This is a genomic window from Leisingera sp. ANG-M7, from assembly GCF_000813965.1.
In the GTDB taxonomy this organism is placed as follows: domain Bacteria; phylum Pseudomonadota; class Alphaproteobacteria; order Rhodobacterales; family Rhodobacteraceae; genus Leisingera.
The window spans coordinates 222,287-278,108 of record NZ_JWLI01000011.1 but is presented as its reverse complement, the minus strand read 5'-3'; the positions used below and the strand labels follow the sequence as shown (position 1 = coordinate 278,108).

Genomic DNA, 55,822 nt, shown 5'->3' with positions numbered 1-55,822 from the left:
AGACACCCCCTGCGTGCGCGCCGGGGTGCGGATGTGGCAAAAGTTAGTACATTATCAACACTTTAGCCCGCATGTTGGGAAAATTTTAAGGGATCTTAACGCAGCCTGCCGCCGCAGGCGCAGCCCGCGAAAGCCCGGTCAGATCAGCCCGAAATCACCAGAAGCAAGGGCCGCGGCCGCAACAACACTCGCTGCATGCCGGAAAGTTGCTCATCCAGCGGCATGCGGCAAAACTGCTGCGTGGAAGTAATCCTGATACCAATCCACGAAGCGTGAAATGCCCTCATGCACGTCAGTCTGCGGCTTGTAGCCCGTGAGACTTTGCAGCAGCGACGCATCAGCCCAGGTCGCCGGCACGTCGCCAGCCTGGATAGGCATCAGATTCTGCTGAGCCTTGCAGCCAGTCGCCGCTTCAATAGCTTCTATAAATGTGGTCAGCCGGACGGACTCAGAATTTCCGATATTGACGACCCTGTGCGGCGCGACCGGCGAAAGACTGTCACCCTCCGGCACAACACCGTCTGTCGGGCGAACCGGCACTGCATCCAGCAACAGGCGGATTGCTTCAACTAAATCAGTGACATAGGTAAAGTCACGTTTCATGTCGCCGAAATTGTAAACGTCTATCGGCGTACCTTCGAGGATCGCCTTGGTGAATTTGAACAAGGCCATATCAGGCCGCCCCCATGGACCATAGACGGTGAAGAAGCGGAACATGGTAACCGGCAGGCCAAACAAATGCGCATAGGAATGCGCCATGTTTTCAGTCGCCTTCTTGGTGGCGGCATAGAAGGACATCTGGTGATCGGCCTTCTGGGTTTCCTTGTAAGGCATTCCGGTATTGGCCCCAAAGGCCGACGACGTGGAGGCCAGCAGCATGTGGCGCGGCGGATAAGCGCGGGCAGCCTCCAGGATTTCGAATGTGCCGGTTATGTTGCTTTCCAAGTAAGATCGCGGATTTTCGATAGAAAAACGAACCCCGGCCTGGGCTGCGAGATGCACGACGTATTCCGGCCTGTGCGCGGCAAACAGATCCTGCATGATACCCGGCTCTTCAATGCTGCGGTTGACCACTGTGAAATCCGGGTGCTGTTCCAGCATCGCCTGACGGTCTTTTTTGAGCTGGACACTATAGTAGTCAGAGAGATTATCGATACCCAAAACGCGAAAGCCGGCATCCAGCAGCAACTGGCACAGGTGGTAACCAATGAAGCCGGATGACCCGGTGACAAGAACGGTTTGCTGGGTCATCAGTCTGCTCCTGGATCTTTCTGAGCTGCCAAGGTTGAAGCCCGGCGCGATGGTGCTGTTTTTGCGGGTGCCACGGCATCCGCTGTACATTATGCCAAACCGGGTTGGGTCACGCCATACCCGGTGGCCTTGCCCAATACGCAAGCCATCGGAAAGGTTAAACAACCTAGCCCGTGCCACTTACCAAAAATACGAGGTCTACCTATAAAACCAGGCCCGCCAGCTGCCTTGTACCCGTTCTTTAAGCCAACGGCGGGCAAACATCAGCCAGGTCGCCGTCCTTCGCCCATGTACAGCTTTTGCATATCCACGAAGCAGCCGTTCTCCAGCCGCTGCCGGATCGCTGCCCAGCCTTCAGGATTGCCCTGGATGGCCCTGTAAAGCTCCGCCGGGATTGTCATATATTCGAGAAACAGTTCTGACCCGGTTTCCAGCCAGGCGAAGACATAGCCATCAGCCTCTTCATCCGCCTCGACCAGGCGCAGTTCGATGCCTTCGGCAATCGGAACCGACTCCACGCTGCGCAGGATGTGCAGCTTCATCATCTCGACAATTGTGTCATCAAGACCCAATTGCTTGATCAGGAGTTTCTCCCGCACCGCGGGCCAGCCGAAGGTCAGACGCACCGCCAGGCCGTTGCCAACGTCGCGCGCTGCCGCTGGAGCCTGCGCCCCATAGCTGGTGTCAAACAGCGCCTTGGCTTCGTCCTCCAGTTCCAGGTGGTCGCGCAAGCGGCTGGCCGGCATTGCCGCGATCCATTGTCCGCGGCCCGCATCCAGGTAGTTGAACTGCGGCTGCAGCCGGAAGCCTTCGCCGCAGGCACCGCATCCGGTGTCCTGGAACCGGTCCTCCAGGATGTCTTCGCGCAGGTCAGGGCGGCGGTCAGCGTTCACGCTTCCCACGGCCATCATAGTCACCGGCGCTTCGCAGTGCGGGCAGACCAGGTTGACAGGGTGAAATAGGGACATTGGTCAGCCTTTCAACGGGTCAGAGTTTCGACAGCCAGCCAACGGCGGGGTGGTTCGGCTTCAGCTTGCCGGAGTGATAGGCGGCATAAAGCTCTGAGAACCACTCCCCCGGCGCCCGGAACTGGTAGCCTGTGATCCCCTTGGCCCGCTCGCCCAGCAGGTATGAGTTCCAGGCGTTGGGGTAGCTTTCCTGGTAGACAACCCCGCCGATCGCCAGCTTCTTGGCAGTGGCCATGCTTGACCAGGGCTGGGCTGGTTCAGACGCCATATCGACAAAGGCCTCCATTTGGATGCGGCGGCTTTCCCACTCCTCGTCGGTGCATGCTTCGTCTTCCGGCCTGGGCGGCACATGGGCACTTTTGTTATGCGCCATGTATTCGGTGACATAGGCGGTGTCATAGCTGAATTTCTTGGCAATCTTGTCCGCGATGCCGGAGATATCCATACCATGCTCAGTCCAGCCTCCGTATTCCTTCTTTTTGCCATTGCTGTTCATGAAACCATGCTTGTCGTCGACCGCGTGGCCAACCTCATGCAGGGTGTTCCAGTTAAAGAAGGTGACCGGCTCTTCATTGGCGGGCTTGCATTTCTCCAGTTCCGCACGCTCTCCCGGGGTGGCGGCATCATCCAGGCTGCCCACCGCGTCATCGCTGCCGAAGGCATAGTTGGGCGACGCTCCGGCGTCGCCCTCATGCATCACAATCCGCTTCTTGTCTCCCTGGTACATTGAACCACCTTTGGCCGCCTCGTTCACGGCGAAATTTTGCAGCGAGTCATTGTTCAGCGTGTGATCCAGCGGCAGGTCCTGCATTGCCTTGTAAAAGGCAACGATATTCGGCCCCTTCAGGTTGTTGTCGGCAATCTCTGAGGCCGGAGCCAGGTTTTCGTTGCTGAAGTTCTTGATATCGCAGCCGAAGCGCGCCTTAAACGCAACCTTGACCACGGCGCGCTGCGCCTCCGGCTCCAGGTTGTCGATCATCGCATCCAGTTCCGCGGTGCCGTTGGGCCGCGACAGGATTTCCTTGATATCGTCTTCCTTGGGCGGTGTGTTGGCACGCATTTCTGCCATCACAAAGGCGCTGGTGCCGATGGCGCGGGCCTCTTCCAGCAGCTTTACACTGTCGCCCGGTTTTTTGCCCGACACGGCCGCCGCTGCATCACCCAGCTTCTTGCGCATGGTGTCGATGCTGGGCTTGATGGCGTAGCGGTGCTCGTGTTTTTCCAGCACTGCCAGGCGCGGCTCGACCTCCGGCTTGGCGCGCAGCTCCTTGTACTGCTTGTGCTGCTCCGCCATTTCCAGAGCGGTTTTGGTCTGGGCGATGGCGGCCTCGATATCGGCACTGACCTTGGCATAGTTCTGGCCGCCCTTGGCGGCTGTTTCGGCACCGTCCAGCAGCTTTGCAACCGCGTCCACCTCATCCTTCACATAGGCGGCCTCGGCGTGGCTTGTGACGGGCGGCAGGGCGGCTCGGGCGCGGGCGATTTCCTGCGCTATGAAGGCATATTGTGAGATCACCTCATTGGCAGTGTTGCAGGCCTCCAGCGCTGCCTTGAGATGGCCCTTGGCGGTCTTGGCGTCCAGCCCGTCCTTCTGGCAGTTCTCGATCTCGGCATTGGCGGTGTCCAGATGGGTCTTGGCGACGTCGGCGTTCTCGCGGCTGCCCACTGCCTTGATCGAAAGTTTCGCGGCCTGAACCTGTGGCCACCAGGGTGCGCTATCCTCGTCGCCGCCGATTGCAGAGTTCACGGCTTCAAGGATGCCATGGGTATTGGCGGAGCTGATCGCCTCCTCGGCAGATTTGACCACTTCCTCAGCCATGGTCTTGGCGGTGGCATAATCGCTGGCGGCCAACTTGGTTAGGTTGTCGTATTTTGCGGTCAGCCGGGTCAGCTGAGCCTGAATCGCGTCGGCGTGTTTGTGGCCCTTGGCCTCGGCCAGCTTGGCCTCGGCGGCGGCGCGGGCGGGTTCGAAATCGGACGAGCCCTTGACCGACTTCAGCAGCGCCTTGGCGTCCTCAGCGATCTGCTTCAGCAGCTTGATCGCCTGGGTATAATCGTTGTCGGTCAAATCGGTCCGAGCAGTGTCGAGCTTGGCGGCCGCCAGGCGGTCGGTCAGCGTCTTGATCCGGTCCTTGGTGGCATCATTACTTTCCGGCGCCAGCGCATCCACCGCCGCTTGAGTGTCTGTCACAGTTTGGTCGTAGGGCGCGGCTGCGGCCAGCAGGAGCTTGCAGGCCTCGATCTTCTGATAGGCCTTTTCGAACATCCTGAGCGCGGCCGAATAGGTGTGGGCGGCCTTCATCGCTTCATATTTGGCGAAGTCCGCATCGGCGCGGGCGATCTGGTGTACCCCGGCCTCCTTGCCGGGGCCGATCAGCGTGGCGCGCGGCGTCTTGAAGAAGGGGGTTTCCCAGCCCAGTACGGTTTTCAGGGTCTTCAGATCCTCGTCTGTTGCCTTCTCCCAGCCCGCGGCGGCCTTGGCCTTCTCGGCGGCGGCCTTGAAGTCGCGGGCGTTCTGTTTGGCGGTGCTTTCGTCCAGCAGGTCCTGGACTTCTGTCTTGCGGTGGGTCAGCTGGGTTTCGACATCGCCGCCTTCGGTGGTGATCTTGGTGATGATCGCGGCGGCCTTGGTGCGGTCCGCCTTGATGGTCTTGAACAGCTCGCCGTCGGCGCGGGCCTGCTCCACGATCTTGCGCGCGGCGGCGATCTTGGCCTCGGCGCCCTTGTAGTCATAGCCTTCCGGCTTGATCAGATCGTCCGCTTCGCCGCTCAGCTTGTTGGCGTCGTCGATATGCGGCTGCAGGCAATTGGCATCGTTCAGCGGTGCCAGCGCGGTAATTTGCGCCGCCAGCGAGGCCTTCAGCTCGCCGTAGGCGCGGTGCTGGTGGATCAGCACCATCGCCATCTTCAGGTTCGAGATGGCGCTGTCCAGATGCGCCCGGGCATCATCGTATTTCTTGGCCGTCTTGGCTTTTTCGGCCTCCGCCGCGGGCAATTGGGCCTTGGCGATCAGCCCGCTGAAATCACTGCCGGTATCTGCCGCGACCACCTTGTCGCGGATATCGGTGAAGATCTTGAAGGCCGGTTCCCACTTCTTCTTCAGATCGTCGAGCGCGGCGGTGTCGGTCATCCCGTCCAGCTCCACCGAGGCCTCTGCCGCGGCCTTGGCGCTGTCCACCCGTTTTTCGGCGTCCGCCACGCAGTTGCTGGCAGTGGTGAAATCCAGTTTCAGCGCCGCTGCCGCTGCCTCCGCCATCAGTGCCTTGGCGTCTTCCAACATCGCTGCAGCCTGCGGCACGTTCTTCAGGGGATCGATTTTACCCTGAACGGCCACACGTTTTTCCTTGTAGGCCTTGCAGGCGTCCGCCTGGGCGGTGGCAGCGGGCCAATCGCCCTGGGAGGCGTCCAGCAGGGTCAGGGCGGTCGAGTATTTGTGCAGCACCGCCTCAGCCTTGGCAGAGGCAAGGTCGGCCTCCATCTTGAGGATGGTCACCTGGATGCCCGACGCGCCGTCGTGGTCCTTGAACTCCTTCAGTTTAGCCTCGAATGCGGTGAGCTTGGGGCCGTACTGCTGAACAACCGGGATTTCCTTTTCGATGAAGGGGCGGATATCCCAGAACTTACCCAAAAGCTTGATAGACTCGGTGTAGTCCTTGCTCGTGGCCACGTCTGAACTGGTGTAATAACCGTTGGCCTCATCCAGCTTGTCTTGCAGCAGTGCCTTTACCGGCGCAGCAAGGCCTGCCCAGCTGTCGACCCAGGTCTTGGCCTTGGGCCGCCAGTCTTCATAAAGCTTGCGCTGCTTTCGCACCTTGGCGGTACTTTCATGAGCCTTCGCTATTTCGTCCAGCTTCTGGATGCCGTCCTTGAATTTCTTGGCGGCCTTGTCCTGCTGGGCAGCGTCGTAGAGCCGCTCCATCTCCCGTGCGGTGGCGTCCACCGCCGGATCGCCGACGGTAACTCCGCGGGCGGCATCGGCCAGCGCCTTGCGGTCGGGGTCGAGCGCCATGAAATGGGCGAACTCATCTGCCAGGATTTCAGCCTTGGCAATCTCCATCTCGGCCGCGGCCAGGTCGGCGGCGGCGGTTTTGAGGTCGTGCGCCTTGGCTTTGTCCACCGCAGCGGTGCGCAAGCCCTTGATGCGGGTGATCTCTGGCGCGATTTCAGGTGCTGCGGCTTTGGGGTGGCTTGTCAGCGGAACCATCCGTAGATCAAAGATCTCCAGCGCCTTCTGGAAGGTGGTCTTGGCCTGGGTGTCGGCGGCAACCGCCTTTCCCAGCGCATCCAGCGCCTTTTCACCGGCATCCAACTTGGCGCCGCTGGCGTCCTCTGGCTTAGCCTTGGCCTGTGCGGCCAGTGCTGCGACCTTGTCGAGCGCGGCTTTCCATTTGTCCGGTGTCTGGCTGGCTGCTTCCGGAACCATCGTGTTGTAGGTCTTGACCGGCCCGTCCTTCAGCGCCTTAAGCGCGGCCTCGATCCGGGCGATCTGTTCGTCGACAGTAGCATCCCCGGTCTCGCTGGTGGTGTCGCCGGAGGGTGGAGCAGCCTGCTCCGGCGCCTTGGCCGGTGCCTCTTGCTTGGTGGTTGTGGAAGTGCCGTCATCGCCTGCCGTCGCCTCGGCGGTTGCCGGAGCCTCCTCGCCGCCGGTGTCCGCGGCGGCCTGGCGGGCCTTGGAAATGGCCTGGGCCAGCGGGCCGACTGCCTTAAGCGCGCCTTCATAATCCGGCGGGATGGCAGCGGCGCGGGCTTTAATCTGTATCCAGACGGTTTCGATCTTCTCCGACTGCGCGGTCTTCAGTGCGAGCACCTCGCCGATCAGCGGCTCCAGCTTGGTCGCTGCCTGCTGCCATTTACCCTCCAGCAAGCTTTGCCGCTTTGCCTGCGCGGCCGCGTCCTGGGCGGCGGTTTTCATCTCCGCGGAGAGCTTGGCGACATGCTCCAAAGCGGCGGCAAAACCACTTCCATCTGCCTTGGCCTGGATCGCCTTCCATAGCGCCTCTGCCTTGGAGAGGTCAATGCCGGTAATGTCCCGAAGCTTGGCCATGTTTGCCTCCACCTTGGCGGCAGTGGTTTTCCACTTGGCCTCTGCCGGATCCGGTTCGGCGGAGGGGGCGGCTGGCGCCTCGGACGGCGCTTCGGTGGCGGTGTCACCGCTGGCAGCCGGAGCAGCCTGAGGGGTATCCTCCGCTGTTTCATCTTCGTCATCATCTTCTGATTCGACGACATTCCCGGAAGGGTCGAGAATGAGGATTTTGTATTTGAGCCCGACCACCATGAACATCTTCTTGGTTTTGCGGGCCATGCCGGGCACGATCTTGCCCTCCACCGACATCGACAGTTCCTTGCCGTCCAGCTTCAGCGTACCGAAGGTGAACTGCGGCGTCTCTCCGTCGGATTTGGCCTGCTTGCCCAAAACCTTGGCCGCCTTGGTTTTGTGCGTCAGGAAAACCGAGTTTTCGATTTTCTTGCCGAAGCACAACCCGAAGGCCAACTCGCGCTTGCGCGCGATTGCCATCTGTTGCTTGATTTCTTTTGCGGCGGATCCGTCAAGAGGCATGGAGCAGCTCCCCAGACTAAAAAACTGTTTAAAATTAACGATTTAACATCGCGCTACCTTAAGCGTCGCATGGAACCCGGAGTCCAGCAAGATTTTTTTCTTGTCAATCGCCTCAGGCTGCGCAGACTCAAAACCGATGCGCATCAAGGTGAGACGCTGATGATGTTCAAGCCAGACGGTTCTGCCGAATGATGGGCCTGCGCCCCGCCCAGGCCGCGATTTTCGCCGCCTTTGCAGGGGCTTGCGGCGGGCTGGCTGTGTACACTTTTGCCTCTGATAGCGGGACCGGACAGAGCGGAGGAATTTCCATGGCTTCAACCACGGCAGCAGACCTCGACGGCGCCTGGGTCATTCAGAAGGTCAAGGACGTCGACCTGGAACCGTTCGATGAACTGCGGTTCGATTTTGACGCTGGCACGCTCTATGGCTCCAGCCCCTGCCGCAGTTTCACAACGACCTTCGGACCTGACTTGCTCAACCTGATGTTTTCACCTGTCCAGACAGGTGGCGGGCTATGTGACGAAGAAACCATGGTCATCGAAAGGGACTTCATGCAGCAGATCGGTCTGGTCAACCGCATGGAAGTGGATGAGGAAGGGCAGCTGGTGATGTATAACTTTGATCAGCCACTGCTATGGGCCAAGCGGCTGACTGGCTAACACAGTGCCCGGGCGGCTATGCCATCGGTTCCTCCTTGATCAGGTTGGTTGCGTGCGCTGTTGTCCTTGACCCGGAGTGCTGGGGTGCGCCAGTGAATGCCTGGCCGCCACATGGGGGCTGATGCAAACCGATTTGCCCGGCGGTCGGCCTTTGGCCATGGCAAGCAGCTCGCAGGTGGTCTTGCGGCTCATTTCACGGTTCGGATATGGAGAGCCTTAAGGCGCTATTCCAGTTAATCCGCTGTCATTAAACTCGGTTTCAGAAACCTGTTTGAACGCCAAAGCCTGCGGTTTCCGAGCTTCTCTCAGCGTTTCTGAAGCCAGCACATCGTTGCCACCTTTGAGAGTAGTAGTCTCAAACAATACATGGAGGCCGACAGGTAAAGACTAGGAGCGCAATAGCGCAAACCGGGCTGACCTCGTTGAATCGTGAAAGTCTCCAGCACTGACCGTGCTTCGATCTGACCCGTCAGGACAAACGAGCCAGTTCCAATGCAGCCTTCTGCAGTTCTGGGAGGAACTCCATCAGTTCCTGCAGGCTTCGGCGTTGGGCCGGAGCATGGACTGAGAGTGTGGCAATCAGACGGTTGCGAGCGTCTTGTACAGGGACTGCAACCGCGACCATTCCAGAAATGAATTCCTCATCATCGGTGGAGTAGCCGAGGCTGGAAATGGCCGCCAATTCCGCACTGAGTTTATCAGGGTCGGTACAGGTTTTTGAGGTCACCGCCTCCAGAGACCGGGCCCGCAGCACCGCGTCAAGGGTGTTTGCCTTCAGTGTCGATAGATACATCTTGCCACTGGCAGTGCAGTGGAATGGAACCTGAGTGCCAATTGGCAACTGAATACGCAGCGGCCATTTGGTCTCCACCCGGTCAAGATAAATCATCCCCTCCCGGTCCGGCGTGGCGAGGTTACAGGTCTCGCCCAGCTCTTCGGCCACGCTCTTGAGGATGCTAAGGCGGGCGGTGCGCAGATGCTCCGACGACATGGTGTTGAATGCCAGCTTACGCAGCCGCGGGCCGGGCCCGTAGGCCCGTCCGTCAAGGTCGCGCTGCAGGAAGCCTTCGGCCTCAGCTGTCTGCATCAGCCGGTGCACTGTAGGCTTGGGCAAGCCCATGGCCTCAATCATCTCGGCCGGCTTCACCGCAACACCGCGGCGGACAACCTCCTCTAGCAGCACCAGCAGGCGCAGGTTGGTGGGGATCTGCCCCTCTTTCTTTTCCGGTGCATCCGCTGCCATCGCGGCCTCATCGCTACTTGTTGGGCAGCAGCACCAGCGCGAAGTCAGGAACCAGGGAGACCAGCACCCAGACCCCGATCAGGGCTGCAAGGTAAGGAACCGTATAGCGGAGCAGGCGGAAATACGGAACACCGGTCACACCCGATGCGACATAGAGATTCAGTCCGTAAGGCGGAGTGATAAAGCCGATGGAGGCACCAACCAGAAAGATCACTGAGAAGTGGATCGGGTCGACCCCGACAGAAGCGGCGATGGGCGCCAGGATCGGTGCCAGGATGATGGTCACCGGCAGGCTTTCCAGCACCATTCCGGAGAAGAACACGATCACCATCGAGGTGAACAGCACCGCATGGTAGCCGCCCATCGAAGTCACAAACCCGCCGATGGCCTGCTGCGCCCCGAGGAGCGACAGGATCTGTTGCATCACCACGGAAATTGCGATCAGCGGCGCCAGAATGCCGGTGATCTGGGCCGAGCGCACCACGATGCCGGGGATCTGCGGAATGGTGAATCCTTCGACCACCAGCATCTCAGCATAGGATTTTTCTTCCCATGTCTTGTCACTGCGGGCGCCGGTGATTTTGGTGACCACCCAGGACAGCACGCCCGCAATCACGCAGAATCCAACGGTCACGCCCGCCGCCTCAGTAGGGGAGAACTTGCCGGTGTAGATGCCCCACAGCACCAGCCCTATAGCAAAGAAGCCAAGCCAGGCGCCGAAGGCCGTTTTCAGGACCCGGTTCAGCTGCAAGGGGATCAGGAAGCCCCAGCCGTTCTTGCGGCAGATGATCCAGCAGGCCAGCTGCATGCCGATGACCATCATTGCGCCGGGCAGGATACCCGCGACAAACAGGTCGGAAATCGGCAGGTTCATCAGGAAGCCGTAGACAATGAAGATGATCGACGGCGGAATGATGATGCCGACGGTTCCGCCTGCGGCTGCGGTCGCGGCCGAGAACCGCTCGTCATAGCCGCCCTTGACCATCTCCGGGTGCAGCATCGAGCCGATGGTGGCCGTTGTTGCGGAGTTAGAGCCTGAAATGGCAGCAAACAGGCCGCAGGCGCCAAGCGAAGCCATCGCCAGCCCGCCGCGCATCCAGCCAAGACAGGCATAGGCGAAATCGGACAGGCGTCGGGCGATGCCGGACTGGTTGATCAAGTCGCCGGTCAGGATGAACAGCGGCATCGCCAGGAGGGCAAAGCCCTTGTTGAATACATTGAGAAGCTCGGCACCCATGTTGTCGAGCGTCAGACCCAGCACGAAGGAGCAGCCGATAACCCAATAGCCGATGACCAGCAGCACCGGCACCCCGAGCATGAACAGGAAGGTGACCCCAATCGAGATCAGCGTGACCCAGGTTCCCGTATCCATTACACGTCTCCTCCGATCACGGCCTGTTTGATCAGCGGCGCGCCACTGCGGTAATTACGGATGTCGTCAGCCAGGTTTTCAAACACCCGCGCGATCATCAGGACGAAGGACAGGGGCGCGGTGATCAGGAACCACCATTGCAGCACGCTGTCGGTGCCCAGCACGATCTGGAAGTTGGAGGCCGACAATGCGGTCAGCCGGGTAGTGGTGACAAAAACGATCACAGCAAAGCCGAACCACAGCAATGCATCCAGAGTGAGGCAACCCATCTGCGCCCAGCGGGGCATGATGGTGCGGAACTCAGAAAAACTCAGGTGCGTGCGCAGCCGCACGTTAAAGGCCGCCCCGAACCAGGCCATGATCATGAACAAGAGCGGCGGAATCGTGGTAGACCAGGGCTGCTGGTTCTTGAACACGAAGCGGTCGATCACCCCCCAGAAGATGATGAAGGCAATCGCCAGGTAGCTCCACACCATGATGGTGCGTTCCAGATGGCGGTCCAGCAACGGCACCAGCCGGTAGACCAGCATCACCAGAAGGCCGCCGAGCGCGGCGGCGGCGGTGCCCAGCACCCAGGCGGCATTGCTTTCCAGGGCATTGCGGATTTCCCAGCTGTCCTGGGACGCGAAGGCGCTGAAAATGGCGGCGATATCCGGCCAAAGCTGCATTTGTTCCTCCCCTCATTGCCCCTGTGATCCTGCCGGGCAAACAAGGCCGGCGCAATCTGGCGCCGGCCCCATGCTCTTTGTTCAGGCCTTTGTCAGCCCTTCCACCAGCGTCGCGGTTCCACGTTTTCGGGCTTCATGTCTTTGTCGACTTCGCGGGCGATGTTGTAGATTTCCTGATAGGTGTCGATGCCGCCGGCCCACTTGTTCAGCCGGTCACGCCACTGCTCCCAAAGCTGCGGCTGGAACTCGGGCGAGCACATTTCCTCGGCCATGCGGATCTCGCTATCCGGCAGGAAGGCCGGGCGCACTCCGTGTTCCGCAAACACCGTTCCCGGCAGCTGCGGGTCGGAGAAACCGACGGTTTTGACCAGCGCGGCCTCGTTTGCCGCCTGCACATGGGCCTGCGCCCAATACGCACTCTCCATCACCGCGTCCTGCAGATAGCCTTCGAGGCCGTCGAAGACCTTGGCCGACATCGAAGTGTGCTCAGTGCCGCAGAAGAACTTGAGATCGACCGACTGCGAAACCACGGGCGCCATGTTGGCATAGGCCACTGCGGAGGCCCAGGTTTCAGCGCCGTCGATCAGACCCTGCTTCAGTCCGTCGAGAGTCTCTTCCCAGGCCACCGGCACCGGGTTCAGGTTCAGCGCGTTCATCGCGATCCGGCCCAGTTGGGTGCCGGTGACGCGGTTCTTAGTGCCGAATAGCTGCTCCAGCTTGGTGATGGTGGGCTGGTCCTTGTATTTCAGGCCCAGCTGGATGCCGCGCAGTTCGCAGTGGCTGAACAGGAACTTCAGCCCGTGGCGCTTCTCCAGCGGGTCGCGCAGGATTTCCTGGCTCTTGGGATGATACAGGAAATGATACTGCGAGGCGCGGCCCGGGAACATGAAGGCGTAGTCCAACACGTTCAGGTAAGGTGCACCGCCAGCCGAGTTCTGGGTCGAAGCGGCATAGATATCGACAATGCCCTGCTGCGTTTTCTCAACGCAGCTCAGCTGGCCGCAGATCTGGTTGTCGCCGATGAACTCGATCCGGATCTCGCCGTCAGTGCGGGCCTCCAGATCGCGGGCGAACTCCAGCGCGCCGGCACGTTCAATCAGCAGGTTGCGCGCGTTGAAGCCCGAGGCGCCGAACTTCAGCGTGTGCTTGGCGGGTTTTGCATAGCGTTTTTCATAGGTTGATTCCGCAGCGGACGCGAGATTCGCCAGGCTCATCGCGCCACCAAAGCTCCCAGCGGCCAGAAGGGTCGAGCTCATCCCATAAGTCCCTGCCACCCGGAACAGATCCCGCCGCGAAATACGGCCAAATTTGTTAGTCAGCCCCATAATTCTCCTCCCTAAGATCAATTATTGAGACGTTTCGTATCAAAAAACGCTAGACCAATTTACGCATCCTGTATAGAAGTTTTTTCATTGAGTGTTCGGGAGGAATGGATTTGGACGCGGATTTCATCGTCATCGGCGCTGGGTCTTCCGGCTGTGTTGTCGCCAATCGGCTAAGTGCAAACCCGCAAAACAAGGTGGTTCTGCTGGAAGCCGGAGGACGTGACACGAACCCCTGGATTCATATTCCGGTCGGCTATTTCAAAACCATGCACAACCCGGCAGTGGACTGGTGCTACAGGACTGAACCGGATCCGGGTCTCAATGGCCGCTCTATTGATTGGCCGCGAGGCAAGGTTTTAGGAGGGTCTTCCTCGTTGAACGGACTATTATATGTCCGCGGCCAGAAGGAGGACTACGACCGTTGGCGCCAGATGGGCAACGAAGGCTGGGGCTGGGAAGATGTTTTGCCACTCTTTAAGCGCTCCGAAGACCAAGAGCGCGGCGCAGATGAATTCCACGGCACAGGCGGCCCGCTGGCAGTTTCAAACATGCGTATCCAGCGCCCAATCTGCGACGCTTGGGTGGCAGCCGCACAGGAAGCGGGATACCCGTTCAACCCCGATTACAACGGGGCGGAGCAAGAAGGCGTCGGCTACTTCCAGCTCACCACCCGCAACGGCCGGCGATGCAGTGCGGCAGTCGCCTTCCTTAAGCCTGCGCGGAACCGGCCTAATCTTCAGATCATCACAAATGCCCTCGTCGAAAAGATAAATCTAGACGGGCGCCGGGTGACAGGCGTCAGCTATCTGGACAAAGCAGGCCAGCACCACACTATTACGGCCCGCAGGGAAGTGATACTGTCCGGCGGCGCTATCAATTCGCCGCAAACCTTGATGCTGTCAGGTATCGGCCCGGCTGACCAGTTGCAGACCAATGGTATCGAACCACTTGTCGATCTGCCCGGGGTGGGCCAAGGGCTGCAGGACCATCTGCAGGCAAGGCTTGTCTACAAATGCAATGAGCCGACGCTCAACGATGAGGTCCGCAGCCTCTTCAACCAGGCCCGGATCGCCTTGAAGTACGCGCTGTTTCGGGCAGGACCGATGACCATGGCGGCGAGCCTCGCAACCGGGTTCATGAAAACCCGGCCTGAAGTGGAAACACCCGACATCCAGTTCCATGTGCAGCCCTGGTCGGCAGACAGTCCCGGCGAAGGGGTACATCCATTCTCCGCCTTCACGATGTCAGTTTGCCAGCTGCGCCCCGAAAGCCGGGGCGAAATCCGGCTGAACGGACCGGACCCCAGGACCTACCCCAAAATCATTCCGAACTACCTGTCCGCCGAGACCGACTGCCGGACAATCGTCGACGGCATCAATATCGCCCGGCGCATTGCCCGGCATAATCCTTTGGCATCCAAGATTGCCGAGGAATTCCGCCCCAGCGCTGGCCTGGCAATGGAAGATTACGAAGGAACACTGGATTGGGCGCGCAGCAACTCGGTTTCAATTTATCACCCCACTGGCACCTGCAAGATGGGAGCGGGGGAGAATGCAGTGGTAGATGAAAAGCTGCGCGTTCACGGCGTCGAAGGGCTGCGTGTTGCCGATTGCTCCATCATGCCGGAAATCGTCTCCGGCAACACCAACGCACCCGCGATCATGATTGGGGAAAAGGCGAGTGATCTGGTTGCCAAAACTGGTTAAACCATAATGAGATCTAATACTTAGGGTTCTGGTAAAGCTGAGAAAGCAGAGGCACGCTTACCGTACCCAGACCTCTACCCTCCGATTGATCTGTCGGCCCCAATCGCTATCATCGCAGGCCATCGGCAAGACTTCACCAAAACCCTCAGTCCGAATCTTCACGCGGCTGACGTCTGCGGTTTCCGCAGCCTTGATCACCGCGTCACGCACAGCGCCAGCCCGCTTCATCGCAATCTGCCGGTTGCCATCCGCCGGGCCAACCCCGTCGGAAAAACCCGCGAAAACAAGCTCCTGCGCATCGAACTCACCTGTTTCGAGTGCCCGGGCCAATTGTTCGATGTTGCTGCGGGACTGGGCGTCAGGGCGCGAAGATCCCGGCTCGAACCGAAACGTGGCTGTTAATCTCCGCATCCCTCCCAGCACGGTCACCAGCCGCTGCAATTCAGCCAAGCCCGCCTTATGGTCTGCCGCCAGAATAGCATTGGACAGGCGGTTCCCCTGGCGGCTCACCGGGATTAGTTCCGGGGCCTGATCGACAAAACCGGCACGGCGTATCACTGCCTGCGCAGCGGGTCCGCGCACATAAGCGAGGAAGTCGCGCGCTACCTTAGGCAGGCGCCGGGCCGGCAAATATAAAAACATCGGCACAGTCAAAGGGTAATCCTCGGTCTTTACCGCCTGCCGGCTGGCCTGCAACGAAAATCCGCAAGGTCCTGAAAGGGTTAAAACCCGGGCTGCGCCTTTCTCAGCGTAACTGGCTATGCCTATGGCAAACGGATCAATCAAAACCCGCCGGACCAGCGTGCTGCTGCGGTCATGACGGTTGATCTTGGCAGTAAAGCTTGAACCGGTTGGCACCATCAGCTTGTCTTCGACTGCTTGCGAGAGACCGAACCCGGACACAGGCATATGTATGGAAATGGGAGCATCGGGACCGTCAAGCTCCTGCCAGTTGCTGATCCGGCCGGACAAGATACCTGCCAATTGCGGCAAGGTAATCTCACGAACGGGATTGGCCGGCGCGACAACTGGAACAAAGGCATCCAGCGCCAGCACCCTGCTGCGCCCGGTCCCGGTCAAATCTCCCAAACCTGCGGCCCGCGCGGCCTTCCTTTCCAGAACGCGGATCTCACGCGTCGCCATCGCAACATCAGCCTCATCCGCGACAAGCGCTGCGAACCCGGCATCTGTATTACTGACTGCAAAAGTAAACCGTGCGGCGGGCTTCTGTCCTCGCAGCAAGACATGACTGAAGTTACCCTCAGGCAACGGCTCCCGGCGTGTCTGGTAGCCATTGCGCAACGCAAAGCCTTCAATCAGCGCCGGCAAAAGCACCTCCGACATGACGGAAGATCCAGCAAAAGTGATCTCCGCAACAAAACCAGAAAGGCTGGGACACCCAGGCCCATCGCAAGCCACACCGGAGCCATCCACGGTGAGCTCACCGAATTGAGTCTGAACCCGGTAGAATTCGCCATCAAACCCCAGCAGCGTGCCGGTGATCTCAACTGTGCCATCTGGAGAAGACAGCGTGACATCCTGAGCTGCAAGACCGCGTGCCAGGACTGTCAGAAAAAGTGCGGCACAAACGGCCGCACGCAAGAAGGTCATGTGGATACCTGAAGTTACCGCAAATCAGTTGGCGGCAATCTTCAGGTCTTCGAGAAGATTATTCAACACCAGAAAGCTTCCCTGAGCTTCGCAATCCGGCATTACCATCACCAGGTCGCGGCTGCTGAGCATACCACCGGTCAGTTGCAGCGCTTGTGCGAAGATATCCCGTCCGCAATTTCCTCCGGTCACTTCGGCTTCTGCCGTCAACGACACTGTTCCGGATTGGCCCGGCAGGCTTGAGGGCAGGCTGTAAATTTCTGCGATCCGCGGAGCCAGAAAGCTTTGCTCTCCCAGCCGGTCGATCCGGCCCATGCCAGCATGGTCCTCTGCACCGTGCCAGACGTGCCCCTCACCTCCATAAACGGCACCGAATTCCCGGGCGTGCAATTCGAGCCCGCTATTACCGCTCCACTGCACAACGACACGCTCAAAATCTTCGATACCATCAACTTCGGCCACCGCTACAGCACCGGAACCGCTTTGAGTTTCAGCGATAAACACAGCAGTTCGTGTCAAGGCCGGCACAAAAGTTTCGTAACTCCCAGTGTCATCCAGGGAAACGGCGAAGCTCATCCCGCTGTGATGCACTGTAAGACGCTCATTCGGGCGGCACGGGGCGTCAACGGACAGCTTAACCATTGCCAGAGGAGCTGCTTCGGCTTTAGCCGTCGCCTGGCAGGAGGCTTCAGTCGCCGGTTCTGCCCTTGGCAAACCAGTTGTTTCAGAAGACGGACCCGAAGGCGCAGAAGTCAGAGAAATCTTCTCGATCAGAAGGCTCTCCGTTTCCGGCTCCGAAAAGGTTTCAGCATCTGCCGCGGCGGGCTGGCCGGTTCCGCTGGTCCCCCAACGCGTGTCGGATGCCTGCATATAGACGCCGATGCCCAAGGCACCTGCAAGCGTCAATGCCCCTGTCAGCATTACCTGTTTGGTCAGCATGAAGCCCTCCTGAGACAGACTGCTTTACACAGCCTGCCCCACAATGACGGCCAGTTTATGGCTGCAAGCGGGAGAAAATCCGGCGAATTACCAGCCTTCGTTGCGGCCCTGGAAACAAATTCAGAGGTGCTCCCGCGCCTGCGGTTTTTTGGGGCCGCGCAGCGGCCTTACGCCCGGCGCTGCACACAGCACAGCGCCTGACGGAAGCGGTCTTTACCAAGTATCCTGTCACGTAGCCCGCCAAGAGCCGCGGAACCGGAGCTCGATAGAAACTAGAGGTCAATCAGACCAAGCTGCCGTGGCAATGCTTGAACTTCTTGCCGGATCCGCACGGGCACTTGTCGTTGCGCGAAGGATTACCCCATGTTGACGGGTCGTCCTCAACAAAACCTGGCGCGGCTGCGTCTGCCGGCGCTTCCGCGCCAGTGGCCTGTGCCGCCATCTGCTGCATGGCTGCCTGACGGGCTGCCATCTCCATCAGCATCTGCTGCTGCTCTTCCTCAGTCATCGGACGCACCCGGCTGAGCTGCTGGGAGACTTCCTCCCGCAGGCTGTCAAGCATGCTTTCGAACAGCTGGAAGCTCTCGTTTTTGTACTCGTTCAGCGGATCACGCTGCGCATAGCCGCGGAACCCCACCACGGAACGCAGATGCTCCAGCGTCAGCAGATGCTCGCGCCATTTCTTGTCGATGGTCTGCAGCAGCACCTGCTTTTCGATGTTGCGCATGTTTTCCGGGCCAAAGGCCTCAGCCTTCTCCGCCATCATCTTATCGGACGCGTGCACCAGCCGCTCGCGGATTTGTTCATCGTCAACACCTTCTTCGGCTGCCCAGTCTGCAACCGGCGCGTCAATGGACAGCATTTCGCGGACCTGTTCCTGCAAGCCCTCCGTGTCCCACTGGTCAGCGTAGGTTTTGGGCGGCATATGGACGTCAAGCAGGTCGTCGATCACTTCATGGCGCATGTCATTGGTGACTTCCGACAGGTCTTCAGCAGCCATGATTTCGCGGCGCTGCTTGAAAATCACCTTCCGCTGATCATTCATCACGTCGTCGAACTTCAGCACGTTTTTGCGCATGTCAAAGTTGCGGCCTTCGACTTTTGCCTGGGCTCGTTCCAGCGATTTGTTCACCCAAGGATGGATAATCGCTTCGCCTTCCTTCATGCCCAAAGACGACAGCAGCTTGTCCAGACGCTCAGAGCCGAAGATCCGCATCAGGTCGTCTTCGAGGCTGAGATAGAAGCGGGTGCGGCCCGGGTCGCCCTGACGGCCGGAACGACCGCGCAGCTGGTTGTCGATGCGACGGCTTTCGTGACGTTCAGACGCCATCACAAACAGGCCGCCGGCATCCAGCACTTTCTGCTTTTCCTCCGCGTGTTTGGCTTCCTCGGCGGCACGCAGTTCCGCTGGATCGGCCTCGGGGTTGGCCGCCAGCGCCTCCAGCACCTTCATTTCGACGTTACCGCCGAGCTGGATATCGGTACCGCGGCCCGCCATGTTGGTAGCGATGGTCACCGCGCCGTAGCGGCCGGCATCTGCGACGATCTGCGCCTCCTGCTCGTGGTGGCGTGCATTCAGCACGTTGTGCGGGATACCTTCCTGCTGCAGCATCTGGCTCAGCAGTTCCGACTTTTCGATCGAGGTTGTGCCCAGAAGGACCGGCTGTCCCTTTTCGTGGGCAACTTTGGCTTCCTTGATCATCGCCTCGTATTTCTCACGGGCGGTTCGGTAAACCTGATCGTCCTCGTCAACCCGGGCAATCGGACGGTTGGTCGGCACCTCAACAACGCCCAGACCATAGATTTCTGCAAATTCCTCGGCTTCCGTCATTGCGGTACCGGTCATGCCGGAAAGCTTGTCGTAAAGACGGAAGTAGTTCTGGAAGGTCACGGAGGCCAGAGTGGTGTTCTCTGGCTGGATCTGCACCTCTTCCTTGGCCTCAATGGCCTGGTGTAGGCCTTCGGAAAGTCGGCGGCCTGGCATCATCCGGCCGGTGAACTCATCGATCAGCACCACCTGGCCGTCTCGGACGATGTAATCCTTGTCCTTCTGGAACAGCTTGTGTGCGCGCAGAGCCTGGTTGACATGGTGAACAACTGTGGTGCTTTCCGGATCATAAAGCGATGCTTCGGCCTCCAAGAGACCGTGTTCGCGAAGGGTCTGCTCCAGATACTCGTTGCCTTCCTCAGTGAAAGTTACGCCGCGAGTTTTCTCGTCGATCTCGTAATGATCTTCCGCCAGCAACGGGATCACTTTATCGATGGTGGAATAGAGCTCGGAGCGGTCTTCCGCAGGACCAGAGATGATCAGCGGAGTACGGGCCTCATCGATCAGGATCGAGTCAACTTCGTCAACGATGGCAAAGTTATGCTGCTTCTGGAACACTTGGTCCAGAGACGGCTTCATGTTGTCGCGCAGGTAATCAAAGCCCAGTTCGTTATTCGTGGCATAGGTCACGTCGCTTTGGTAGGCAGCCATCTTCTCTGCATCTGGCTGGCCCGACCAGATAACGCCGGTGGTCATGCCGAGCTGCGCAAATACCTTGCCCATCCATTCGCTGTCGCGCTTGGCCAGGTATTCGTTCACCGTGACCACATGCACGCCCTTGCCCGTCAGCGCGTTCAGGTAGGCAGGGAAAGTCGCCACCAAAGTCTTGCCTTCGCCCGTCTTCATCTCGGAGATGTTACCCTGATGCAGGAAAACACCACCCATCAGCTGGGTATCAAATGCACGCAGGCCCAAGGCCCGCTTGGCCGCCTCCCGCACATTGGCAAAGGCTTCAGGCAGCAGCGCATCCAGTTTTTCGCCATCCAGCGCCCGCTTGCGAAGTTCTTCGGTCTTGGCGATCAGCCCGTCATCGCTGAGCTTTGCGAAGTCATCTTCCAGCCCGTTGATCTGAGCAATCAGCGGCCGTGTCGCCTTGACTTTACGGTCGTTAGGTGTACCGAAAACCTTTTTGGCGATTGTTCCGAAACCCAGCATATCTTCTCCAGCGATCCTATATCCGGCCCAAGCATCGGGCAGGCTTGCCCGCCGTGACCGCAACCCATAAACAATGGTGGAAAGACGGTCCTGCCAATGGCCTCATGGCGATGTAAGCGGCAGGGTATAGAGTGTCAACGGCACGGCCCTTAACGGCCAAGGAATAGGAAGGTTTCAATGCGTAAAGGTCTCACATTTCTGCGCGGTATGGCGGTTGCCGCCTGTACTGCGCTGCCGCTGGCCGCAGCAGCATCTCCGCATGCAAACACGGTGGTTGCCTCGGTCAATGGCGAGGAGATCACCATTGGCCATATGGTCATGGCACGCGAAAACCTGCCGGCGCAGTACAAGCAACTGCCCGATGACGTCCTCTACAACGCAATCCTGGATCAGCTGATCCAGCAAACAGCATTGAAGCAGCAGCTTCGGGAGCAGGTGCCCCACTATGTCGAGCTTTCGGTCGAAAATGAAAAACGCGCCTTGCTGGCCGCGGAGGTAATCGAAACGGTCATGGACAAGGCTAGCGGCGAGGAGAAACTGCGCGCGGCATATGATGCGAAGTATTCCGCCGGCGAAGGCGGTGATGAATTTCACGCCGCTCATATCCTGGTCGAAACCGAAGAAGACGCGCTGGACGTCAAGGCCGAGCTGGATGCAGGCGCTGACTTTGCTACGCTGGCAAAAGAACGCTCTACCGGTCCCTCCGGCCCGAACGGCGGCGACCTCGGCTGGTTTACCACAGGCCGCATGGTGCCAGAGTTTGAACAGGCTGTCCTTAAGCTGGGCTCCGGGGAAGTTTCGGGTCCGGTCCAAACGCAGTTTGGCTGGCACATCATCCTGCTGAACGAGCGCCGCAAGACAGAAGCGCCCGAATTCGAGGAAGTCCGTGCCGTGCTGGCTGATGAGTTGCGCCAGAAAGCGGTTGAGGAACGGGTGAACGAGCTAACTGCAGCTGCGGAAATCGAACGGCCTGAGATTGAGGACCTTGATCCGGCCATACTCAAAGATCTCAGCCTGGTAAGGAACTGATCATGGCCAAACCCATGCCCGTTTCGCCGCTGGCGCCTGCCAGCTTCCCTGACCTTCCGGTGATCAAGGGCGTGCGCTTTGCATCCGCTGCCGCAGGAGTCAAGTACCAGGGCCGCACTGACGTGATGCTGGCGGTCATGGATCCGGGGACAGCGGTTGCCGGCGTCTTTACCCGGTCCAAAACCCGATCTGCGCCAGTGCTGGACTGCCAAGCCAAACTTGGCGGATCTGCAGACGCCGGGGCGGCAATTCTGGTGAACTCCGGCAACTCAAATGCCTTCACCGGCCACTACGGCCAAAACTCGGTTGCAGAGATCACTGCGGCTGTTGCCACAGAGACTGGCGTACCGGTCGAACGCGTCTTTACCGCGTCCACCGGCGTCATTGGCGAACCGCTGCCGCATGACCGAATTGTTGCTAAGATCGGCGAACTGAACGGCGTTTTGGAAGAAGGCGCACTGGAAGGAGCTGCCAAGGCCATCATGACCACAGACACCTTTGCCAAAGGGTCCTGCGCCACCGTTGGCATAGATGGTAAAACGGTCAAGATCGCCGGCATCGCCAAAGGCTCTGGCATGATCGCACCGGATATGGCGACAATGCTGGTCTACATCTTCACCGATGCAAAGGTGGAGCAGGGCGCACTGCAGGCGCAGCTGGCTGAGACCTGCAACCGGAGCTTCAATTGCATCACCGTGGACAGTGACACCTCCACCTCAGACAGTTTGATGCTGTTTGCCACGGGCGCCTCTGGAGTGGATGCAACTGGCAACGCAGAGTTTGCTGCGGGGCTGGAGCGGGTCATGCTTGATCTGTCTCACCAAGTCGTGCGTGACGGTGAAGGCGCTACAAAGTTTGTGGAGATCCAGGTGACTGGTGCAGCTTCGGATGCAGACGCCAAAGTTCATGGCATGGCGATTGCCAACTCACCGCTGGTGAAAACCGCAATCGCCGGCGAGGACCCGAACTGGGGCCGCGTGGTCATGGCGATTGGAAAGTCCGGCGCAGCTGCCGACCGTGATTTGCTATCGATCTCTTTCGGCGATGTTCTGGTAGCGGAGAAAGGCTGGGTCTCGCCGGCTTACAAAGAAGAACTGGGCGCAGCGGAAATGAAAAAGCAGGAAATCATCATAAAGGTGGATCTGGGTCTTGGCAGCGGAGCAGCCACTGTCTGGACCTGCGACCTGACGCATCAGTACATCTCGATCAACGCGGACTACCGCTCATGAAGACGGTTCTAGTCTCTGCCGTTGCCCTCATCGATGCCGACGGCAGGGTGTTGCTGGCGCAGCGGCCTGAAGGCAAATCCATGGCGGGCTTGTGGGAGTTTCCCGGTGGTAAGATCGAGCCGGGTGAAACACCTGAGGCCGCGTTAATCCGAGAGCTGCACGAAGAGCTTGGCATAGACACTTGGGCTTCTTGCCTTGCACCGCTGACCTTCGCGAGCCATTCTTACGAGGATTTCCATTTGCTGATGCCGCTGTTTGCCTGCCGCAAGTGGGACGGCATTCCGCAGGCCAGGGAAGGACAAACGCTGAAATGGGTCAGACCGCAGGATCTGCGTGACTACCCAATGCCGCCAGCAGATATCCCTTTGATCCCTATTTTGAGAGACTGGCTGTAACGCGTTTGCGGCGCGGCCCCTGCTGGGCCGTTCCGTATTCTACTGACTAATAGGCTTCTTCCCGGTTGCTTGACTGTTTCAACCTTATGGCGTGAACCTTTTGTTAACTATTCTGCTCAAGTCTTAACTTGCGAACCAACTCACTGCCCTGCACATCAGCGGACCAGGAAGCGGCCATGATAAGAACAATCTCCATTGGACGCTATTCTCTGGTTCAGGACACCTTCATACGGGCATTCCCGGACGGGAAAATTGCAGTGCGGATTGGGAAGCAGATGTACACGGGCCATCCAGTAAACGCCGCCTAAGCTGCCACTCACACATGCCAGACAACGAAGGGCAGCTCCACAGGCTGCCCTTTTCCACGTGCCGATGCGGAACACATGCACTCCAAAAGGAAAAGCCCCAATCAAAACCGGGGCTTTTCAAAACTCAGTATTAAACAGCTATCAGTCGAGGGTACGGGTCACTTCCTCGCGCTCGAAGATCTCGATCACGTCGTTCGGGCGGATATCGTCGTAGTTCTCGAACGCCATACCGCATTCCTGACCGGACTGAACCTCGGCGACTTCGTCCTTGAAGCGCTTCAGGGTCTTCAGCGTGCCTTCGTGGATCACCACGTTGTCGCGCAGCAGGCGCACGCCAGCCGAGCGGCGGGCAACGCCTTCGGTGACCAGACAGCCGGCAACTTTGCCAACGCCGGTGACCTTGAAGACTTCCTTGATCTGCGCGTAGCCGATGAAGTTCTCGCGGATCTCCGCCGACAGCAGGCCGGAGGCCGCAGCTTTCACGTCATCCACCAGGTCATAGATCACCGAATAGTAACGGATCTCCACGCCTTTCTGGTTGGCAGTATTACGGGCCGAAGCATTGGCACGGACGTTGAAACCCATGATCGGCGCGCCGGAGGCTTCGGCGAGGCCCACATCGGTCTCGGTAATCGCACCGACGCCCGAATGCAGCACGCGAACGCGCACTTCCTCGTTGCCGATCTTTTCCATCGCCTGAACGATGGCTTCGGCGGAACCCTGCACGTCGGCTTTGACCAGAATAGGCAGCTCGGAGACGTTTTCGTCTTCCTTGGCCTTGGCCATCAGCTGTTCCAGCGTGGTTGCTGCACCGGCAGCTGCGCGCTTGTCCTTGGCGGCCTGCTCACGGTAGGCGGCGATTTCGCGCGCCTGCGCTTCGGTTTCGGTCACGTTCAGAACGTCACCTGCTTCCGGAGTGCCGTTGAGGCCCAGAACCTCGACCGGCACCGAGGGGCCGGCTTCCTGCACGCGTTCACCCTTGTCGTTGATCAGCGCGCGGACCTTGCCGTACTGCTCACCCACAACAAAGATGTCGCCCTGACGCAGGGTGCCGTTCTGAACCAGAACGGTGGCAACGGGACCGCGGCCCACATCCAGCTGGGCTTCGATCACGGCACCTTGGGCGGCACGATTCGGGTTGGCTTTCAGTTCTAGGATTTCCGCCTGCAGTGCGATGGCTTCCAGCAGTTCGTCCAGGCCCTGGCCGGTGTGCGCCGAAACTTCAACGTCCTGCACTTCACCGGACATCTGTTCCACAATCACTTCGTGTTGCAGCAAATCCGTGCGGACCTTCATCGGGTCTGCGGCAGGCTTGTCGCATTTGTTGATCGCCACGATCATCGGAACTTCGGCCGCCTTGGCGTGATTGATTGCTTCAATGGTCTGCGGCATGACAGCGTCGTCAGCTGCAACAACCAGAACCACGATATCGGTTACCTGAGCACCGCGCGAGCGCATCGAGGTAAAGGCCGCGTGGCCGGGGGTGTCCAGGAAGCTCAGCGTGGTGCCGCTTTCGGTTTTCACCTGATACGCACCAATGTGCTGGGTGATGCCGCCGGCCTCGCCGGCCACAACGCGGGCATTGCGGATCGCGTCCAGGATAGAGGTTTTACCGTGGTCGACGTGGCCCATGATGGTGATCACAGGCGGGCGCGGCTTCAGGTCGTCTTCTTTGTCTTCGACTTCCTTGATCACGTCCTCGACATCAGCATCGGAAACGCGGGTCACCTTGTGACCAAATTCCTCAATGATCAGTTCCGCGGTATCGGCGTCGATCGATTGGTTCTGTGTGACCATCATGCCCATCTGCATGAGCGATTTCACCACATCTGCAACACGTTCCGCCATACGGTTGGCCAGCTCGGACACCACAATGGTTTCCGGCAGCTGAACGTCACGCACAACCTTTTCACGCTCAACAGAGCCGCCCATGGCCTTCTGGCGCGCGCGTTCCTGTTTGCGCTTCATCGCAGCCATCGAACGTTGGCGGTTGCCTTCACCGCCAGTTGCCTGGCCCAGGGTCAGCTTGCCGGAACGGCGGTTGTCATCACGACCCTTGCCGCGGGACGGGCGCTGCTCGCGCTCGCGCTCGGATTTGCGCGGTGTTGCGGCAGGGGCAGCCTTACTCGGCGCAGGACGCTCTGCTTTCGCAGCATCCGGTGCAGGAGCAGCGGCAGCACGCTTGGCAGCCTCTTCGGCTGCAATACGCTGACGCTCTTCTTCTTCGGCTTTAGCACGCGCACGCTCTTCCGCCTCGCGCTGCTCGCGTTCCTTGGCTTCCTGCTCCGCCCGGCGGCGTTCACGCTCTTCCGCACGGGCCTTTTCCTCGGCTTCGCGCTGCGCAGCTTCCTCAGCCTCACGAGCCTTGGCGGCCTGCAGTGCCTTCAGGCGGCGCTCCATTTCCGCGTCGCTGATGCCGGCAGGCCGGCGCGATCCGGATGTGGAAGGTGCAGCACCGCTGCCCCCCTTGGCCGCACCCGGCTTGGGAACCACCACGCGCTTGCGCTTGGTTTCCACCACGACATTCTTGGTCCGTCCGTGGCTGAAACTCTGTTTCACGTTCCCCGGACGGGAACCCCCACGCAGACCCAGTGTCTTTTTGCCGTCACTATCGCTCATAAAGCTACTTATCCTTCCGTGCGGCCGTTGCCGCCCACCATTTCGCGCAAACCTTGCAGTCGTTGCGCCTCATCTACAACACGTTTGCTGAGTCCGCCAGAGGCGAGGGCAGCATGGATCGCAGTTTGGCGCCCAAATGCCATTCCCAGCTCGTCCGCCGTGAGGCAGCCGATGAATTTGCCCTTGTAGGGCGTGCTCAGCTTCGACTTCCCGCGTCCCGACCCGTCAGAGGCCTGGATCAGCACCTGCGCCTCTTCCTTAGCCAGCCAATCCTTGACCCGCTCAAACCCGGACACCGCATCGCCCGACTTGCGCGCCAGGCTGATCAGTTCGATCAGACGGCGGACAACCTGGCGCTCGACTTCGTGTACCAGTTCGCCCGGCACCTGAACCTGCGCCTTGAAGCCACGGGCAAACAGCTTCTTCTTGACTGCCGTGGCCAAAGCTTCGCGGCTCGAAGCCACATAGACACCCCGGCCGGGCAGCTTACCCATCACATCGGGCACGACCTGCCCGTCAGGGCCCATCACAAAACGGATGAGGCCCTGTTTGGGCTGGGACTCGCCGGTTGCGATGCATTTGCGCTCGCTTTCGCCGGTCCTGTCTTTTGTTGCGCCGCCGCGTGTCATGCAGGTCTCCCGTGCAAAGCCTGAAATCAGGCCTCGCCTTCCTCTTCGCCAGACTCTTCGCCTTCAGCGGCTTCCGCTTCCAGTTCTTCGGGATCGACCCAGCCCAGCATGATGCGGGCGGTCATCACCAGATCCTGCGCTTCTTCCAGCGACACGCCGAAGGGTTCGAGGATACCGTCATCCTTGACCCGCTCGCCGCCGTCGGTGGTCCAGCCGCCGGCCAGTTCCCAGTCCGCACAGGTTGCGAAGTCTTCCAGCGACTTCACATCATCCTTCGCCAGTGCTTCGACCATCTGCGGGGTCAGGCCTTCAAACTGGATCAGGCTGTCTTCGGCACCCAGTGCACGCGCTGCATCCAGCGCTGCCTTGGCTTGGGCTTCCAGGAAGTCGCGGGCGCGGGCCTGAAGCTCCTCGGCGGTGCCTTCGTCGACACCATCAATCACCAGCAGTTCGTCCAGCTCAACATAGGCAACCTCTTCCAGGTTGGTGAAGCCTTCGGACACCAGAAGCTGGGCAAAGAATTCGTCCAGGTCCAGGGTTTCCATGAACAGCTTGGTGCGCGCCTCGAATTCCTTCTGGCGGCGCGCCGATTCCTCTTCCTCGGTCATGATGTCGATGTCGAGGTTGGTCAGCTGCGACGCCAGGCGCACGTTCTGGCCGCGGCGGCCGATAGCCAGGCTCAGCTGCTCTTCCGGCACCACAACTTCGATCTTGCCGGCTTCTTCGTCCAGAACAACCTTGGAAACTTCCGCCGGCTGCAGCGCGTTCACCAGGAAGGTCGGCTGATCTTCATTCCAAGGGATAATGTCGATCTTCTCGCCTTGCAGTTCGTTCACAACGGCCTGCACGCGGGAGCCGCGCATACCCACGCAGGCACCTACCGGATCGATTGAGCCGTCATAGGAGATAACAGCGATCTTGGCGCGGGAGCCCGGGTCACGGGCAACCGCCTTGATCTCGATGATGCCGTCATAGATCTCCGGCACTTCCATCTTGAACAGTTCGGCCATGAACTCCGGTGCAGTGCGCGACAGGAAGATCTGCGGGCCACGCGGTTCACGGCGCACATCCTTGATGTAGCAGCGCACGCGATCATTCGGGCGGTAGCTTTCGCGGCCGATCTTCTCGTTACGGCGCAGGATCGCTTCGCCGGCACCCACATCAACGATGACGTTGCCGTATTCCTCGCGTTTGACCAGGCCGTTGATGATGGTGCCGGCGCGGTCTTTAAACTCTTCATACTGGCGGTCACGCTCAGCTTCGCGAACCTTCTGCAGGATCACCTGCTTGGCCGACTGGGCGGCAATCCGGCCCATTTCAACCGGCGGCACTTCCTCGACGTAGGTCTGGCCGACCTCGGGGTCCGCCATATACTGGCGCGCCTGGTCGACGGTCATCTCGGCCTGATAGTTTTCCAGTTCGTCATCGGCGACCACAGTACGGACGCGGGTAAAGGTGGCGCGGCCGGTCTTGCGGTCGATCGACACACGGATATCCATCTCGGCGCCATAGCGGCTCTTGGCAGCGCGGGCGAGGCTCTCTTCCATCGCCTCGATCACCAGACCAGGGTCGATCATCTTTTCGCGCGCCACGGCCTCGGCGGTTTGCAACAGCTCCAGCTGGTTTGCAGAGGTGATAGCCATTACTTGTTCTCCTCGTCAGACTCTTCGGTCTCGATTTCGTCGAATGCGTCTTCGTTCAGCGTGCCGGCCTCTTTGCGCTGGCGCAGCATTTCTTTGATCAGATCATCGGTCAGGACCAGCTTGGCATCGCTGAGCCAGTCAAATTTCAAACCGATGGTCACGGTCTCGCCCTGATCGTCGATATTAATCAGAACTTCATCTTCCTCAGTGCCTGCGAGCTCCCCCTTGAAGCGGCGGCGGCCGCCGACCAGCTCTTCGGTTTCCAGCTTGGCCTCGTAGCCTTCGAACATGTCGAAGTCCTTCAGCCGGGTCAGCGGCCGGTCTATGCCGGGGCTCGACACTTCCAGCGCGTAAGCGTCCAGAATCGGATCCTCTACATCCAAAGTTGCGCTGACCGCGTTCGAGATCGCTGCACAGTCATCCACTTCAATGCCGCCTTCAGGCTTATCAGCCATGATCTGCAGCGTGGTCGCCTTACCAGACATCAGCCGGATTCGCACCAGCTCATATCCCAGATCTTCGATCACCGGGGTGACGATCTCGGCCAGGCGCCGGTCAATGGCAGCTTTGGCAATCAGGTCGTTGGTCATCAGACCTCCACTTGGGGCGCGCAGACGGGGGTCTGCAAACACAAAAAAACGGGCGCGCGGCCCGTCGAAATTCCCGGTGGAGCCTTGAGCCAGAGGTTCAACGCGCCGCTGTTGTTAAAGGCATATAGGGGGGATTGGGGGAAACTGCAAGGCTTGTGTTGTGACGAGTCTCCGGACAGCCTTACAGCCGCCACCACCGTTCCGCGATACGGCCGTCGTCCAGCGGTGCACGCTGGCCTACCTTGCGCGGTATGCCGACATCGTGGCGGGCGGCCAGCGCCATCTCTTTGGACGACGGGTGATACAGGAATTCACCTCGCTTCAGCAGGCCGCGGGGGTCAGGCAGCGCGGCCACATCAACATAGCCGTCGCGCAGTGCCTCAGCCCGGACTGAGGCATCCGGAATCACAATGATTTCCATCGTCTCGGCCCAACCCGCTGTACCCGCCTTGTAATGCCCTGCCACCTTCGATGCGCGGAAGTGACGGTCCTCCTGAGCACGCTCAACGCGATAGCAGCCTGTTCCAACCGCCTTTGCAAGAGGGGCTGACAGTTCACCCCGCGGGGCGATCAGATGGTCCGCTCCGGCCAGCAAATACGGCAGATGAGGATTCGGCGCTTCCAGTTCGAGCAGCAGCTGATGGCTGTGCAACGCGGTGGCGGCCCGAAGATCAGCCCCGGTCACGCCCAGCGCATTCAAAGAGGCCGCTGCATCCTCCGAAGTTAACTGAGCGCCATCGTGAAAAGTTACGCCGTCGCGCAAATCAAAGGTCCAAGCGCGCGCATCCGGTGCGGACTGCCAATTGTTTGCAAGTTCACCGCGCAGCAGACCGTCAGGCGCAATTTCCGTCAGCGTGTCATAAACTGCGCCGCGGGCGGCCTGCTCCAGCATCCCAGCTTCACGCGGCACTGCCAGGCGCAGCACGCCGCCAGCCTTGGGTGATGCGTTCACCGAACCGCCCGCCGCCGCCAGCAAAGCAGCAGCAGCACCTGAGGTGAACAGCGCGCGGCGGTCGATGCGCGTCATGGCACAAGCTCTCCTGCGATCCGGTCCATTGCCCGGACCAGCTCTGCACTGATTCCCGGTTCCGACAAAGCATGGCCGGCGTTACGCACCATCTTCAACTCCGCATTTGGCCACAGCTCATTCAGGCGCCAAGCGGAGGATGGCGGGCAGATCATGTCGTAGCGGCCCTGCACGATTACACCGGGCACATGCGAAATCCGGCCCATATTGGCAAGTATCTGACCATCGTAGTCAAGGAACCCGCCATTACTGAAGTAGTGGTTTTCCAACCGCGCAAAGGCACGTGCATAATCCCCAGGGCTTTCACCGCTTTGGCCATTCGAATGGACGGAAGCCAGCGCGTTTTCCCAGGCAGACCAGGCCCGGCCGTATCGCACCTCTTCTTCCAGGTTGCCCGAAAACAGCCGCTTTTTATATGCGGCTATCATATCGCTTCGCTCCGCATCCGGAATCAAAGAGACAAACTTTGCCCAGGTCTCCGGCCAAAACTTCCCTGCACCGCCGCCATAGAACCAGTCCAGCTCCGCCTTGGTCATCAGGAAGACTCCACGCAGGATGATCTGCTGCACCCGGTCCGGGTGAGTCTGAGCATAAATCAGCGCAAGAGTTGCCCCCCAGCTGCCGCCAAACAAAATCCAAGACTGGATGCCGAGCTGTGTTCGAATCAACTCCATATCAGCGACAAGGTGCCAGGTGGTGTTATTCTCACATGAGGCATACGGGCGGGACCGCCCGCATCCACGCTGGTCGAACAGGACGATTCGGTAGACATGCGGATCAAAATAGCGCCGCATCGCCGGACTGCTGCCCCCGCCGGGGCCGCCATGGCAGACGATTACCGGAATACCATTCGGATTGCCGCTTTGCTCCGCGTAAATTCGGTGGCCTTGGCCTGCGTCGATCATGCGCTGGTCAAATGGTTCGACCGGCGGGTAAAGATAATGCACAGCGCGCTTTTGGTCCGGGTATCTATCCATTACTGACCTTAGTGAAACGTCAGACTACAAAAGAGCACACGGAGACAGGAATGCAAGCGCCTCAATCCACGGTCGACCCTGCGGAAATCGCCAAATTCGAAGCGATGGCGGCAGAGTGGTGGGACCCGAACGGCAAGTTCAAGCCCCTGCATATGCTGAACCCGTGCCGCCTGGACTATATCACAAGCCAGATCTCCGGTGAGTTTGGACGCGACCTGACGTCACAGCACCCTTTCGAAGGGCTGCGGCTGCTGGACATCGGCTGCGGCGGCGGATTGCTGAGCGAACCGATGGCACGGTTGGGCGCGACAGTGGTTGGTGCCGATGCTGCTGAAGGCAACCTGCCGGTTGCCCGCATTCACGCCGAACAATCCGAACTGGAAATCGATTACCGCCACACCACCGCGGAAGCGTTGGCCGATGCTGGCGAGCAGTTCGACGTTGTGCTGAATATGGAAGTTGTGGAGCATGTTGCTGATCCGCTCAGCTACCTGACGGCAACCCAGCAGTTACTGAAACCCGGGGGCCTGGAAATCTGCTCAACCATCAACCGCAACCCCAAGAGCTTTGCAATGGCAATTGTCGGGGCAGAAGTGATAATGCGCTGGCTGCCGCGAGGCACCCATGAATGGTCGAAATTCATCACCCCAGACGAACTGTTCGAATTGCTGCGGCAAGCCGGACTGAAACCAGTGGACCGCAAAGGTTTCGTGTTCAACCCAATCACCTGGAACTGGTCGATCTCGGAACGGGATCTGTCTGTCAACTATGTGACCGCCAGCGTGAAGCCTGGCTAACAGCCTCTTCGCCAGCCATTTCCTGCAGCGTCTATCCAAATGGATAGGTGGTAATCCTTATGAGCACTTTAGACGCTGACTGGCGCTTGCTATCGTCAAATTGCGGAAATGGAATATTTCCGCCTCGTTGCTGGGGCGCAAGCTCTTGAACCGAGTGATTGCTTGCCGCTTTAACGTTGGTGGGTCCACCCAAAGGTAACCAGAACCGCCACTCACGGACTGATGGGGACTGATGGGGAAAAAGGCGCCTGCTTGCAGGCGTCTTTTTCATACATTAAATCAACAACCTATATGGCGCCGAATTTTCAGCCGCTCTCTTCAAGCTTTCCGCGCAGCTCTCTCAGGATCGGCAATGTTGCCCGGACACGGTCACTGCCCAGTTCCCCCACAACTTCAGAAATCACGGGAATAATTCCTGCCAGTGCAGCGTCACGGGCTTGTTTTCCTGCAGGGCTGATGGCCACCATCTTGCGCCGGGCGTCATCCCAGTCGGGGCGGACATGTATGTAGCCTGCCACTTCCAGCTTGTTCAGCGTGTTGGTCATCGCACCGCGCGTAACATGGAATGCCTTGGCGAGCTGCGCTGGAGACCGCTCAAGCCCTGCGCGTGCAAGATGGTTCAGCACTGAAAAATGCGACAGCTCCATTCCCTTGGGCAGCACTTTGCCGAGGCGTGACCGGGCAAGCTGGTCAGCCATCAGAATTTCGCTGAACAGCGATACTGCCAGAGAATGGGTCTCGTCCATCAGGGTCCGTCAAACTCCCGGTCGTGGGTCAGGGAAGGCACGCGCTTGCGTGCTTCTGCCACTTTTTCCATGTCGAGATCAACGTAAGTCACGCCAGGTTCCTGCCCTGCATCCGCCAGCACCTCGCCCCATGGAGCAACAGCCAAGGAATGGCCATAGGTCTGACGACTGGGACCGCGGGTCGCCGGATGTTTGCCGGTTTGCGCAGGCGCCAGCACGAAACAGCCGGTTTCGATGGCTCGGGCGCGCAGCAAGGAATGCCAGTGTGCGGCGCCTGTCACATAGGAGAACGCCGCCGGAACAGTGATGATCTGCGCGCCGCTCTTGGCAAGCGTCCGGTGCAAACGCGGAAAGCGAACATCGTAGCAGATGGACATCCCGATCTTCGCAAACGGTGTTTCGGCCATCACGGCCTTTGTACCGGGGCGGTAGCCATCGGATTCCCGGTAAGTCTCCTCCGGCGTGACTTCCACGTCGAACATGTGGATCTTGTCATAACGCGCTTTGATTTCACCGTCAGGCGAGATCAGGAACTGGCGGTTGGCAAAACGGCCGTCGCCGTCATGGGTTTTGATACCCAATGACCCCAGCAGAAGCCAGACGCCGTGCCTGGCAGTCTCTTCCTGCAGGGCCGCCAGAGTCGGGTCGCCCTCCTCGTGGCACAGCACGCTGTTCTGATGTGTCCGGCTGCCTGACAGGCAATTGGTGACTTCCGGCGTCAGAACAAAACCTGCTCCACCGCGTACAGCCTCTGCCATCATCGTCTTTACCGTTTCCAGGTTTTCAGCCGGAACATCAGTAGAGGTCATCTGAAGCAGAGCTGCACGCATGTCTGTTCTCCGGGTTCAGGCCGCCAGCAGCGGGTCCAGTTTCCCCGCTTGCTCAAGCGCATACAAATCGTCACAACCGCCGACGTGGGTTTCGCCGATGAAAATCTGCGGCACGGTGCGGCCGCCATTGGCGCGCTGAATCATTTCAGCCTTGCGCTCCGGCTGTGCCAGCACATTGATTTCCGAAAAGCTGACACCTTTCTGGTTCAGCAGCCGCTTGGCTGCATGACAGAAGCCGCACAGAGGCGAGGTGTAAATTTCAACCGGTTTCATTCAGGACCCCATGTTCAGGTTTCGAAGGTTGTGGAGGAATTGGGCATTCATTGCAACAATTGCCAGTGGCACCAGGCAAGCCTCACGCCTGCGTGACCCGGGCCAGTACTGCCACACGCACTTCGTCCGCGCCCGCCTGCAAGCAGGCATCGGTGCAGGCACAGAGGGTAGCGCCTGAGGTCATTACATCGTCAACGATCAGCACAGCCCGTCCCTTGATCCTGTTTTTTCTGTTTTGCCGAACACCAATGGATGAACCCAAAAGCCGGTAACGCTGCTCCCGGGTTCTCCCCTCCAGAGAGGCTGTTCGCCGCTCACGCCTAAGCAGATCAGGACAATGCTCCCATCCACCACGTTTGGCCAAGGCAGCCGCCAGCAATGCGGATTGATTGTACTTTCGCTTCAGCAGCCTCGTCCAATGCAGCGGCACCGGGCAAATCAGCGGATCGCCATCCAGCAAAGGTTCTGCTGCCCTCCGCAGCCAATTTGCTGCCGGGCCGGCAATTTCCGTGCGGTCGCCATGCTTCAGGGCCAGCACCAGTTTGCGCCCCTGCCCCTCGTAAAGAAGTGCAGACCGCCCCTGGCTCCAGGGTCTTGGATGGCGCAGGCAACTGTCGCATTCCAAACGGAACCCGTCCGCTTCACCTGGCAGCGGAGCACCGCAGCCTTCGCAAACTGTTCCACTGATGAAATGCATGTCAGCCCAGCAAGCTGCACACAGTCCGAAGTCACTGCCAATCAGCCCGCCGCAGCCCGGGCACTGGGGTGGATAAATTAGTGAAACAGCAGTTTGAATCCGGGCTGTCAGCATCTAAATAGCCCCCATGACACAAGCACCCATGCAGCTTTTCGACCGCCGCGCCCTTGAAACCCATCGTTCACGTCGGAAACAGGATGCACTGTTCCTGCACCACATGGCACGGGACGAGGCTGAGGATCGCCTGAGTTTGGTTAACAGAACCTTTACAGCCCCCGCTGTTGTCTGCCCATTTCCCGAGGTCTGGGAGGGGTTTGAACCTGAGGCGAAAGTCGTCGCGGATGAGGATATGCTGGATTTGGAAGCCGGCGCGCACGATGTGGTGATCCACGCCATGTGCCTGCACTGGGCGAACGATCCGGTCGGACAATTGATCCAATGCCGCCGCGCCTTGAAGGAGGACGGGCTGCTGCTGGTCATCCTGCTGGGCGGCCAGACCCTGCACGAACTGCGCGCTGCCATGGCCGAAGCCGAGACTATTGTGTTGGGCGGCCTGTCACCGCGCATAGCGCCGATGGGGGAAATCCGTGATCTGGGCGGTCTGCTGCAACGTGCAGGCTTTGCCCTGCCGGTTGCTGACCTTGTACCTCTTACTGCCGAGTACCGCGACCTGACCCACCTGATCCATGACCTGCGAGGCATGGGTGAAACCAACGCTCTTGCCCAGCGCCTGAGACGCCCGGCGCCGCGCGGTCTCTTTCATTTGGCCGATCACATCTACCGGGAGCATTTCGCCAACACCAAGGGCCGCTTGCCCGCGACGTTCGAACTGGTCTGTCTGACTGGCTGGTCGCCATCGGACAGCCAGCAGAAGCCGTTGCGCCCTGGTTCAGCTCAGATGCGTTTGGCCGACGCGCTCAAGGTGCCCGAATCAAAGCTGTGACCTTGATTAGTTTTAGCTATTGCTGCGCCAATGTGATCCAATTGGCCTTCCGCACGTAAACACAGTAATTATCCGCCAACAAAAATCTCAGCCGCACAGGACCTGCCCATGCTGGACGCCGCCCGGACCGCCCAATGCCCTGCCCACGCCCCAGCCGATCATCCTAAGATCCCAGCGGAAAAGGTCGGCATCCTGCTGGCCAACCTCGGCACCCCGGATGACTATTCCTACTGGCCGATGCGCCGGTATCTGAGTGAGTTCCTCTCCGACAAGCGGGTCATCGACTATCCGTCCTGGAAATGGCAGCCGCTTTTGCAACTGATCATCCTGACGAAACGCCCGTTCTCTTCAGGAGCCGCCTACAAATCGATCTGGAATCACGACAAGGGCGAAAGCCCGCTAATGACCATTACCAAGGAACAGACCACCAAGATAGCAGAGGTGATGAAGGCGCGTTACGGCGATCAGGTTATGGTCGATTTTTGCATGCGCTACGGCAACCCCTCCACCAAGTCCAAGGTCCGGCAGATGGTTGAAGCAGGCTGCCAGAAGATCCTGTTTGTCCCGCTCTATCCGCAGTACGCAGGCGCAACATCGGGCACCGCAAACGACCAGTTTTTCCGTGCACTAATGGAGGAGCCTTGGCAGCCTGCCGCGCGCACAATCGCACCTTATTTCGATCAACCCGCCTATATCGACGCCTTGGCACGCTCTGTAGAAGAAGCCTATTCTAAAGCAGAGAAACGCCCGGATATTCTGGTGGTTTCCTATCACGGAATGCCAATGCGGTATCTGATGCAGGGGGACCCGTATCACTGCCAGTGCCAGAAAACGACTCGGTTGCTGAAGGAGCGGCTGGGATGGGACGACACCCGGATCACCACCACTTTCCAGTCGGTCTTCGGACCTGAGGAGTGGCTGAAACCCTATACGGTGGACCATGTCGCCACACTGGCCAAGGAAGGAAAGAAGAACATCGCGGTGATTGCGCCGGCTTTCTCCGCCGACTGCATCGAAACTCTCGAAGAGATCAACGAAGAGATCCGCGAGAGCTTTGAGCACGCCGGCGGCGAAGACTTCCTCTATATTCCGTGCCTCAATGACGATGACGATCACGTAGCGGCACTAGCCGGTGTCATCGGGGAAAACCTGAAAGGCTGGCTGGACTAACCGGCCCCCTCAGTCCAAAAAGTATCCAATATTCAATTTCCGGACCAGCCGGAAAACGGGGAGATATTGGATGACGCTTGCGCACTGGACCAAAGCCCTTCGGGAGCATTGGGGCATTGAGGCGGAACTGACCCGCCTGGACGGCGAGTACGACCTGAATTTCCTGGCCAAAGGACAGAACGGCCAAGGTTATATCCTGAAAGCTATGCGTCCCGGTTGCGACGAATGGCTGGTCGACATGCAAGTGAAGGCCTTCGAGCATATCGCGGAACGCCAGCCTGACCTGCCCTGCCCGCGGGTCATTGCATCGCCATCCGGACAGTCACTTCTGACCCTGCCGGATGAAAGCGGCCAGTACCGGCTGGTTTGGCTCCTGAACCAATTGCCGGGGCGTTGTTATGCCAAAGCAGAGCCGAAAAGCGATGCGCTGATCCAAGAGGTCGGCAGGGTCTTGGGCGGTGCGGCCAAGGCGCTGGCAGACTTCCGCCACGAAGGTCTTGAACGCGATTTCAAATGGGACCTTATGCGGGCGGGATGGATCACTGAAGAGCTTTCATGCATCACACCCCCAGAGCGCCTCGCCATCCTGGACGACATTTCTACGGAGTTTGCCAAGTTAGAGCCTGTATTGGCGAAGCTCCCCAAACAAGCCATCCACAACGATGCGAATGATTACAACATCATGGTGGCTGGTGAATTGAACGCACCTCGGCATGTATCCGGGCTGATCGACCTAGGCGACATGTGCGCGGCACCTCGCGTTTGCGATCTAGCAATTGCCGCAGCCTACATCGTTCTGGATCACCCGGCACCGGAAGCAGCCCTTGCATCGCTGGTTACAGGGTATCATGAGGCCTGCCCGCTGACCGCCGTCGAATTGGACATGGTCTGGCCGCTTCTGCGGATGCGGCTTGCAGTGAGTGTGGTGAACTCCACACTCATGGCCGCGGAGAATCCGGACGATCCCTATGTAACAGTCTCACAAGCGCCAGCCTGGCGGTTCCTTGAGGGCAATGCGCTGCATGGCGGGTTGCTGAATGCCCGGCTGCGCGCGGCCTGCGGCTTGCCCGTGGTCGATGGAGCAGACCGAATCATGGCATGGATTGAACAGGAACGCGGCAATTTCGCCCCCCTCTTGGGAGAAGACCTGGCAGAAGCTCCGATGGGATCGCTGTCGGTGGAACAATCAACTTGGCCGCAGAATCCCTTCCACATGCCTCAGGAAGAGGCAGCCCAGGTCGGCGCCGAGTTCGAAGACCGCGGCCGGATCTGGCTGGGCTATTACCATGAGCCCAGGCTGATTTACACGGATGCAGCCTTCAGCAGGGGGCCATGGAAAGCCAGCAACAGACGCACGGTTCATCTGGCAGTCGATGCTTTCGCGCGGGCCGGGACTGCGATGTTTGCACCGCTGCGAGGTGAAGTGGTTGTCGCTGAATACCGTAGCGGGCATCTGGACTACGGCGGGGTGATCATCCTGCGTCATGAAACACCCGGGGGCGATTCCTTCTTCACTTTATACGGCCATCTGGATCCTGAGTTTCTGGACCGCTTGAAACCGGGTGATACTGTCGAAAAGGGAGAAGAATTCTGCCGTCTTGGAGATGCCAGCCAAAATGGCGGATGGGCACCGCATGTTCATTTCCAGCTGGCGCTGACCACCGATGGGATTGAAGCCGACTGGCCTGGCGTCGGCGATCCGGACGAGATGTATCTATGGCGCGCACTGTGCCCTAACCCTGCGGCGTTGCTCAATCTGCCGAAAGAGAAGGTCCTTTATAAGCCGACCAGCAAGGACAGCGTTTTGGCAGGACGCCGCGCGCATTTCGGTGGCAACCTGAGCCTGACTTACACCGACCCGGTGATGCTGGTGCGCGGCTGGAAGCACCACCTGTTTGACGAATGGGGGCGGCCGTATCTGGATGCCTACAACAACGTGCCGCATGTGGGACACGCCCACCCGCGCATCCAAGCCGTTGCTGCGGATCAGTTGAAACGGATGAACTCCAACACCCGTTACCTGCATCCGGCACAAACCGCCTTTGCCGACAAAGTACTGTCCAAGATGCCCGATCATTTCGAGGTCTGCTTCTTTGTCAACTCGGGGACAGAGGCAAACGAACTGGCCTTGCGCCTCGCGCGGGCGCACACCGGCGCCAAAGGCATGGTGACGCCAGATCACGGCTATCACGGCAACACCACCGGTGCGATCAGCATCTCTGCCTACAAATTCAACAAACCCGGCGGGATCGGGCAGGCTGACTGGGTGGAGCTAATTGAAGTTGCCGATGATTACCGCGGCTCTTTCCGCCGAGATGATCCGGACCGGGCACAAAAATACGCAGGCCTTGTAGACGCAGCGGTCGATCGCCTTCAGGAAAAGGGTCACGGTGTGGCCGGTTTCATCGCGGAAACCTTTCCGTCAGTTGGCGGGCAAATCATTCCGCCCAAAGGGTATTTGCCCACGGTTTATGAAAAAATCCGCAATGCGGGCGGTGTCTGCATTGCAGATGAAGTGCAGACCGGACTGGGGCGGCTTGGCGACTGCTATTTCGGTTTCGAGCATCAAGGCGCCCTGCCGGACATTGTCGTTCTGGGCAAGCCAATCGGCAACGGCCATCCGTTAGGCGTTCTTGTGACGACCAAGGCAATTGCAGAAAGCTTCGACAACGGGATTGAGTTCTTTTCCACCTTCGGCGGCTCGACACTCTCTTGCCGGATTGGAAAAGAGGTTCTGGATATCGTGGATGACGAGGGCCTGCAGGAAAACGCCCGTTTACTGGGCGAGCAACTGATTGAAGGCCTGAAAACTCTGGAACAGAAATATGCCTGCGTCGGCGACGTCCGCGGTATGGGGCTGTTCCTTGGGCTAGAGCTGATCAACCCGGACGGCTCCCAAGCCACAGAGATCTGTTCCTATGTCAAAAACCGGATGCGGGATTACCGGATCCTGATTGGAAGCGAAGGCTCCAAGGACAATATCCTGAAAATTCGGCCGCCACTGACCATAGAGTCTAGCGACACTGACATGATCGTCAAAACCTTGGATAGCATTCTGCAGGAGGTGGAGGCGGCCTGACAGTCCCTCCTTCAATTCTATTAGGCAACAAAAAAGGCGGTGGAAAACCACCGCCTTTTCAGTAACCGTGTATCGAAATTAGTTCGATGCAACAGCTGCGCCAACCAGAACCAGCAGCAGCAGCGGCAGCAGGATGCCGCTGGAAGAACCCTGTGCTTCTTCCACGATGACCGGCGGTTCAACAACCGGCTCGGACAGGTTGCCAGCAGTGGCGGTGGAAGCAGCAGCGGTCAGCGCAGCAGCGATAACGAGTTTTTTCATGTTAACCTCCAGAATTTGCGCGGATCAAACATCTGAACCGCGCACCCAAGACTTACCTCGTATTTTTTTCTAACCAGCAAAAACGCGGGATTGCAATTGCTTGTTATAGTTAACAGCTTAGCGCCCCGCCGCGTGTCGTCAAATAAGCAACACCTGGGTGCCGACTTTTGCCAGGCTGAACAGCTCGGCTATATGCTCATTGTAAAGCCCGATGCAACCGTTCGACGACTTGCGTCCTATCTTGCGCGTATCGTGGGTTCCGTGGATCCGGTAATACTTCCACCCCAGGTACAGCGCATGGGTACCCAGCGGATTATCCGGGCCCGGCGGAATATAGGCAGGCCATTCCGGGTTTCGCTTCCGCATATTGGGTGTTGGCGCCCAGCTTGGTCCCTCCACCTTGCGCACAACCTGGGTGCGGCCGCGGCGTGTCAGATCGTCTGAAAGCGGAACCGATGACGGGAACAGCTTGTAAGTGTTTTCGTCCGCGGACCAGTAGTGCAGCGCCCGACTGTCGATATCGACTAGAATCGCTCCACTGCGCAAATTGTCGAAATATGGCCGCCAGGATTTTGCCCGGAAAGCAGAAATGTTACGCTGTACCGGCGGTTCCGGCTCTGGCGGCGGCCGCAAGGGATCATAAGCCTGCTCAACGTTATCAGGGTCCTCTTGCGCCAGCGCCGAAGAGGAGATCAAGGCAGCACTTCCGGCAAGGAACCGCCTCCGGCTGAAGATTTCAAATGGTTTTCGGGACATCACATCTTCCAACTTGCGCTTTCAGTATCCTAGATTGCAGCATTTTATGGCCGGAAAGCCGCAGTCGCAAATCAATCCGGCGGCCAAGTCTGCATAATTTTGCCGGCCCGTTTGCACAGCTGCCACAGGAAGGATAAATGCATCAGCGACTGATAGAGCGAGAGAGCATTATGAATCGCGTTTTTCTGCTGATGGCTGCTGCAATTCTAACTCTGGCGGCGGCCTGCACACCGTCATCAGAATCCGGCGGGTCCTACCGCATAAGGAACGCAGACAAGGTGCAGCTGCGAATGCTCGACTCGATCAATGCGCTGCGCCAGGCTGCCGGTGCGCAGACGGTTCAGCTGAACGCCGAGCTTACCGCTGCTGCTGCGACTCACTCTCGCGATATGTCTGTGCAGAACCGGCCCTGGCATTTCGGGTCTGATGGGTCGTCGCCGTTGGACCGGGTCGCACGTGCAGGTTACGCTGGCACATTGCTGGGTGAAAACATCTCTGAAACCTACGAGAATGAGCAGCAAACCTTGACTGCCTGGCTGGAAAAACCAGCCACCCGTGCTGTGGTTCTGGATCCCAAGGCTAAAAACATGGGCTTTTCCTGGTTCCAGGAACCGAACGGCAAGATCTGGTGGACGCTGGTGATGGGCAGCTAACCCACTGCGCTTAGAATTGAAACGGTTCCAAACAAAAAAGGTCCGACGCTGACGCGCCGGACCTTTTTGTTTTGGCAGTTTCCGTAAATCAGGGCCGCAGTGCGATAGTTGTGCCGTCCTGCACCATCGCATAAATCTCTTCGATTTCCTCGTTGGTGACAGCGATACAGCCGGCTGTCCAGTCATCAACCCGGGCTGCGCGCTTGCGCTCCTTGGGGTTGTTTGGCTGACCGTGGATGAAGATTTCCCCGCCTGGCCGCTTACCGTTGGCCTGCGCAAGGGCGCGATCCTGATTGTTTGGATACGAAATGCCTACCGACAGATGGTAACGGCTGTTCGGATTGCGCCGATTGATCAAATAAGTGCCTTCAGGTGTTTTGCCATCACCCTCAAACCGTTTGGGTCCGAGCGGGGCAAATCCCAGATCCACCTTGTATTCTCGCAAGATTTCATCGTTGTGCATCAGGTACAGCTTACGCGCGCCTTTATTGATCACGATCGAAGTGACCTGCGGACCATCGTAAGATTTGAACCTGCTTACTGTGCTGCCGGTGGTGCTGCAACCGGCCAGCGCAAGGCTCACGGCCGCACTAATGCCAAATGCCCTTCTGTTCATTGTCCCAGCCTGTATTTTTCTTGTGCCTCTATTCAGGCTTTAACGCGAAAATGCTGTTAAGGAAATTCACAATTTCCTGTCCTGAACCGGCTGATTGGATAGCTTTTGCTCAATTGCTTCCAGCCGGCTCAGCACCTCATCCCGGTAAGCATCTGTGCGCTCACCTTCTTCTTCACCGTGGGCGTCCTGCATCGAGTTCACAATCAGGCCGACCAGAAGGTTCACCACTGCAAATGTCGTGACCATGATGAACGGCACAAAGAATGCCCAAGCATGCGGATGAACTTCCATCACCGGACGCACGATTCCCATCGACCAGCTTTCCAGTGTCATGATCTGGAACAACGAATAGGCGCTGAGGCCGAGATTTCCGAACCATTCCGGAAAATCCTGACCGAACAGCTTTGTTGAGATAACAGAGCCGATGTAAAAGATAATCGCCATCAGCAGAAACACCGAGCCCATCCCGGGCAGTGCGGTGATAAATCCCTCGACGACCCGGCGCAGCCGCGGTGCAACAGAGATTACCCGCAACACCCGCAGGATCCGCAGCGCTCGAAGGACCGACAGGCCCTGCGTACCGGGTGCAAGAGCGATGCCAACAATCACAAAATCAAAAACGTTCCAACCGCTCAGAAAAAACCGCAGCCGCCGCACCAGCAGCTTGGCCAGGATCTCAACAACGAAGATCGACAAGCAGATTTTGTCGATCAAGTGGATAAGCCCGCCCAACTTAGCCATCACGGACGGGGACGTCTCAAGGCCCAAGGTAACCGCATTGATCAATATAACGGCAGTGATGAAGCGGCCAAAACGGCTGCTATCCAGAATGGCTTCCATGCGGCGGGTCGGTGTCATCACTTGAATATCCGTCATCTTAGTCTTTCAGGGCGAATTTTGCAGCTAGCTCGGTATGGGCTGACCAGCGAAACTGGTCAACAACCTGAACCCAGTCCAGAGAGTAGCCAGCCTCGACTAACGCCTTTGCATCCCGGGCAAAGCTGACTGGATTGCAAGACACATAGGCGATCACCGGTGTCCGAGCTTTGGCCAACTGCGCCACCTGTGCCTCTGCTCCGGCTCTCGGCGGATCGATCACGGCGGCTTCAAAGGCGGCGCCAAAAGGATTGAGGTCCTCTGACAGCAAGGGATTGCGAAACAGATCACGGGCTTCGATGGTGACCTTTTTCAGCCCCTTTGCCTTGCGCCAGCCTGCATCCAGTGCCCTGACCATCTCCCGCTCGCCTTCAACCGCATGCACTTCCGCCGCTTGTGCCAGTGGCAACGAGAAGGTGCCACAACCAGCAAACAGGTCCACGATCCGCTTGGCGCCCTTGATGATATCCTGAACCGCAGCCAGCAAAGCGGCCTCGCCTTCACGGGTAGCCTGCAAGAAGGCGCCAGGGGGCGGGCAAACTTGCGCAGTGCCAAAGGGCTGCACAGGCGGCTGCTCCATCGCAACGGGCTCGTCCTCCCAAGTCAGCCGCGCAATCCCGTGTTTCTCGGCAAGCTGTGCAAGTTCGATCCGCAGGGGGCCATCAAGCGGTTTGCCGTTGCGGACCAGGATATCAAGGCCGGCATCCGAAGCGGTCACTGTAACTGCCAGCGGCGCTTTCCGGCTGGCACCTGCCAACGCCAATGCCTCCGCCACCGGAATAGCTGCCAGCAGTTCTGGATCCAATAGCTGGCAATCCGGAATCTCGGTGATCACATCAGATGCCTGACCGTGAAAACCGGCCATGGCCCCCTTCTTGGTGCGCCGCACTGCCAGCGTCGCGCGGCGGCGGGACTGGGGCGGCGAGGTCAGAATCGGACGGAACTCCGTTTCCAGGCCTTGCGCGGTCAGAGCATTGCAGACCACGTCCGTTTTCCATTTTGCCACAAAGGCGTCGCTGGCGTGCTGAAGCTGACATCCGCCGCAAGCCTTGTAGTGGCGGCAGGGCGGCTGCACCCGGTGTTCAGACGGAGTTTCAATTCGGACCTGTGTCAGGCGGCTGCCCTCCGCTACACCGGTGACAAGCTCTCCCGGGAGGGTCCGTGGGGCGAACAAGGGACCGTCGGCCACGCCATCGCCTTGATGGCCCAGCCGGCTGATCGTTGCTGTGGTTCTGGCTGCGTCAGTCATGGGCGCTCATTACCCCGGCAATCCTGCCAGCAAAAGCAAAATGCGCCAGAATGATTACTCAGCTGCAGCTGTTTGTTCATCATCCGTGCAGATAAAGCCGCCGGATTGACGCGCCCAGAAGGAAGCATACAGACCGCCTTTCGCCAGCAGCTCCTGATGGCTGCCGGCTTCTGCGATCCTGCCTTTCTCCATCACGACAATCCGGTCCATTTCGCTCAGCGTCGAAAGACGGTGCGCAATGGCGAGAACCGTTTTGCCTTCCATCACTCGGTGCAATGCAGCCTGGATCGATGCTTCAACCTCAGAATCCAGTGCCGAGGTCGCCTCATCCAGTACCAGAATTGGTGCATCCTTCAGAATCGCACGGGCCAAGGCTATCCGCTGACGCTGTCCACCAGAAAGTTTCACACCACGTTCGCCAAGGTGTGCATCATAGCCTGTGCGCCCCTGGCCGTCTTCCAGTTCAGTGATGAACTCATGCGCCTCAGCTTTCCTGGCCGCGGCAATCATATCGGCCTCTGAGGCGTCCGGCCGGCCGTACAGGATGTTGTCCCGCGCAGACCGATTGAACATGGCAGTCTCCTGCGTGACCATGCCGATCTGGCTGCGCAAAGAATTCTGTGTGACCGCAGAAATCTCCTGCCCATCAATCAATATGCGGCCTTTTTCTTCATCATAGAGCCTGAGTAAGAGCGAAACGAGCGTCGACTTTCCCGCTCCAGAGGCGCCGACAATACCCAGCTTTTCGCCTGGGTAAATGGTCAGGTCGATCCCCTGTACCCCGCCGACATCGCGTCCGTAGGCGAACTCCACCTGATCAAAGACAATTCCACCGTCGCCGACCACCAGCGGTTTTGCACCTGGCACGTCTTCCACCCTGTCACGGACAGATAAGGTCTTCATGCCGTTTTCGATTTCACCAACGTTGGAGTAAATCGCCATCAGTGTGAAACTGACCCAGCCTGTCATCTGGGCGATGCGGATCGAAACCGCACCGGCGGCTACGATGTCACCTTCCGTTGCTGTCCCTGACTGCCAAAGAAACAGCGTCGCGCCGATCAGCAGCACTGGCAAAACACCCGCCAGGCACATCAGAGAGAAACGGAAGCTGGCGGAGAGGTAGCCGAAATGCAGTGACTTATCGCGAAAACGCACCATAGCATCCTGGGCGGTACGCTCCTCATGGTCAGCATGGGCAAACAGCTTCACCGTTTTGATGTTGGTGATCGAGTCGACGACTTGGCCGGTGACCATCGCCCGCGCCCCGGCCCGTGCGCCGGACCGTTTGCGGATGCGCGGCAAGAACCAGCGGATCAGCGCAAAATAGGCGACAAGCCAAGCCAGAAACACACCTGTGACGCGCCAGTCAATAGAGCCTAGCAAGGCCAAAGACCCGGCCAGAGAAGCCAGCGCAAAAGCAACTACATTGATCATTTCTGTCGCGACCGATGTGACAGCAGTTGCTGTCTGCATCTGCTTCTGAGCGATACGTCCAACAAAATCATCGTCAAAGAACCGCACAGACTGTCCAAGTGTCCATCGGTTCAGACGCGATAGAACCAAAGGGTTCACATTCGGTTGCACAATGATTGCGTTGGATGCAGCCGACAGGCCAAACAGCACCGGGCGCACAAACAGGAAGAAGCCCAGAGCCAAGGTAATAACGGCAACATTCCCGGCGGAGAAAAACTGCTGCGGCCCGCTGGCAATTGCCGTGTCGATAACCATACCCAGGATAAAGGCCGTTCCAGCCTCCATTCCGCCGGCCAGTGCCGAAAACCCAGCAGCCAGAAACAGCATCGGCCAAGCGCCTGACAGGCACCAGCGCAGGAAGGCCCCCAGCCTGAGCGGCGGCGGCCCGTCGGCGGGGCGGAAAGCATCGATCAGGTTGCCAATGTTCATTCTGCTGCCTCGATATTCAGGAAGCCGCCAGACTGGCGCGCCCAGAGCTGCGCATAAAGCCCTTGTGCCTGCAATAGCGCTTCATGCGTTCCCTCTTCAACTATACGGCCCTGATCCATCACCAAGATACGGTCCATCTGCGCGATGGTGGACAGCCTATGTGCAATGGCGATCACCGTCTTGCCTTGCATCATGCCGTAGAGGGTCTCCTGGATGGCCGCCTCAACTTCGGAATCCAGCGCAGATGTCGCTTCATCCAGAACCAGGATAGGCGCGTCCTTCAAGATCACCCGCGCCAAGGTCACTCGCTGGCGCTGCCCGCCTGAAAGTTTCACGCCGCGCTCCCCTACATGGGCGTCATACCCCTGGCGCCCCTGCGGATCCTCCAGATCCAGAATGAATTCATGCGCCTGCGCCTGCTTGGCCGCCGCAATCATCTGATCCTCACTCGCGTCAGGACGTCCATACAGCAGGTTGTCCCGTACCGACCGGTGCATCAGCGCACTATCTTGCTGCACCATACCAATACGGCTGCGCAAGCTATCCTGAGTGACACAACGGATATCCTGACCATCGATCAGGATCTGTCCGCGCTCAGCGTCATAGAACCTCAAGAGCAATTTCACCAATGTCGACTTGCCAGCACCCGAGCGCCCGATCAAACCGATTTTTTCACCGGGCCGGATGGTCAGGCTGATCTTGTCCAGCCCGCCGCCTTCGCGTCCGTAGTGGTGCGACAGACTGCGCAGTTCGATTTCTCCCTTCGTCAACTGCAAAGGTTCCGCATTGGCCGCATCCACCAGGTCAATCGGCTGGGCAATGGTCTCCATCCCCTCGGCGACAACACCCAGCTGCCGGAAGAAGGACGTCAGCGCCCACATGATCCAGCCGGTCATTGCATTCAAACGCAAGGTCAGGGCGGTCGCTGCGGCGACCAGCCCTACCGAGGCGGAGCCTTGCATCCACAGCATCACCGCCCAACCCACCACACCAACAATCAAAAGCCCATTCAGCGTGACCAGTGTGGCATCCATGACTGTGAAGATTCGCATCTCCGTCTGGAACGTCTTACGGGTGTTTTCGATCGCATCCTTGGCATAGGTCAACTCCCGGTCATGGTGGGCAAACATCTTGACCGAGTGAATGTTGGAATAGCTGTCAACCACCCGCCCTGTCACTGTAGAACGCGCATCAGACGATGCTTGGCTGGCCGGCCCGACCCTTTTGACGGTCCACATCACCAGCATCGCATACAGCATAAACCACACTGCCAGCGGGAGCATCAGCCGAATGTCTGCAACCCACAGCAACACCGCCGCGCCTACCAGGTAGGCCAGTGAAAATGTGATCGCGTCAAAAACCTGAAAGATCACCTCTCCCGCAGCTGGTGGTGTCTGCATGATCCGGTTGGCAATCCGGCCGGCAAAATCGTTCTCGAACCATCCCACAGACTGTCGCAGCACATGCTTGTGCGCTCTCCAGCGGATCAAGGTTCCATAATTTGGCAGAATGGCGTTGTTCAGAAGCACAACATCCAAAAACTGGATCAGCGGCCGCAGCAGCAAGATGAACAGGGCGACCAGAATCAGTTCGATCCCGTAGTCCTCCCAGACCTGCTCAGGTGTGCCGGACATGATGTCCACCACCCGACCCATGTAGTAAATCAAACCGACTTCAATCGCTGCGACAATCACCGACATCAGCGCGGTCAGCACAAAGATCTTTTTGAAAGGTTTGGAATACTCGCGCAGGAAGGGCCACAGCCGCGTCGGCGGAGTGTTGGTTTCCGGGTAGGCGCAATAAGGGTCAATAAGGTTTTCGAAAAAGCGAAACATGCGGGTGCTCCAGAGGTTCGAGCATATCGGAATACAGATGAAGACAGCGGGCCGCCCAAGGCTCCCACGTCGCACGGGGCAAGGTCTCAGGCGTTATAGAAACCAGATCCCGTAATACATCAGCATTCCTCCGTCATGTGGTGGCTGCCTTATGGGTACGCAAGATTTTCCGTTTTGTCACCCCCCCAAGGTTGTGACGCTGCTGACACTTCTTGTCAGCGGACGGATTTCAGCAACTGTTCCCTGCTGAGGCGAAAGCCCGAAGCAATCCAATCCGCCTCGAGTTCCCTTAAGGCTGCACCCAGTTCCGGCCCTTTCAGGTCCGGCAGAAGGTCACGCGCCTTTACCGGGAACGCCGCACCTGCGCCCAGTGCAATATTCGTCTCTAACTGAGAACAAAGAGGTTGTTCCAGCAATGCAGCGCGAAGCAGCAGCGAATCCCGTGCCTTTTCCACGCCCATCCGGTATCCGAGCTCACTAGCGCCAGCGGTACTAGTGGCAGCCTCCCGGATTGCTGCCAAGTATGAGGCTTGGGATTTGCTCAGCCGCAATGCCTCCTGCAGGTCTTCCCCGCCCAGCGCTGCCAGGCGGCGGATACCAGAAGGCTTTTTCCCAGCCTCAAGATAGATCAGCGGCGCCAAAGCGCGGTCATCTGCCCCGGGTAAAACGTTAGCCAGGACGCCAGACTGCCGCATAGCCGCAACCGACGGCGCCGGGTCGGGTGCTGCCAGAAGCTTTAGCAATTCAGCACCAACCCGCTCCCTGGACAAGGCGGCCAGCCCGTCCAGATTGGCCGCGATCGCCGCCAGCGCATCCGCGTCAAACCCCTCTGCCTGGTCGCCGAACCAGGCGTGAAAACGGAAGTACCGAAGGCTGCGCAGGTAATCCTCCCGGATCCGGTTTTCCGCCTTCCCGATAAACCGCACCCGGCGCTTAGTGAGATCCGCCAAACCGCCCAGCGGATCCACGACTTCACCATCCGGGCGTGCATAGATCGCATTCATTGTGAAGTCGCGACGGCGGGCATCCTCGGCAATGTCGTTCGAAAACGCCACCACAGCCCGGCGACCATCAGTGGACACATCCTTGCGGAAGGTGGTGATCTCATGCGGGATACCGTTCCGGACCAGTGTTACCGTGCCATGGTCTATTCCAGTCGGCACTGCCTTTATCCCAGCCCGGGCGGCAGACTCCATCACCTGCTCCGGCCGCGCGTCAGTGGCAAGGTCCATATCGGAAACCGGTTCACCCAGCAGCGCATTGCGCACACAGCCGCCAACAAACAGCACCTGCGCGCCATCGGCCGCGACGGCCTGGCACACCGCCTGCGTTGCCGGGTTCTTCAGCCATGGCTGATCTAGCCGCATTCCCCCTCCATTCGGGCCGCGAAGCCGCGCAGCATACGTGCGGTGGCCCCCCAAATGTAATATGGCCCATATGGAACGGTATAATAGCGGCGTCGGGTCCCGCGCCAGCGGCGGGATTCGATAATGTAGTTATCCGGTTCCAGGATATGTTCCAGAGGAACCGAAAACACCTCTGCCACTTCGCCGGTTTCAGGGTGCTCCTCAAACCAGTCCCGGATCAAGGCAACCACAGGCGTCACGGAAAAACCGGTCACGGTTTCATGCTCTGGCAAACAGCCAATGACCTGAGGAAGGTCTTGCGGCAGGCCAATCTCTTCCCAAGCCTCCCGCAGCGCAGCACTGCAGGCGTCCTTGTCGCCCGCATCCACCTTACCGCCGGGAAAGGCAATCTGACCCGGATGATGCTTTAGCGCTGAGGAGCGTTTCGTCAGGATTAGCCGCGGCGAGCCTGAAGCAATAGTGACCGGTACCAGCACACCAGCCGGGCGCAGCTTGCGCCCTTCCTGCAGTACAGTTTCAGGGTTCAGGTCAAAATCAGACGAGCCGCCGCCCTGTCCATTCAAAGCAGCGGCAATCTGGTAAATCAGATCCTGGGCAGGGTCACTCACTTGGTGGTTTTTCCGCTTCAAATCCAACACTTGCTGGATCCAGATCGTAATGCGCGCCGCAGAACTGACAGTCGGCAGTTACCCGACCATCATCCGTGGTCATCTTCTCGATGTCCTTCGCCGAGTATATAGACAGGCTTTGCCGTACCCGCTCCTCAGAACAGGTGCAGCCAAAACGCACCGGCTGGGTGTCATAGACCCGCGGTTGTTCCTCGTGAAACAATCGGATCAACAAGTCAGTAGGGGTTACTGACGGGCCGATCAGCTCAAGTTCTTCCACCGTACTCAGCAGCGTTGTGGCACGGTTCCAATTCTCTTCCTCGTCCCCGGAAACCAGGTCGATTGCTTGAAGAACCTCGCCGGAACCTTCGCCCTGCGCTGCAAAGGGAGACGCCTTGGGCATGCTCTGCAGCATAACACCGCCGGCGCGCCAATGCTCAGCTACGCCCGGTTCCGCCGACTTTCCAAAGCTGAGCTTGAACATGGTCGGCAGCTGTTCTGACTGTGCAAAATATGCCTCGGCACAGGCACTCAGAGATCCGCCGGACAGCGGCGTGATGCCCTGATAAGGCTGGGTGCCATTGCCCTGATCGATCAGAATAGCGAAATAGCCTTCGCCCACCTGTTCAAGTGGATTGCTGTCCGTCAGCCTGTCACGGTCAAAGCTGGCATAGGCGCGGATCCGACCGATCTCACCTTCCTTTTGCGGCGCATAGTAGTCAGTTGCGATCATCCGCACTGCCCCTTTGGACTGTACCTGCAGCGACAACTTCCAACGCAGGGAAATCGTCTGACCGATCAATGCCGTCAAAAGCGCCATCTCTGCAACAAGCGCTTCGACCACGGGCGGGTAGTCGTGCTGCTTCAGGATACCTTCCAGAACACCGTCAAGCCGCGCCACGCGGCCGCGCATGTCGGATGCATCAAGCTGGAATGGCAGGACGGTGTCGTCCCACGCGATTTTCGAACCAAGAGTCATGGGGTTTCCTTACGCGCCGGGGATTGGCATACCGGGGCTATATAGGAGAAACGACACCAGAGTGAAGGGGCCAGCCCTTGATCAGACGTTTTGGCGACGCACCGCAGAAGGGCCGCCGCTACCAGATGCGCCCGGGCGCGTACGCGCTGCTGCCCCGCGACGGAAAACTATTGATCACCTGCCAGTATGATCCCCATCCGGATCTGCAACTGCCCGGAGGCGGCATCGACCCTGGCGAGTCGCCGATCCCCGCCCTGCATCGCGAGGTCTATGAAGAAACAGGCTGGAAAATTCACGACCTGCGGAAACTGGGAGCCTTCAGGCGCTTTGCCTATATGCCCGAATACGATCTTTGGGCTGAGAAATTGTGCCACATTTATGTGGCCCGGCCTCTACGCAGGATCGGCCCGCCGGCGGAGCAAGGGCATGAAGCGCTCTGGATAGACCCTGCAGAAGCTGCCACAAAACTAGGTAATGCCGGGGACCGCTACTTTGCCGCTCAGTTGGCAGTCCGCCTGCGGGCGGGGCGGCTGCAGTCTTCAACGCAAAATCCCAGCCGCGGCCGGGACGTCAACATTCGGCGGTAATAAATCGCGCCTAAGGGCCTTGGTATTCAAACAAGGTGGCGGAGACGTCATCTTCCAGCCCATGTTCCTTGCTCATCATCTGGGTCAGATGCCAATAAAGGTCGTCAAGGAACTCCTTGCCGTTCTGCTCCGGTCCGCATTTCTGCACCAAGTCCATCAGACCTTCAGGCTCAAGCATGGACCCGTCCTCCAGCCGCGCTTCGGTGAAGCCGTCAGAAAACAGCAGCAATCTGTCGCCGCGCTCCATCGTGAACTCTTCCTGGCTGTAGCCAATGTCCGGTACAAGGCCGACAGGCACGCCACCTTTGCCAATGAATTCCATTTCACCGGATTTGCGCAGCAGCAGTGGATGCGGGTGGCCCGCCTGCACCATCTTGACGACCCCGCTGCGAAGATCAGCAATGCAATACGCCATCGTAAAATATTCTTCGATCCCGGTATCGGCAATCAGGCGTGCATTCAGAAGACTGGCCACCTCCTCCGGCTGGCGCAGGGCATAAAAGCGGTTGAACCGCTTTTCCATACCAACATTTTGGTCAAAGTAATTGGAAGACAGGTAACCGCCCAATCGCGCCGTCATCATAGCAGAGGTGATGCCATGGCCAGACACGTCGATCGAGTAGAAGCCGATTCGATTCACGCCGGGCGAAAACATCCCGACCAGATCCCCGCCGATATGGCCGCAAGGCTTGAGCAGCAGGCTGACCGTTGAGGAACCGAATTCCTTGGACAGCTCTGGCACCAGTGATTCCTGGATCTTTCGGGCCTGGATCAGATCTTTGTCGATTGCGTCATAGACCCGCTGCAGCTCGCCCAGGGTTTCCGACACGATGCGGTTCTTCTCAGAAAGCTCCCGCTGCATCCTTAAAATCCGCTCACCGGCGGAGATCCTTGCCCGCAGTTCATCAGAGCTGACCGGCTTCGTCAGAAAATCATCAGCGCCTGCATCAAGACCTTCAGCAACCTCATTTTTTTCACTCTTGGATGTCAGCAGAATGAAGTACGCATAGTCCTCGCTGGTGCGGGCTCGGAACGCACGGCAAAACTCCAGCCCGTTCATTCCTGGCATCATCCAGTCGCTGAGAATTAGATCAGGGATCTCCTTGTGGCAGATAGCCATAGCTGCCTCGCCGCTGTCGGCTTCAACGACCTCGAATCCCCATTTCTTTAGAGACGCCACAAGAATGCGTCTTTGCAGGCGGCTGTCGTCCACAACCAGCACACGGCGAATTGATCCGGCCACTGTCTGGTCCTCGTCGTCCATCGAACTTTCTGGCAGCACCGAAGGCACCTCACAAATGGCAAAATCAGAAGATCTTGTGATACTATCGGCGCAGAGATTTAACAGGCGGTGAAGCCTAAAATTTGAGCTTCCTCCTTTATTTCACCATATTTTTACTGCAATCAACTTAAGAAGTGCACACAGCGAAAGATCGTAAGGACGTATCACATGATTGACTGGCCACGCGTGACCGAGCTGCGTGAAGAAGTCGGCGCCGAGGACTTCGGTGAAGTTGTTGAAATCTTTTTGGAAGAGGTCGAAGAAGTTATCGGCAAGCTGGAAGGCGGCGATCGCGGCCAGCTTGAGCAGGACCTGCACTTCCTGAAAGGCAGTGCGCTCAACCTTGGATTTGAAGAGTTTTCCTCAATGTGCCTGGATGGCGAGCGAAGGTCCGCACAGGGCGAAGCAAAAGGCGTCGACGTCGCCGCCATCATCGCCAATTTTCAAGCTTCCAAGTCTGCTTTTCTGACTGGTCTGTCCGAAAAATTCTGAATCCTCGCGGTGGGTCAGATAACAAACTGCACCAAGGTCTCGTCTCTGGTGATATCCGTGTAGGTCATGCCCGCGGCATCAAGACGCGCAAACAGCAGCTCAAAATTCTCCGGCCGTTTGGTTTCAATCCCAATCAGTACTGAACCGAAATTGCGCGCCGACTTTTTCATGTATTCGAAGCGGGCGATATCATCTTCAGGCCCCAGAATGCCAAGGAATTCCTTCAGTGCACCCGGCCGTTGAGGCAGTCGAAGAATGAAGTATTTCTTCACCCCTGAATAACGCTGCGCCCGTTCCTTGACTTCGGGTAGCCGTTCGAAATCGAAGTTGCCGCCGGATGTAACGCAAACCACGGTTTTACCGCGGATCCAAGAGCGCACATCATGCAGCGCCTCAACCGACAGCGCTCCCGCCGGCTCCAAAACAATGCCCTCAACGTTAAGCATCTCGATAATCGTCGTACAGATCCGGTCCTCAGAGATTGCCAGCACATCCGGCAGCGGCACGTTTCTCAGGATATCAAAGGGCAAATCGCCAATCCGACCCACTGCCGCGCCATCCACAAAAGTATCGACTGCATCCAGCGGCACCGGTTTGCCTGCCGACAGCGCCGCACGAAGGCAGGCACCGCCGTCCGGCTCCACAAACAGACTGTGCACCTCGTCGCCAAACCACGAGTAAACACCCGCAGACATGCCTCCGCCGCCAACCGGCAGCAGAACATGATCGGGCACCTTGCCCAGCTGTTCCTCGATCTCCACCGCGATAGAGGCTTGACCTTCAATCACGTCAGCATCATCGAAGGGAGACAGGAAATACCCGCCCTCCTGCGCGCACCATTCCTGCGCGGCGGTCAGGCAAACATCAAAATAGTCGCCGACCAGGTGGATCTCGATATTGTCGCCTCCGAACATCCGGGTCTTCTGGATCTTCTGCTGCGGCGTGGTGACCGGCATGAAGATCACCCCGCGCTTGCCCATGTGCCGGCACATGAAGGCCACCCCCTGTGCATGGTTACCGGCAGAGGCACAGACAAACAGCTCCTGGTCCGGCTGCTTGCGCATCGCGTTCATCGCACCGCGTATCTTGTAGGATCGGACCGGGCTCAGATCCTCGCGCTTGAGGTAGATGTCGGCGCCAAACCGTTCGGAAAGATGCACATTGCGTTGCAGCGGCGTTGCGGGAAACACATCGCGCATCGCCTGTTCAGCGGCGCGGGCCTGGGTCTTGAAATCGCTCATGCATTCTTCAGTGGCGTATGCCCGCCACTAAGGCAAGAGGCGGGCATCAAAGCATACATAAGAATACTGAGGATCAGACCGGGCGGCCTTCGACGTAATGGCCGTAAAGTGTGGTCATGATGCTGACGTTCAGAAGGCTCATCAGGACCGCAAATCCCAATTGCAGTACGAGAGAAACGACCGGGATTCCGGAAACTGCCGACAGCGTAAGCTCCACCGCGAGCTGTGCAAGAAACACGCACACACCAAGCAGGAACAGTGCCGGAACAGCGCCCTTGGTCGCCTCCAATGCGTCACTGAGGCCGAACGGCCTGCCAACTGCCGCAGCAGGGAGAATGACCAGAAGCCGCGACAGAAACAGGGCGATGCCGATAAAAAGCACAATCAGTACGGCAACCCCGAAATACCCCGCTGCCTCCGCAAACGCGCTTCCGATGAAGGCGACCACGATCAGAGAGATCACCGAAACGATGGCAAGCTGGACCGCTCGCAGAAAGTAGATGAGGATATTGGAGGTGTGGAGCCGGGGAATCCAGCCTTCAGGCATCTCTTCCAGCAGCACGTACCTGTGCCAGGCGACAACACCCCATATGCTGACCAGTATGACGATGATCCAGACCGCAGCCATTTGCAGCAGCAAACCAGCAGGCACGCTGCCTAGCGCCACATTGACGACCTGCCCCTGCGGCAACATCCCCGACTGGATTGCGGTATAGACCACGGCAAACACCACTGCGAACACAAGCAGCGTTGGGACCAGGAAAATCTGGATTGCAGCTTGGACATTCCGTAGCACCATGCTCACGGAATGCGAGAAAATCGACCAGCCCTTCATTGGGGTATTCTCCAAAAGATCTTTCTAATCTGCGGCGCACGTTAAGCGTGCGCCGCAGATTAGAAAACCCCGGAAATCCTTGCCCTTCCGACCAAAACCCGATACGCCGCAGGCGTTCTGACCTGAGAGGGAATTCCATGTCCGCGCCCAAGAAAGTTGTGCTCGCCTATTCCGGCGGCCTCGACACCTCGATCATCCTGAAATGGCTGCAGACCGAATACGGCTGCGAAGTTGTCACCTTCACCGCCGATCTCGGCCAGGGTGAAGAGCTGGAGCCCGCCCGCAAGAAGGCGGAAATGCTGGGCATCAAGCCGGAAAACATCTTCATTGAAGATGTGCGCGAGGAATTTGTCCGCGACTTCGTGTTCCCGATGTTCCGCGCCAATGCGGTTTACGAAGGCCTCTACCTGCTGGGCACCTCCATCGCCCGCCCGCTGATCTCCAAACGCTTGGTTGAGATTGCTGAGGCCACCGGCGCCGACGCCGTGGCCCACGGCGCCACCGGTAAGGGCAACGACCAGGTCCGCTTCGAACTGGCCGCCTATGCGCTGAACCCCGACATCAAGGTGATCGCCCCCTGGCGGGAATGGGACCTGACCTCGCGTACCCGCCTGCTGGAGTTCGCCGAAGCGCACCAGATCCCCGTTGCCAAGGACAAGCGCGGCGAGGCGCCCTTCTCGGTCGATGCAAACCTCCTGCACACCTCTTCCGAGGGTAAGGTACTGGAAGACCCGGCACAGGAAGCGCCCGATTACGTCTACCAGCGCACCGTCCACCCCGAGGACGCACCGGACACACCGGAATTCATCGAGATCACCTTCGAAAAAGGTGATCCGGTTGCCATCAACGGCGAAGCCATGTCGCCAGCCACCATCCTGACTGCGCTGAACGAATACGGCCGCAAGCACGGCATCGGCCGCCTTGACCTGGTCGAAGGCCGCTTTGTCGGCATGAAGTCCCGCGGCATCTACGAAACCCCGGGCGGCACCATCATGCTGGAAGCCCACCGCGGCATCGAAT

At 58.8% G+C, this 55,822-nt stretch carries 46 protein-coding genes and 1 pseudogene (1 of these 47 only partly in view); 14 read left to right on the top strand and 33 right to left on the bottom strand.

Annotated elements, in window-relative coordinates; all coding sequences use genetic code 11:
- Positions 1-210 precede the first annotated feature (210 nt).
- The 3 genes from RA26_RS14595 to RA26_RS14585 all read right to left on the bottom strand — a co-directional run bounded on the left by RA26_RS14595 (position 211) and on the right by RA26_RS14585 (position 7,734).
- Positions 211-1,251 (bottom strand): NAD-dependent epimerase/dehydratase family protein, encoded by a 1,041-nt coding sequence (locus RA26_RS14595; RefSeq protein ID WP_039184621.1) that lies wholly within the window; start codon positions 1,249-1,251, stop codon positions 211-213.
- Positions 1,252-1,514: 263 nt separating this feature from the next.
- Entirely contained in the window at positions 1,515-2,219 is a 705-nt protein-coding gene (locus RA26_RS14590) for a CpXC domain-containing protein (RefSeq protein WP_039184619.1), read from the bottom strand.
- Positions 2,220-2,238: 19 nt separating this feature from the next.
- Positions 2,239-7,734, bottom strand: a complete 5,496-nt coding sequence (locus RA26_RS14585; RefSeq protein WP_152612615.1) for a hypothetical protein — start codon at positions 7,732-7,734, stop codon at positions 2,239-2,241.
- A gap of 3 nt (positions 7,735-7,737) precedes the next feature.
- On the opposite strand from RA26_RS14585, the gene RA26_RS22670 reads away from it, so the two are divergent.
- Together RA26_RS22670 and RA26_RS14580 are read left to right on the top strand one after the other, a co-directional pair.
- Positions 7,738-7,968 (top strand): hypothetical protein, encoded by a 231-nt coding sequence (locus tag RA26_RS22670; RefSeq protein WP_152612614.1) that lies wholly within the window; start codon positions 7,738-7,740, stop codon positions 7,966-7,968.
- A gap of 116 nt (positions 7,969-8,084) precedes the next feature.
- Entirely contained in the window at positions 8,085-8,435 is a 351-nt protein-coding gene (locus RA26_RS14580) for an META domain-containing protein (RefSeq protein WP_193747623.1), read from the top strand.
- A gap of 469 nt (positions 8,436-8,904) precedes the next feature.
- On the opposite strand, the gene RA26_RS14575 is transcribed toward RA26_RS14580, so the two are convergent.
- From RA26_RS14575 to RA26_RS14560, 4 genes are all read right to left on the bottom strand, one after another.
- Positions 8,905-9,678, bottom strand: a complete 774-nt coding sequence (locus tag RA26_RS14575; RefSeq protein WP_039184613.1) for an IclR family transcriptional regulator — start codon at positions 9,676-9,678, stop codon at positions 8,905-8,907.
- A 13-nt stretch (positions 9,679-9,691) separates the two neighbouring features.
- Positions 9,692-11,050, bottom strand: coding sequence for a TRAP transporter large permease (locus RA26_RS14570; protein ID WP_019296368.1), 1,359 nt, complete (start codon positions 11,048-11,050; stop codon positions 9,692-9,694).
- The gene (locus tag RA26_RS14565; RefSeq protein WP_039184611.1) at positions 11,050-11,718 is read right to left on the bottom strand and encodes a TRAP transporter small permease; all 669 of its coding nucleotides are present in this window, start codon (positions 11,716-11,718) and stop codon (positions 11,050-11,052) included. The genes RA26_RS14570 and RA26_RS14565 overlap by 1 nt, the downstream gene beginning before the upstream one ends.
- A gap of 92 nt (positions 11,719-11,810) precedes the next feature.
- Positions 11,811-13,043 carry a TRAP transporter substrate-binding protein gene (locus RA26_RS14560; RefSeq protein WP_039184610.1) on the bottom strand — a complete coding sequence of 411 codons (1,233 nt, stop codon included), beginning with the start codon at positions 13,041-13,043 and terminating at the stop codon, positions 11,811-11,813.
- A gap of 104 nt (positions 13,044-13,147) precedes the next feature.
- Between RA26_RS14560 and RA26_RS14555 the strand changes: the two genes are divergently transcribed.
- The gene (locus RA26_RS14555) at positions 13,148-14,749 is read left to right on the top strand and encodes a GMC family oxidoreductase (RefSeq protein WP_052272433.1); all 1,602 of its coding nucleotides are present in this window, start codon (positions 13,148-13,150) and stop codon (positions 14,747-14,749) included.
- A 57-nt stretch (positions 14,750-14,806) separates the two neighbouring features.
- Here RA26_RS14555 and RA26_RS14550 read toward each other — a convergent pair whose 3' ends face one another.
- From RA26_RS14550 to secA, 3 genes are all read right to left on the bottom strand, one after another.
- The gene (locus RA26_RS14550; protein ID WP_039184608.1) at positions 14,807-16,360 is read right to left on the bottom strand and encodes a phosphate ABC transporter substrate-binding/OmpA family protein; all 1,554 of its coding nucleotides are present in this window, start codon (positions 16,358-16,360) and stop codon (positions 14,807-14,809) included.
- Positions 16,361-16,384: 24 nt separating this feature from the next.
- Positions 16,385-17,299, bottom strand: a complete 915-nt coding sequence (locus tag RA26_RS14545) for a hypothetical protein (protein WP_039184606.1) — start codon at positions 17,297-17,299, stop codon at positions 16,385-16,387.
- Between the two features lie 283 nt (positions 17,300-17,582).
- Complete coding sequence (secA, locus tag RA26_RS14540; RefSeq protein ID WP_039184604.1) at positions 17,583-20,282, bottom strand: preprotein translocase subunit SecA; 2,700 nt, start codon at positions 20,280-20,282, stop codon at positions 17,583-17,585.
- Positions 20,283-20,459: 177 nt separating this feature from the next.
- Here secA and RA26_RS14535 point away from each other — a divergent pair, with 177 nt between their 5' ends.
- The 3 genes from RA26_RS14535 to mutT are packed head-to-tail and all read left to right on the top strand — an operon-like array spanning position 20,460 to position 22,935.
- Positions 20,460-21,311 carry a peptidylprolyl isomerase gene (locus RA26_RS14535; RefSeq protein ID WP_039184602.1) on the top strand — a complete coding sequence of 284 codons (852 nt, stop codon included), beginning with the start codon at positions 20,460-20,462 and terminating at the stop codon, positions 21,309-21,311.
- A gap of 2 nt (positions 21,312-21,313) precedes the next feature.
- Positions 21,314-22,540 carry a bifunctional glutamate N-acetyltransferase/amino-acid acetyltransferase ArgJ gene (gene argJ, locus RA26_RS14530; RefSeq protein ID WP_039184599.1) on the top strand — a complete coding sequence of 409 codons (1,227 nt, stop codon included), beginning with the start codon at positions 21,314-21,316 and terminating at the stop codon, positions 22,538-22,540.
- The gene (gene mutT / locus RA26_RS14525) at positions 22,537-22,935 is read left to right on the top strand and encodes an 8-oxo-dGTP diphosphatase MutT (protein ID WP_039184597.1); all 399 of its coding nucleotides are present in this window, start codon (positions 22,537-22,539) and stop codon (positions 22,933-22,935) included. Before argJ ends, mutT begins: the two co-directional genes overlap by 4 nt.
- 449 nt (positions 22,936-23,384) lie before the next feature.
- Here mutT and infB read toward each other — a convergent pair whose 3' ends face one another.
- The 6 genes from infB to pip form a co-directional block, all read right to left on the bottom strand.
- Positions 23,385-25,862 (bottom strand): translation initiation factor IF-2, encoded by a 2,478-nt coding sequence (gene infB, locus RA26_RS14520; RefSeq protein WP_039184596.1) that lies wholly within the window; start codon positions 25,860-25,862, stop codon positions 23,385-23,387.
- Between the two features lie 8 nt (positions 25,863-25,870).
- Positions 25,871-26,491, bottom strand: coding sequence for an RNA-binding protein (locus tag RA26_RS14515; protein WP_039184593.1), 621 nt, complete (start codon positions 26,489-26,491; stop codon positions 25,871-25,873).
- A gap of 26 nt (positions 26,492-26,517) precedes the next feature.
- Entirely contained in the window at positions 26,518-28,134 is a 1,617-nt protein-coding gene (gene nusA, locus RA26_RS14510) for a transcription termination factor NusA (RefSeq protein WP_039184591.1), read from the bottom strand.
- Positions 28,134-28,724, bottom strand: a complete 591-nt coding sequence (gene rimP / locus RA26_RS14505) for a ribosome maturation factor RimP (RefSeq protein WP_039184589.1) — start codon at positions 28,722-28,724, stop codon at positions 28,134-28,136. The genes nusA and rimP overlap by 1 nt, the downstream gene beginning before the upstream one ends.
- A 181-nt stretch (positions 28,725-28,905) precedes the next feature.
- Entirely contained in the window at positions 28,906-29,751 is an 846-nt protein-coding gene (locus tag RA26_RS14500; RefSeq protein WP_039184588.1) for an ABC transporter substrate-binding protein, read from the bottom strand.
- Entirely contained in the window at positions 29,748-30,728 is a 981-nt protein-coding gene (gene pip / locus RA26_RS14495; protein ID WP_039184584.1) for a prolyl aminopeptidase, read from the bottom strand. Before pip ends, RA26_RS14500 begins: the two co-directional genes overlap by 4 nt.
- A 50-nt stretch (positions 30,729-30,778) precedes the next feature.
- Between pip and ubiG the strand changes: the two genes are divergently transcribed.
- Positions 30,779-31,525 carry a bifunctional 2-polyprenyl-6-hydroxyphenol methylase/3-demethylubiquinol 3-O-methyltransferase UbiG gene (ubiG, locus tag RA26_RS14490; protein ID WP_039184583.1) on the top strand — a complete coding sequence of 249 codons (747 nt, stop codon included), beginning with the start codon at positions 30,779-30,781 and terminating at the stop codon, positions 31,523-31,525.
- Positions 31,526-31,830: 305 nt separating this feature from the next.
- On the opposite strand, the gene RA26_RS14485 is transcribed toward ubiG, so the two are convergent.
- The 4 genes from RA26_RS14485 to RA26_RS14470 form a co-directional block, all read right to left on the bottom strand.
- The gene (locus RA26_RS14485) at positions 31,831-32,271 is read right to left on the bottom strand and encodes a MarR family winged helix-turn-helix transcriptional regulator (protein ID WP_039184582.1); all 441 of its coding nucleotides are present in this window, start codon (positions 32,269-32,271) and stop codon (positions 31,831-31,833) included.
- Complete coding sequence (locus tag RA26_RS14480; protein WP_039184580.1) at positions 32,271-33,101, bottom strand: carbon-nitrogen hydrolase family protein; 831 nt, start codon at positions 33,099-33,101, stop codon at positions 32,271-32,273. The genes RA26_RS14485 and RA26_RS14480 overlap by 1 nt, the downstream gene beginning before the upstream one ends.
- 15 nt (positions 33,102-33,116) lie before the next feature.
- Positions 33,117-33,374 carry a glutaredoxin 3 gene (gene grxC / locus RA26_RS14475; RefSeq protein WP_039184577.1) on the bottom strand — a complete coding sequence of 86 codons (258 nt, stop codon included), beginning with the start codon at positions 33,372-33,374 and terminating at the stop codon, positions 33,117-33,119.
- A gap of 82 nt (positions 33,375-33,456) precedes the next feature.
- Positions 33,457-34,185 (bottom strand): ComF family protein, encoded by a 729-nt coding sequence (locus tag RA26_RS14470; protein WP_039184574.1) that lies wholly within the window; start codon positions 34,183-34,185, stop codon positions 33,457-33,459.
- Between the two features lie 13 nt (positions 34,186-34,198).
- Between RA26_RS14470 and RA26_RS14465 the strand changes: the two genes are divergently transcribed.
- The 3 genes from RA26_RS14465 (at position 34,199) to RA26_RS14455 (ending at position 39,263) form a co-directional block, all read left to right on the top strand.
- Positions 34,199-35,014 carry a methyltransferase domain-containing protein gene (locus RA26_RS14465; RefSeq protein WP_039184573.1) on the top strand — a complete coding sequence of 272 codons (816 nt, stop codon included), beginning with the start codon at positions 34,199-34,201 and terminating at the stop codon, positions 35,012-35,014.
- A gap of 108 nt (positions 35,015-35,122) precedes the next feature.
- Positions 35,123-36,184: a ferrochelatase gene (hemH, locus tag RA26_RS14460; RefSeq protein ID WP_039184570.1), complete on the top strand. Its 1,062-nt coding sequence runs from the start codon at positions 35,123-35,125 to the stop codon at positions 36,182-36,184.
- Between the two features lie 70 nt (positions 36,185-36,254).
- The gene (locus RA26_RS14455) at positions 36,255-39,263 is read left to right on the top strand and encodes an aminotransferase class III-fold pyridoxal phosphate-dependent enzyme (RefSeq protein WP_039184568.1); all 3,009 of its coding nucleotides are present in this window, start codon (positions 36,255-36,257) and stop codon (positions 39,261-39,263) included.
- 78 nt (positions 39,264-39,341) lie between these two features.
- On the opposite strand, the gene RA26_RS14450 is transcribed toward RA26_RS14455, so the two are convergent.
- Together RA26_RS14450 and RA26_RS14445 are read right to left on the bottom strand one after the other, a co-directional pair.
- Positions 39,342-39,524, bottom strand: coding sequence for a hypothetical protein (locus RA26_RS14450; protein WP_024092111.1), 183 nt, complete (start codon positions 39,522-39,524; stop codon positions 39,342-39,344).
- 138 nt (positions 39,525-39,662) lie between these two features.
- Positions 39,663-40,280: a L,D-transpeptidase gene (locus RA26_RS14445; protein ID WP_039184565.1), complete on the bottom strand. Its 618-nt coding sequence runs from the start codon at positions 40,278-40,280 to the stop codon at positions 39,663-39,665.
- A 170-nt stretch (positions 40,281-40,450) separates the two neighbouring features.
- Between RA26_RS14445 and RA26_RS14440 the strand changes: the two genes are divergently transcribed.
- Positions 40,451-40,933 carry a CAP domain-containing protein gene (locus RA26_RS14440; protein ID WP_039184563.1) on the top strand — a complete coding sequence of 161 codons (483 nt, stop codon included), beginning with the start codon at positions 40,451-40,453 and terminating at the stop codon, positions 40,931-40,933.
- An 88-nt stretch (positions 40,934-41,021) separates the two neighbouring features.
- Here RA26_RS14440 and RA26_RS14435 read toward each other — a convergent pair whose 3' ends face one another.
- The 8 genes from RA26_RS14435 to hslO all read right to left on the bottom strand — a co-directional run bounded on the left by RA26_RS14435 (position 41,022) and on the right by hslO (position 50,365).
- Positions 41,022-41,549 carry a L,D-transpeptidase family protein gene (locus RA26_RS14435; protein ID WP_039184562.1) on the bottom strand — a complete coding sequence of 176 codons (528 nt, stop codon included), beginning with the start codon at positions 41,547-41,549 and terminating at the stop codon, positions 41,022-41,024.
- 66 nt (positions 41,550-41,615) lie between these two features.
- Positions 41,616-42,425 (bottom strand): ion transporter, encoded by an 810-nt coding sequence (locus tag RA26_RS14430; protein WP_039184560.1) that lies wholly within the window; start codon positions 42,423-42,425, stop codon positions 41,616-41,618.
- Between the two features lies 1 nt (position 42,426).
- A complete protein-coding gene (locus tag RA26_RS14425; protein ID WP_039184558.1) occupies positions 42,427-43,674 on the bottom strand; it encodes a class I SAM-dependent RNA methyltransferase in 1,248 nt (415 codons plus the stop codon).
- A gap of 54 nt (positions 43,675-43,728) precedes the next feature.
- On the bottom strand, positions 43,729-45,576 hold the full coding sequence (locus RA26_RS14420) for an ABC transporter ATP-binding protein (RefSeq protein ID WP_039184557.1): 1,848 nt from the start codon (positions 45,574-45,576) through the stop codon (positions 43,729-43,731).
- Positions 45,573-47,411: an ABC transporter ATP-binding protein gene (locus RA26_RS14415; RefSeq protein WP_039184553.1), complete on the bottom strand. Its 1,839-nt coding sequence runs from the start codon at positions 47,409-47,411 to the stop codon at positions 45,573-45,575. The genes RA26_RS14420 and RA26_RS14415 overlap by 4 nt, the downstream gene beginning before the upstream one ends.
- A gap of 215 nt (positions 47,412-47,626) precedes the next feature.
- A complete protein-coding gene (locus tag RA26_RS14410) occupies positions 47,627-48,778 on the bottom strand; it encodes a CCA tRNA nucleotidyltransferase (RefSeq protein ID WP_039184551.1) in 1,152 nt (383 codons plus the stop codon).
- Positions 48,769-49,386 (bottom strand): CoA pyrophosphatase, encoded by a 618-nt coding sequence (locus RA26_RS14405; RefSeq protein WP_082015836.1) that lies wholly within the window; start codon positions 49,384-49,386, stop codon positions 48,769-48,771. The genes RA26_RS14410 and RA26_RS14405 overlap by 10 nt, the downstream gene beginning before the upstream one ends.
- The gene (gene hslO, locus RA26_RS14400) at positions 49,379-50,365 is read right to left on the bottom strand and encodes an Hsp33 family molecular chaperone HslO (protein WP_039184550.1); all 987 of its coding nucleotides are present in this window, start codon (positions 50,363-50,365) and stop codon (positions 49,379-49,381) included. The genes RA26_RS14405 and hslO overlap by 8 nt, the downstream gene beginning before the upstream one ends.
- Before the next feature lie 77 nt (positions 50,366-50,442).
- Here hslO and RA26_RS14395 point away from each other — a divergent pair.
- Positions 50,443-50,874, top strand: a pseudogene (locus RA26_RS14395) (NUDIX hydrolase); the annotation flags it as partial.
- Between the two features lie 88 nt (positions 50,875-50,962).
- Here the strand turns inward: RA26_RS14395 and RA26_RS14390 are convergent.
- Positions 50,963-52,216 (bottom strand): PP2C family protein-serine/threonine phosphatase, encoded by a 1,254-nt coding sequence (locus RA26_RS14390; RefSeq protein ID WP_152612613.1) that lies wholly within the window; start codon positions 52,214-52,216, stop codon positions 50,963-50,965.
- A 186-nt stretch (positions 52,217-52,402) separates the two neighbouring features.
- Here RA26_RS14390 and RA26_RS14385 point away from each other — a divergent pair, with 186 nt between their 5' ends.
- Positions 52,403-52,726, top strand: coding sequence for an Hpt domain-containing protein (locus tag RA26_RS14385; RefSeq protein ID WP_039184544.1), 324 nt, complete (start codon positions 52,403-52,405; stop codon positions 52,724-52,726).
- Positions 52,727-52,740: 14 nt separating this feature from the next.
- Here RA26_RS14385 and ilvA read toward each other — a convergent pair whose 3' ends face one another.
- Together ilvA and RA26_RS14375 are read right to left on the bottom strand one after the other, a co-directional pair.
- A complete protein-coding gene (ilvA, locus tag RA26_RS14380) occupies positions 52,741-53,967 on the bottom strand; it encodes a threonine ammonia-lyase IlvA (RefSeq protein WP_039184543.1) in 1,227 nt (408 codons plus the stop codon).
- 73 nt (positions 53,968-54,040) lie between these two features.
- Positions 54,041-54,802: a hypothetical protein gene (locus RA26_RS14375; RefSeq protein WP_039184541.1), complete on the bottom strand. Its 762-nt coding sequence runs from the start codon at positions 54,800-54,802 to the stop codon at positions 54,041-54,043.
- Between the two features lie 137 nt (positions 54,803-54,939).
- On the opposite strand from RA26_RS14375, the gene RA26_RS14370 reads away from it, so the two are divergent.
- A protein-coding gene (locus RA26_RS14370; protein ID WP_039184540.1) for an argininosuccinate synthase crosses the window boundary here: on the top strand, positions 54,940-55,822 show its 5' portion. The gene runs 344 nt beyond the window's last position; the window shows 883 of its 1,227 coding nt (coding positions 1-883); its start codon is at positions 54,940-54,942; its stop codon lies beyond the right edge, outside the window.

Coding starts and splice junctions, on each gene's coding strand:
- hslO (WP_039184550.1), bottom strand. CDS start 50,365: ATGACTCTTGGTTCGAAAATCGCGTGGGACGACACCGTCCTGCCATTC.
- RA26_RS14430 (WP_039184560.1), bottom strand. CDS start 42,425: ATGACGGATATTCAAGTGATGACACCGACCCGCCGCATGGAAGCCATT.
- RA26_RS14420 (WP_039184557.1), bottom strand. CDS start 45,576: ATGAACATTGGCAACCTGATCGATGCTTTCCGCCCCGCCGACGGGCCG.
- RA26_RS14375 (WP_039184541.1), bottom strand. CDS start 54,802: ATGAAGGGCTGGTCGATTTTCTCGCATTCCGTGAGCATGGTGCTACGG.
- RA26_RS14425 (WP_039184558.1), bottom strand. CDS start 43,674: ATGACTGACGCAGCCAGAACCACAGCAACGATCAGCCGGCTGGGCCAT.
- RA26_RS14440 (WP_039184563.1), top strand. CDS start 40,451: ATGAATCGCGTTTTTCTGCTGATGGCTGCTGCAATTCTAACTCTGGCG.
- ubiG (WP_039184583.1), top strand. CDS start 30,779: ATGCAAGCGCCTCAATCCACGGTCGACCCTGCGGAAATCGCCAAATTC.
- RA26_RS14450 (WP_024092111.1), bottom strand. CDS start 39,524: ATGAAAAAACTCGTTATCGCTGCTGCGCTGACCGCTGCTGCTTCCACC.
- argJ (WP_039184599.1), top strand. CDS start 21,314: ATGGCCAAACCCATGCCCGTTTCGCCGCTGGCGCCTGCCAGCTTCCCT.
- infB (WP_039184596.1), bottom strand. CDS start 25,862: ATGAGCGATAGTGACGGCAAAAAGACACTGGGTCTGCGTGGGGGTTCC.
- RA26_RS14535 (WP_039184602.1), top strand. CDS start 20,460: ATGCGTAAAGGTCTCACATTTCTGCGCGGTATGGCGGTTGCCGCCTGT.
- RA26_RS14560 (WP_039184610.1), bottom strand. CDS start 13,043: ATGGGGCTGACTAACAAATTTGGCCGTATTTCGCGGCGGGATCTGTTC.
- mutT (WP_039184597.1), top strand. CDS start 22,537: ATGAAGACGGTTCTAGTCTCTGCCGTTGCCCTCATCGATGCCGACGGC.
- RA26_RS14500 (WP_039184588.1), bottom strand. CDS start 29,751: ATGACGCGCATCGACCGCCGCGCGCTGTTCACCTCAGGTGCTGCTGCT.
- RA26_RS14550 (WP_039184608.1), bottom strand. CDS start 16,360: ATGACCTTCTTGCGTGCGGCCGTTTGTGCCGCACTTTTTCTGACAGTC.
- nusA (WP_039184591.1), bottom strand. CDS start 28,134: ATGGCTATCACCTCTGCAAACCAGCTGGAGCTGTTGCAAACCGCCGAG.
- RA26_RS14455 (WP_039184568.1), top strand. CDS start 36,255: ATGACGCTTGCGCACTGGACCAAAGCCCTTCGGGAGCATTGGGGCATT.
- RA26_RS14565 (WP_039184611.1), bottom strand. CDS start 11,718: ATGCAGCTTTGGCCGGATATCGCCGCCATTTTCAGCGCCTTCGCGTCC.
- rimP (WP_039184589.1), bottom strand. CDS start 28,724: ATGACCAACGACCTGATTGCCAAAGCTGCCATTGACCGGCGCCTGGCC.
- RA26_RS14445 (WP_039184565.1), bottom strand. CDS start 40,280: ATGTCCCGAAAACCATTTGAAATCTTCAGCCGGAGGCGGTTCCTTGCC.
- RA26_RS14580 (WP_193747623.1), top strand. CDS start 8,085: ATGGCTTCAACCACGGCAGCAGACCTCGACGGCGCCTGGGTCATTCAG.
- grxC (WP_039184577.1), bottom strand. CDS start 33,374: ATGAAACCGGTTGAAATTTACACCTCGCCTCTGTGCGGCTTCTGTCAT.
- RA26_RS14435 (WP_039184562.1), bottom strand. CDS start 41,549: ATGAACAGAAGGGCATTTGGCATTAGTGCGGCCGTGAGCCTTGCGCTG.
- RA26_RS14390 (WP_152612613.1), bottom strand. CDS start 52,216: ATGGACGACGAGGACCAGACAGTGGCCGGATCAATTCGCCGTGTGCTG.
- RA26_RS14595 (WP_039184621.1), bottom strand. CDS start 1,251: ATGACCCAGCAAACCGTTCTTGTCACCGGGTCATCCGGCTTCATTGGT.
- RA26_RS14385 (WP_039184544.1), top strand. CDS start 52,403: ATGATTGACTGGCCACGCGTGACCGAGCTGCGTGAAGAAGTCGGCGCC.
- RA26_RS14555 (WP_052272433.1), top strand. CDS start 13,148: ATGGATTTGGACGCGGATTTCATCGTCATCGGCGCTGGGTCTTCCGGC.
- RA26_RS14515 (WP_039184593.1), bottom strand. CDS start 26,491: ATGACACGCGGCGGCGCAACAAAAGACAGGACCGGCGAAAGCGAGCGC.
- ilvA (WP_039184543.1), bottom strand. CDS start 53,967: ATGAGCGATTTCAAGACCCAGGCCCGCGCCGCTGAACAGGCGATGCGC.
- RA26_RS14485 (WP_039184582.1), bottom strand. CDS start 32,271: ATGGACGAGACCCATTCTCTGGCAGTATCGCTGTTCAGCGAAATTCTG.
- RA26_RS14415 (WP_039184553.1), bottom strand. CDS start 47,411: ATGTTTCGCTTTTTCGAAAACCTTATTGACCCTTATTGCGCCTACCCG.
- RA26_RS14465 (WP_039184573.1), top strand. CDS start 34,199: ATGACACAAGCACCCATGCAGCTTTTCGACCGCCGCGCCCTTGAAACC.
- RA26_RS14545 (WP_039184606.1), bottom strand. CDS start 17,299: ATGCTGACCAAACAGGTAATGCTGACAGGGGCATTGACGCTTGCAGGT.
- RA26_RS14470 (WP_039184574.1), bottom strand. CDS start 34,185: ATGCTGACAGCCCGGATTCAAACTGCTGTTTCACTAATTTATCCACCC.
- RA26_RS14570 (WP_019296368.1), bottom strand. CDS start 11,050: ATGGATACGGGAACCTGGGTCACGCTGATCTCGATTGGGGTCACCTTC.
- RA26_RS14575 (WP_039184613.1), bottom strand. CDS start 9,678: ATGGCAGCGGATGCACCGGAAAAGAAAGAGGGGCAGATCCCCACCAAC.
- RA26_RS14410 (WP_039184551.1), bottom strand. CDS start 48,778: ATGCGGCTAGATCAGCCATGGCTGAAGAACCCGGCAACGCAGGCGGTG.
- hemH (WP_039184570.1), top strand. CDS start 35,123: ATGCTGGACGCCGCCCGGACCGCCCAATGCCCTGCCCACGCCCCAGCC.
- pip (WP_039184584.1), bottom strand. CDS start 30,728: ATGGATAGATACCCGGACCAAAAGCGCGCTGTGCATTATCTTTACCCG.
- RA26_RS14590 (WP_039184619.1), bottom strand. CDS start 2,219: ATGTCCCTATTTCACCCTGTCAACCTGGTCTGCCCGCACTGCGAAGCG.
- RA26_RS14585 (WP_152612615.1), bottom strand. CDS start 7,734: ATGGCAATCGCGCGCAAGCGCGAGTTGGCCTTCGGGTTGTGCTTCGGC.
- secA (WP_039184604.1), bottom strand. CDS start 20,282: ATGCTGGGTTTCGGAACAATCGCCAAAAAGGTTTTCGGTACACCTAAC.
- RA26_RS14480 (WP_039184580.1), bottom strand. CDS start 33,101: ATGCGTGCAGCTCTGCTTCAGATGACCTCTACTGATGTTCCGGCTGAA.